The organism is Mesorhizobium shangrilense (assembly GCF_028826155.1).
Taxonomy (GTDB): Bacteria; Pseudomonadota; Alphaproteobacteria; order Rhizobiales; family Rhizobiaceae; genus Arvimicrobium; species Arvimicrobium flavum.
Map to the genome: position 1 here is coordinate 674100 of NZ_JAQGPN010000001.1, position 53344 is coordinate 727443.

Here is a 53344-nt window from a genome sequence, read left to right on the forward strand (position 1 = left end):
TTCGCCCGCCGCTTCGTCAGCAGCTTCGCCATGCGCCAGGCAGTCCGCGGGAACCCGTCGAGCTGGTCGCCCGGCAACGCGGCCACCACCCCCTCGCGCGTCATGATCCAGCCGGCGTGGATGAGCCGGAAAAATGCGCCGACGCTGCTCATGCTGCGTCGGGCCTCAAAGCTTCCAGCCCGAATGCAGCGCCGCGATGCCGCCGGAATAGTTGCGGAAGGTCACCCGCTCGAATCCGGCGCGCGAGATCATGGACGCGAAATTGGTCTGATTGGGGAACTTGCGGATCGATTCGACCAGATAGGAATAGGGCTCGGCCTCGCCCGTCACCATCCGTCCGATCTGGGGGATGGCCTTGAACGACCATTGCTCATAGACGCGGTCGAGGATCGGCATGTCGACCTCGGAGAATTCGAGGCACAGAAAGCGCCCGCCCGTCTTCAGGACGCGATAGGCCTCGCCGAGCGCAGTCTCGATCTCGGGGACGTTGCGGATGCCGAAAGCGATCGTGTAGGCGTCGAATGTGTCGTCCTCGAAGGGCAACTCCTGGGCGTTGGCCTCGACGAAGTCCAGCGAGCCGATCAGCCCGCGCTTTTCGGCACGGCTGCGGCCGACCTCGAGCATCGAGCCGTTGATGTCCAGCACGGTGACGTGCGCCGCCCGGTCAGACGCGTCGACGATGCGGAAGGCAATGTCGCCGGTGCCGCCCGCGACGTCGAGCGCCCGCCAGCCCGGACGCTTCGGCGGGTTGAGCGCCGCCACCATGGCGTCCTTCCACAGCCGGTGCAGTCCGCCGGACATCAGGTCGTTCATCAGATCGTAGCGGCCGGCAACCTTATGGAAGACCGTGTCGACAAGGCTCTGCTTGTCCCCTTCCGCGACCTGCCTGAAGCCGTAGGACGTGGACATCGCCTCGCCGCCGGTGGTCCGTTGTTCTGACACGATTGTGATCCATCTTGGTTTCGGGCGGACCATAGCCGATCGAAATACCGGGCGCTATTGTTATGGGCGCGGTGTTCGGCCGCGCATCCAGACGTGCCTACGAGGAATTTGCATGGCGTTGAAGGCCGAACTGCACTGCCACATAGAAGGTGCGGCCGCACCGGAACTGGTCATCCGCCAAGCGCGGAAATACAATGCCGACCCAACCCCCTATATCCGGGACGGTGCGTTCGTCTGGTCGGACTTCACAACCTTCCTGCAAGCCTACGACTTCGCCGCGGACCTTTTCCGCACCGAGGACGACTATGCGCAACTGGCGGACCACTACCTGACCAGCCTGGCACGCGACGGCGCCATCTATTCCGAGGTGTTCACCTCGCCGGATCATGCTGTGAAAGCGGGATTGTCGCCGCAGGCCTACACCGACGCGATCGGGGAAGGCATGAGCCGGGCCAGGGCGAAAACGGGCATCGAGGCGCGCATGATCGTCACCGGCGTCCGCCATTTCGGCGTCGAGTCCGTCGAGACGGCGGCACGCTTCGCCGCAAAGTGCAGGCACCCGCTCGTCAGCGGGTTCGGCATGGCGGGCGACGAGCGGATCGGCGACATCGAGGATTACGTGCGGGCCTTCGAGATCGCCCGCGAGGCGGGGCTGGGCATCACCGTCCATGCCGGCGAACTTGCGGGATGGGAAAGCGTCGACGCAGCGCTTGAGCACATCCGGCCCTCACGCATCGGCCACGGCGTCCGCGCCATAGAGAACCCGGATCTGGTCAGCAAAATCGCGGACGCCGGCATCGTGCTGGAATGCTGCCCCGGGTCCAACATCGCGCTCAACGTCTTTCCAAGCTTTGCCGAGCACCCGTTGCCAAAGCTGCGCCAGGCAGGATGCAAGGTCACGGTGAGTTCAGACGATCCGCCCTATTTCTGGACCTCGCTAAAGCGCGAGTACGACATCGCGGCGGAGCATTTCGGTATGAGCGACAAGGATCTGGCGGCCCTCACGAGAACTGCGGTGGAAGCGGCTTTCGTCGACCGCACGACACGGGCTGCGCTGCTGGCAAGGCTTGGCGCGCCGGCGCGCGGCAGGTAGCGAAAGGCGGGGACAAGCCTACGCATTCACGGAAGCGGCGGTTTTCTGGACGAACGTCGGTGGATAAAGTCGAGGAAAATCTGTTTTGGAGCCGTCCGTCATGCAAGGCGTCACCGTCGTCGATCATCCACTGGTCCAGCACAAGCTGACCATCATGCGAAACAAGGAAACCTCGACGGCCGGCTTTAGAAGGCTGTTGCGCGAGATCTCGCTGCTGCTCTGCTATGAGGTCACCCGCAATCTCGAACTGACGACCATGAAGATCGAGACGCCCATGGAGGAGATGGACGCGCCGATCCTCGAGGGCAAGAAGCTCGTCTTCGCCTCGGTCCTGCGCGCCGGCAACGGCCTGCTCGAGGGACTGCTGGACCTCGTGCCCGCCGCTCGCGTTGCGCATATCGGGCTCTATCGCGACCACGACACGCTGGAGGCGGTGGAATATTTCTTCAAGGCGCCGAGCGATCTCGCCGACCGGCTGGTCATCGTCGTCGACCCGATGCTGGCGACGGCCAACTCGGCGATCGCGGCGATCGACAAGATCAAGAGCCGCGGCGCGACCAACATCCGGTTCCTCTGCCTGCTGGCAGCCCCCGAGGGCATCGAGCGCTTCACCAAGGCGCATCCCGACGTGCCGATCTTCACGGCTTCCATCGACCGGGAGCTGAACGAGAAGGGCTACATCATCCCCGGTCTGGGCGACGCCGGCGACCGCATGTACGGGACGAAGTAGGCCGCGCAAATTGCGCGCGTTTCGTTAAGCCCACAATCACGTTGCTTTCGTAGACTGTCCCGCAATTGGGACAGTCCGATGTTTCGACAGCTCGCATTGCTGGGGATGTTCGCGGCCATCAGCCTGGCATTCCCGCTCGTCTACGAAATGAACCCCGGGGCCATCGAGAGCTGGATCGATGCGCAGGAGCCGGCCGACCGCGCGACGGCAGTCGAACCGGCGACCCGCATCGCGGCGGCGACGCCCGAGCCTTCTCCGAAAGCGCAGCCGCTGGTCGGGCGAAAGGTGCAGGTGCGCGCCAATGAGGGCGGCCATTTCGTCGCCGAATTCAGGCTGAACGGACGCAGGATCGACGCAATGATCGATACCGGCGCGACGACGGTCGCGCTGAACCGCTCGCTCGCACGACGTATCGGCATCTCCCTTTCGCCGGCCGACTTCAAATACGAGGTGCGCACCGCGAACGGTATCGTGAAAGGCGCCGCCGCCACCATCGATCGCGTCCAGGTCGGCCGCATCACGCTGGAGCGCATCGACGCCCTGGTGCTCGACGACAGGGCTCTGGACGGCGTGCTCGTCGGCATGAGCTTCCTCAACCAGCTGTCGAGGTTCCAGGTGCAGGGCGGCATTCTTACGATGCAGCAGTAGCGGTCTCTCGCCGCCGTCGCAGCCTCAGCCGTGAGGCGATATCCGCCGAATGATGGCCTTCTGCCTGGACGGACGCCTTCCGCCGACCTGATAGGCGGCCAGAACCTTCGCAGCAGCAGCCTGGGCGTCCACCTCGCCACGGGCGTAGATCAGCGCCAGCGGCTCGCCGCGCTTCACCTCGTGCCCCACCGGCAGCAGCCGGGTGATGCCCACGGCATGGTCGACCGAATCCTGGGGCCGCGTGCGGCCGCCTCCCAGAGCCACCACCGCGACGCCCACGTCGCGCGTCTCGATCGCCGTGACGAAGCCGTCGGTCGGAGAAGGCACCGGAAGCTCCACCGCCGCGCGCGGAAGATAGGCGTCGGCCTTCTCCACGAAATCGCGCGGTCCGCCAAGGGCGGCGACCATGCGCCCGAAGACCTCGGCGGCCTTGCCGCTGTCCAGCGCCTCGTTTGCGCGTTGCAGCCCCTGCTGGTTGGAGGCGGCGATGCCGGCGGCATGCAGCATCTCGGCGGCGAGCGACAGCGTGACCTCGAGCAGGCGCGGATCGCGCCAGCGCCCGGTTAGGAAATCGACGGCATTCGCGACCTCCACGGCATTGCCCGCGGCCGATGCGAGCGGCTCGTTCATGCCGGTGATCAGCGCCGACGTCTTCAGGCCGGCGCCGTTGGCGACCTCCACCAGGCTGGTCGCCAGCTCGGTGGCGTCGCGGGACTTCGCCATGAAGGCGCCGTTGCCGACCTTGACGTCGAGGACCAGCGACTGCAGGCCGGCGGCGAGCTTCTTCGACAGGATCGACGCCGTGATCAGCGGCACCGATTCCACGGTCCCGGTGACGTCGCGGATCGAGTAGATTCGCTTGTCGGCCGGGGCGAGGTTGGCGGTCTGGCCTATGATGGCGCAGCCGGTTTCCAGCACAGCCTTGCGGAACAGCGCGTTGTCCGGCTGGCTGACATAGCCCGGGATGGAATCCATCTTGTCCAGCGTGCCGCCCGTGTGGCCGAGGCCGCGACCGGAGATCATCGGCACGTAGGCGCCGCAGGCGGCGACGATCGGCGCCAGCATCAGCGAGACGTTGTCGCCGACGCCGCCGGTCGAGTGCTTGTCGGTGACCGGACCGGGCAGGTCCGACCAGTCGAGCACGTCGCCGGAATCGCGCATCGCAAGCGTCAGCGCCACCGCCTCGTCGCGGCTCATGCCGTTGAGCAGCACGGCCATGGCCATCGCGGCCACCTGCCCTTCCGACACCGCCCCGCTGACCACGCCCTTGACGAACTCCGCAATCTCGCCGGCGTCCAGCGGCCGGCGGTCGCGCTTCTTGCGGATGATTTCCTGTGGGAGCATCGGCTAGTCTTCCAGCATTCCGGCCGACAACACCCTCTTGAGCACCGTCGCCAGACGGGCGCCGCCGATCGGAGCCATGTCCTTGGTTTCCTGATGCGACAGCTCGCCGGCGCTCATGCCCGCGGCGAGGTTGGTGATCACCGAGCAGGCGGCGACCCTCATGCCGAGGAAGCGCGCCAGGATCACTTCCGGCACGGTCGACATGCCGACCGCGTTGGCGCCCATGACACGCGCCATACGGATCTCGGCCGGCGTCTCGAAGGAGGGGCCGGAGAACCACATGTAGACGCCCTGATGGAGGGGCGTACCGGTGTCCTGCGCCGCACGTTCGAAAGCCGCGCGCATGTCCGCATCGTAGGCTTCGCTCAAACCGACGAAGCGGCGATCGGTCTGCTCGCCGATCAGCGGATTTGCCCCCGCGAAATTGATGTGGTCGGTGAGCAGCATGACCGATCCGGGCGGCATCTGCGCGTCGACCGAGCCGGCTGCATTCGTCAGGATCAGCTTGCCGACGCCGACGCCGGCCAGCGCCTCGAGTGCCGGACGCATGGCCGCGGCGTCGCCGTGTTCGTAATAGTGCGCGCGTCCGGCCAGCACGATCACCGGCTTACCCGCGAGCCGCCCGGCGACGAGCTGGCCCGCATGGCCGCTGACGCCGCTGTGCGGAAAACCCGGAAGCTCGCCATAGGGAATGCGGACGGCGTCTTCGACCTCGTCGACCAGCCCGCCCAACCCGGAACCCAGGACCAGCGCCACCGTCGGCGACAGGCCGCCCAGGCGGCTCGAAAGAACCTCGCTTGCAGCTGTCATTTCAGGATGTCTCCGCGGAAGCCGTAGGGAAGCATGTCGCCCATCGTGACCGTTTCGGCAATGCCCGTGTCGTCACACAGGTACAGCTTCGCCGACGGCCCCGCGAATTCGGCGAGGCGCTGGCGGCAGCCGCCGCAGGGGCTGATCTTCGCCATTCGTTCGGCCACCACCGCGATCTCGACGATCCTGCCGCCGCCGCCCATGACGTAGTGGCCGAGCGCGGTGGTCTCGGCGCACCAACCCTCGGGATAGGACGCGACCTCGATGTTCGCCCCTGCATAAACCTTGCCGTCTTCTGTGCGGATCGCCGCGCCGACGGGGAATTTTGAGTAGGGCGCATGGGCGCTCTTCATGGCGGCCTTCGCCGCCAGGTACAGATCATGTGACAAGTTCTAGCGCTCCTTTACATAGGGCACGCCGCCGGCGCGCGGCGGGATCGCCTTGCCGATGAAGCCGGCGAGCAGGATGACGGTCAGCACATAGGGCAGCGCCTGCATGAACTGAACCGGGACGCGCCCGATGCCCGGCCACGGCATGCCCTGGAAGCGGATCGAAGCCGCCTCCAGGAAGCCGAACAGCAGGCAGGCGAACATCGCCGGCACCGGCCTCCACTTGGCGAAGATGAGCGCCGCAAGGGCAATGAAACCCTTGCCGGCGGTCATGTCCTTCACGAAGCCCGCATTCTGCGCCACCGACAGGTAGGCGCCTGCGATGCCGGTAAGCACGCCGGTGCAGATGACGGCGCGGTAGCGCAGCCAGGTCACGGAAATGCCGGCCGTATCCACCGCCGCCGGGTTCTCGCCGACGGCGCGCAGGCGCAGGCCGAACCGCGTCCTGAACAGTACCCACCAGGTGAACGGCACCATGAGGAAGGCGACGTAGACCAGGATGGAATGGCCGGACAGCAGTTCCGAGTACAGGACGCCGATCACCGGCACGCTGCGCAGGGCTTCCGCGCCCGGCAGCGTGATGGCCTCGAAGCGCGCCGCGCCCGACAGCGAGGGCGTGCGTCCGCCCTGCTGGAACCAGGCCTGGCCGAGGATGATGGTCGAGCCCGCCGCGATGAAGTTGATGGCGACGCCCGACACGATCTGGTTGCCGCGATGCGTGATCGAGGCGAAGCCGTGCACCAGCGCCAGGCCGACGGCGACGGTGATGGCGCCCGCAAGGCCGAGCCAGGCCGAACCGGTGACGGCGGCCACCGCAGCGCCGGCGAACGCGCCGCCGAGCATCTTGCCTTCCAGGCCGATGTCGAACACGCCGGACCGTTCCGAGTAGAGGCCCGCAAGACAGGCAAGCAGAAGCGGCACCGAGACGCGGATGGTCGCGTCCAGCAACTGAACGAGGACGTTCACAAAGTCCATGTCACGCCCCCGCCTGCTTGACGAGGCCCACCGAGCGTGGACTCAGCGACGCGAACAGCGTCTGGATCCACGGCCGGAACATGTGCTCCAGCGCGCCTGCGAAGAGGATCACCAGGCCCTGGATGATGACGATCATGTCTCTGCTGATGTTCGGCATCTCGAAGGCGAGTTCTGCGCCGCCCTGGTAGAGCATGCCGAACAGGATCGCCGCAGGCACGATGCCGGCCGGATGCGAGCGCCCCATCAGGGCGACGGCGATGCCGACGAAGCCTGCGCCGGTGACGAAATCGAGCTGCACGCGGTGCTGGTCGCCCATGATCGGGTTGAGCGCCATCATCCCCGCAAGGGCGCCGGAGATCATCATGGTGATGATGATGATCCTTGCCTCCTTGATGCCGGCATAGCGCGCCGCCTTCTGGCTGAACCCCATGGTGCGGATCTCGTAGCCGAGCCTGGTGCGCCAGATCAGCACCCAGACGAGGAAGGCCATGACCAGCGCCAACAGGAAGGTGACGTTGAGGGGCGCCGAACGCACCGACAGGCCGAAGGCTTCGAGCAGCCAGTTGAGCTTCGGCAGCTGCGCGCCCGGCTCGAAGGTGCGGGTCTGCGGCGCCATCGATCCGGGGGGCTTCAGCACGTCGACCAGCATGTAGACCATGATGGAGGCGGCGATGAAGTTGAACATGATCGTCGTGATGACGATGTGCGAGCCGCGCCTGGCCTGCAGGTAGGCCGGGATCAGTGCCCACAGCGCGCCGACGAGTGCGGAGCCCAGGATCGCCAGCGGAAAATTCAGCCACCACGGCAGGATGCTGTCGAAGGTGAGCGCCACCATCGCGACGCCGAGCCCGGCGATGTAGGCCTGCCCCTCGCCGCCGATGTTGAACAGTCCGCAATGAAAGGCGACTGCAACAGCCAGTCCGGTGAAGATGAAATTGGTGGCGTAATAGAGCGTGTATGCGATGTTCTGGCCGCCGCCAAAGGCGCCGTCGATCAGGATCACAGCAGCCCGGAAGGGGTTTTCGCCGACCAGCAGAACCACCAGCCCGGCCACGATGAAGGCGACGAGCAGGTTGATCAGCGGGATCAAACCGTAATCGGCCCAGCGCGGGAGTTTCGCGTAGGGAACGCTCATTCCGCGGCCTCCATGCGCTCGACGCCGGCCATCAGCAATCCGAGTTCGCCTTCCGTCGCTTCTGGGCCGCGCTCGCCCACGACGCGCCCGTCGAACATGACCAGGATGCGGTCGGACAGCGAGCGGATCTCGTCGAGCTCGACCGAGACCAGCAGAACCGCCTTGCCGGCATCGCGCATCGCGATGAGGCGCTTGTGGATGAACTCGATGGCGCCGACGTCAACGCCGCGCGTCGGCTGGCCGACGATCAGCACGCCGGGGTCACGCTCCATCTCGCGTGCAAGCACGATCTTCTGCTGGTTTCCGCCGGAGAAGTTCGCTGTCTTCAGCCGGGCGTTTGCCGGGCGAATGTCGTATTTCTCGATCTTCTCCTCGGCGTCCGCCTGGATCGCCGCCATGTCGAGGAACGGCCCCTTCAGGTAGCGCTGGTCGGTGTGGTAGCCGAGGATCGAGTTCTCGTTCTCCTCGAACTGCAGGACCAGGCCGACATGGTGCCGATCCTCCGGCACATGCGCCAGCCCGCGGCTGCGCAGTTCTGCAGGATCGGCGTGGCCGGTCACGTCGATCGGTTCGCCGTCGAGGAGCACCGTGCCCGACACCGCCTTGCGTATGCCGGCGATCGCCTCGATCAGCTCAGACTGGCCGTTGCCGGCGACGCCGGCGATGCCGACGATCTCTCCCGCCTGCACCGCGAAAGACACGTCCTTGACCATGGTGACGCCACGGCTGTCCTCAACGGTCAGGTTGTGCACCTCGAGCTTGATGGTGCCCGCATGCGATTCGCCCTTGTCGACACGCAGCAGCACCCGCCGGCCGACCATCAGCTCGGCCAGTTCCTCCACCGTCGTCTGCCTGGTCTCCCGCGTCGCCACCATCGTGCCCTGACGCATGACGGAGACGGTGTCGGTGATCGCCATGATCTCACGCAGCTTGTGCGTGATGAGGACGACCGTCTTTCCCTGCTCCTTCAGTTGCTTGAGGATGCGGAAGAGATGGTCCGCCTCGGCCGGGGTAAGCACGCCTGTGGGCTCGTCGAGAATCAGGATCTCGGCCCCGCGGTAGAGCGCCTTGAGAATTTCCACGCGCTGCTGGATGCCGACCGGCAGTTCCTCGATCAGCGCGTCCGGGTCGACCTCGAGGCCATATTCCCTTTCGAGCCGCACCAGCTCGGACCGCGCCTTCGCGATCGAATTCCCCAGCAGCGCCTCGCCTTCCGCCCCAAGGATGATGTTCTCCAGTACGGTAAAATTCTCGACCAGCATGAAGTGCTGGTGGACCATGCCGATGCCTTGCGCGATGGCGTCGTTGGGCGTCTTGATGGAAACGGGTTTGCCGGCGACGCGGATCTCGCCTTCGTCGGCTTGGTAGAAGCCGTACAGGATCGACATCAGCGTCGACTTGCCGGCGCCGTTCTCGCCGATGATTCCGTGGATCGTGCCGCGCCGCACTTCCAGATGGATGTCACGGTTCGCCCTGACCGGACCGAAACTCTTGCTGATACCGATCAGCTCAATCGCAGCGTCCGCCATTTGCGAGCCTGCTCCCCTTGTTTTTTTATGGTTGGGACAGACCTAGCATGGCCTCAAACGACTGCCAATCGGGAGGCGCATGCCGGGTTTTGGCCGCATTGTCGGTGGCATGGCGCGATGCTAGCCTCCACATGGGCAGGCTTGCGGAGGTGTCTATGGCAGCACCGTTCGTTCCCAGCATGATCAATGCCCTCGATATCGAGAAGTCGGTGGGTGCGGATGCGGTGAACCAGCCCGAGGACATGCGCGCCGTCAAGATCATGCTCAACGGCGTCCTGCTCACCGACGGCGGGACCGAGGGCGCGCTTGACGAAAACGACACGGCGACGAGCGGCCCCGAGTTCGAGCGGCTGGAGTTCGCCATCGTCCGCTTCCAGAACATCCACTTCCATGGCGAGTTCGCGCCGGACGGGCGCATCGAGCCGGGGCGCAAGACGATCCGGAGGCTGAGGGTGCTCTTTGCCCAGCAGCGGGTACCGCTGCCGCAGGTAATCGGCATAACGCCGCTCATTGCGCCGACCGGCGACACCGACACGCTGGGTTTCAGCGCCGCGCGCCTGACGCGCTCGAAGCCGAGAGCCGACTGGCTGGCGCGGGACCCCACTTTGCCGGTCGCGCAGATGGTGCCGGTGTTCGGCGCGCGAACGCTCGTGCTGCTGCTGGCGACCACGCGGATGCCGACGTTCCGGATCGAGGACGAGCGCTTCGCGATCGTCAAGAGCACGGTCTTCAACATGGTCACGATCGAGGGCAGGATGCAGGGCGAGACGCTGCTCAACTGCTACATCGGCGCCTTCCTTGCCGCGACGGTGAGGCTCATCGTCCGCAACCCGGCCTTCAAGTTCATCGACGTCGTTCACCTCGGCGCGCCGCAGAACGCGAACGAGCCTCGGACGTTCCTGACGACGATGCTGCCCGAGATCAACAGTATCTTCGAGCCGCAGGCCAACGTCACCTTCCTTCCCGGCGATACGCGTTCGGTGACGGCCGCGACCTTCAATGGAACGCCGTTCGCGATCCAGCCGGTCGAGTATTTCATACTCGACGACAGGGAAACGGCCCCGCCCGGCGCACAGGCATCGCGGTTCAGCGACCTACAGTTCCTGGTGCGGGACAACAATGCGGTCACCATGTTCATCAGCCCTCACCTACGAAACCTGCTCCCGACCGTGGGCGGAGCCGCTGAAAGTGCGCCGAGCAACAAATGCTGGATCAGGCTTGGCGGCGGCATCCAAGTGAACCCCTTCATCACGCCGGCCCATGAGCTCGGCCACGCGATCGGACTGAGCCATATCCTGACCGGCGCCGATCTCGACTACCTGATGCGAGACGGGCAAAAAGTGTTTTCGCGCGTGGAGAAGATCCCTGCCGAAACGCTGGTAGACCTTGCGGTCAACTGATAGGAGCGCGGCATGACCACGCCGTCCGACCGACTGACCGACCTGGAGATCCGCAACGCGGAGCAGGAGCACACCATCGAGGAGCTGTCAGGCCAGGTCGCCGAACAGTGGAAGGTGATCGAGCGCCTCCAGAAGAAGGTCGACGCGCTTGCCGAACGCTTCCTCGAACTCGAGGATCAGGCGGCGCCGGACATCCCGGTCACCAGACCGCCCCATTGGTGAGGACGGTTCCCGAAACTGTCACATGCCGTTCAAGCTCCTGTCGGCGAGGTGTCACACAGCCCCAATACACCGCCGGGCCATGGCATCCGTGAGCACAGGAGACGGACATGATCGCGCGGCGCAGGTTTCTCATTGGCAGCATGATAGCAGCCGCGGCAGGAGGCTCGATTGCAAAGGCCACGGCGGAAACCGCCCCGCTGCCCACGCTCGACGCAGCCGCCGCCGCGACCGATGCGAGCTATTGGGCGTCGATCGCCGACCTCTATGAGGTCGATCGCGCCGTCGCCAATCTCGAGAACGGCTATTGGGGCATCATGGCGCGTCCGGTTCTCGAGAACTACATCGAGAACACGCAGCGTGTGAACCGCCAGAACACGGTCTATGCGCGCGGCACGTTCGGGGCCGATCTTGAGAACACCCGCAACAGGATCGCGGCCGCCGCCGGCGTTCAGCCGGAGGAAGTGGCGATCACGCGCGGCGCCACCGAGGCGCTGCAGGTGCTGATCGCCGGCTACAACAAGCTGCAACCCGGCGACACCGTGCTGTTTGCGGATCTCGACTACGATTCCATGCAGTATGCGATGAACGCGCTGAAGGATCGGCGCGGCGTCGAGGTGAAGACCTTCGACATCCCCGAGCCGGCCACGCGGGAGGCTGTGCTCGAGACGTACCGCCTCACGCTCGAGCAGACGCCTAAGGCAAAGCTCCTCCTCCTCACCCACCTCTCGCACCGCACCGGACTGGTCATGCCGGTTCGCGAGATCGCCGAGATGGCGCGCGCCAGAGGTGTCGACGTCATCGTCGACGCAGCCCATTCATGGGGCCAGATCCCGTTCGACATCGCCGATCTCGGCGCCGATTTCGTCGGCCTCAACCTCCACAAGTGGATCGGCGCGCCGGTCGGCATGGGTTTCCTCTACATCAGGAAGCAGCGCCTTGCCGACATCGACGTTCATTTCGGCGATGAGGACTGGCCGGCCGACGACATCCGCTCGCGCATCCACACCGGCACGCTGAACTTCGCCGCAGCACTCTCCGTACCGGCCGCAATAGACCTTCACGAGCAGATCGGCGCCCCGGCGAAGCATGCGAGGCTTACGCATCTGCGCAACTATTGGGTTGCCAAGGTGCGGTCTATCGAGACGCTCGAAGTGCTGACCCCGGACGAGAGCGGCATGCATGCCGGCATCACCTCGTTCCGCATCAAGGGCAAGCCGAGCAAGGACGACAACACCGCGATCGTGAACAGGCTGCGCGACGAGTTCAAGGTGCTGACGGTGCGCCGCGGCGGCGTCGCGGCCGGCAATTGCATCCGCGTCTCGCCGGCGCTCTACACCACCGAAGCGGAACTCGACCGGTTGGTCGCAGCGCTGACAGCAGTCAGCAGCTGACCGGCCTCGCGGGCATCGGCGTCGCCGGCCTACCCGGCCTAGGCGATGTCCGCTGCCTGACGAGAGAGGAATGACGCAAGTCTGGATCGCTACGGGCGGTCTCCCAGCCGCCGCGACATCAGCACGGACGATATGCCGTCCACCTGGAATCGTTCGCGGACGCTCCAGCCGAGCCGGGCATAGAACGGCTCGGCCTCGTCCGTGTAGAGGTGGAGCTCGTCGCATCCCCGCGTCACCGCATGCGCCTCGACCGCCCGTACCAATTCTGCGCCGATGCCCCGCCGGCGGATTGCCGGGGCCACAACCAGCCCCGCCAACCACGGCGTGAGATCGTGGGCCGGCTCCAGCTCATGCCGGATGAACAGGCATGAGCCCGCCACCGAACCGTCGACTTCGGCCACGAACGCCGCTTCGAAACCATCCCCCGTAATGAGTTTCCTGAGGTCGTCCGCATCCTCATCTACCGTCCTCGCGGTTCCGGCGAAGAACGCGGCGTGGCGCAGTCGAGCGACCGCCGCCACGTGCGCAAGCTCCATCGGCACGATCCTCGTGCCCTTGCGACCGGCTTCGAACATCAGGCTGCGCGGCTTTCCTGCAGTTGCTGAGTCCGCGCGTTGGGCAGGATCACCAGGATCGCCACCACGCCCGCGGCAGAGAGGAGGATGCCTAGCCCGGCCCAGCTCCAGTTTTCGATGACCCAGCCGGCCAGCGGCGGACCGAACAGCGTCCCCAGCCCGCCCGCCTGCGCGACGAGGCCGATCGCCACCGACACAGAGCCCCCCTTGGGCACCAGTGCCGGGATCGCGGCGTAGAGCGCCGAGCCGACCACGCCGCTGGAGATCACGAACGCCACCGCCGAGGCGGTTGCAAGCGCCGGGCTTGCGCCCGAGAAAGCCGGATAGCCCGTCAACACCGCAATAGCGAAGCAGGCAGCCGAAAGCAGCGCCGTCTTTCGGGGGCTGGCGCCGCGCACGAGTATGGTGGCCAGCACATTCCCGATCGGCACGAGGAGGGCGATCACGCCGGCGGAGAGCAGCATGTCCCCACCGTCCTCGATAAAGGCAGGCATGAAGGCGAAGAAGGCCAGCGTCTGGACGACGAAAAGGCCGAAACTCACCGCAACCAGCACCACCGGCCGCCCGAGCGACGACTTGAGCATGCCGCCAGGCGCCGCCCGCGGACCGTCCTGCGTCGTCGCATCCTTGACGCCGCTCAGCAGGAGGAGCCCCAGCGTGGCGGAAACGGCATAGCCCGCCGCCATGACGAACAGGTAGGCTTCGGGCGAGGAACCGGGAAGCATCGCCTGCGCGGTCAGGTCGGAGATCGCGAAGCCCACCGGCACGAAGCAGCTCCAGATCGCCAGCACCGGCCCGCGCCACTCCGGCAGCGAAATCGAGGTGAGGACCGCCGGCAGCGCGATCACCAGGATGACGTAGCCCACACCCTCGACCAGCCGCGCGGCGAGGATCGCCTCGGGCGATTGCAGCAGAGGCAGCGCCAGCGCTCCTGCGGCGAGGAAAAGCGATCCGACGAGCGCGCTGCGCCGCGCGCCGAACAGCTCGATGCCCCAGCCGGCCGGCAGCGCCACCAAGGCGACGAAGACGCCGATCATCGAGGTGAGCCAGCCGATGAGGACGAGCGAAAAGCCGACCTCGGTCTGGTACCACCCGACCAGCGGCGCGATCTTGCCGAGCTGCGCTCCCGCGAAAATGCCGGCGATCAGCAGGACGGCGATGGATGTAAGGCGCATGTCAGGCCGGCTGCCAGAGTTCGAGGGGATTGCCCTCGGGATCGTGGATCCGGCAGAAACGCCCGACCTCGGAATCCCATTCGGCCCGGGTTTCGACCGCGATGCCGGCCGCCTTGAGCTTCTCCATCATGCCGTCGAGGTCGTCGACTCGGAAGTTCACCAGGAAGGGCTGCTCGGGCCGTCCGAAATAGGTCGTGTCCTCTGCGAACGCCGAGAACACGGTGGGGCCGGCCTCCTGGGACCAGACCGTCTTGGCGATGTCGTCGATGCCCAGATGGGTTTCATACCAGGCGGCCAGACCCTGCGGATCACGCGCGCGGAAAAAGAAGCCGCCGATTCCGGTGACCCTGGCCATGGCCGTCCGAACTCCTCCCAATCAACGCAAGGCGCGCCAGCCGGCGCTCAGGAAGCTTCCGAGATCTGCCTGAAAGACGGCGGGCCCGACAAGGCCCGACGTCTCATGCCCGCGTGGAGCCGCAGTATTGGCTGCGGCCCCGTGCGAGCGACGGTTCAACGCGTCGGACACGCCAATCAGTACGGGCAGGCGTTGTCCGACATGTAGTCGTGCACCTGGATGGAGCCGGCGATGATGTCGGCCTTGGCCTTCTCGGCCGCCGCCTTCATGTCGGCCGTGACGAGGTCCTTGTTGTTGTCGTCCATGGCGTAGTCGACGCCGCCTTCCTTGAGGCCGAGATTGTTGATGCCGGCGGTGAACTTGTCGTCCTTGGCGTCCATGAAGGCGTTGTAGACGGCGACGTCCACGCGCTTGACCATGGAGGTCAGCACCTTGCCGGGCTGCAGCCCGTTCTGGTTGGAATCGACGCCGATGCCGAGCTTGCCGGCATCCGCCGCCGCCTGCAGCACACCGACGCCGGTGCCGCCAGCCGCCGCGTAGATGACGTCCGCGCCCTGGTCCATCTGCGACTTGGCGATCTCGCCGCCCTTGGTCGGATCGTTCCAAGCCGCCGGGGTGTCGCCCGTCATGTTGTAGATGACGTCGGTCGCGCCGGCCGCCTTGGCGCCGCCGACATAGCCGCAGCCGAACTTGCGGATCAGCGGGATGTCCATGCCACCGATGAAGCCGACCTTCTTGTTCGCGGAGGCGAGTGCTGCGAGCACGCCGACGACGTAGGAGCCCTCATGCTCCTTGTAGACCACCGAGCGGACGTTGGGCTTCTCGACGACCATGTCGATGATGGCGAACTTGGTGTCCGGGAACTCGGCGGCCACCTTTTCGAGCGCAGCCGCCCAGGAGAAGCCGGCCATGACGATCGGGTTGCGGCCGTCCTCGGCGAAGCGGCGAAGCGCCTGCTCGCGCTGGGCGTCGTTGGAGATCTCGAACTCGACATACTCGATGCCGGTCTCGGTCTTGAACTTCTCGGCGCCGTTGAAGGACGCTTCGTTGAAGGACTTGTCGAACTTGCCGCCGAGATCGAAGAGGAGGCCCGGCTTGATGTCCGCGGCGAACGCCGAGGCGGACATCGCAGTTGCGGCCAGCAGGCCGAGGAGAATACGCTTCATGTGATCCACACCCTGTCGGTTGTTATATTTCCCTTTTGGCCGACCACCCCGGAAGCCCGCGATGTGGCGGCCTATCGCAGGAGTTCCTGTCCCGCTTGGCGGCAATCTTGCACGCCCAAGGGGAAAATTCCACGCGGAATTTTGACCTTTTGGAAAACCGACAGGGCCGGTCGACGGACGTCAGACGACGGCCGGGGCAGGCACCGCACAGGCGACGCCGGTGCCCTTCAATCCGCAGTATCCAAAGGGATTCTTCGCCAGATACTGCTGGTGATCCTCCTCGGCGAAGTAGAATTCGGGCGCAGGCGCGATCTCGGTTGTGATCTTGCCGCGGCCGGCCTCCTTCAGTGCCGCCTCATAGGCGTCGCGCGAGGCAAGGGCGGCCTCCTGCTGGGCGTCGCCGAAGGTGTAGATCGCGGAGCGGTACGTGGTCCCGACGTCGTTGCCCTGTCGCATGCCCTGGGTCGGGTCGTGCGCCTCCCAGAAGATCTTGAGCAGGTCGGCGTAGGACACGACCTTGGGGTGGAACACGACAAGGACGACCTCGGCGTGGCCGGTCAGACCGGTGCAGGTCTCCTGATAGGTCGGATTGGGCGTGTAGCCCCCGGCATAGCCGACCGCCGTGACCCACACCCCTTCGGTCTCCCAGAACAGGCGCTCGGCGCCCCAGAAGCAACCGAGCCCGAACATCGCGGTCTCCAGTCCCTCGGGATAGGGGCCTTTCAGGGGGCGCTTCGAGACGTAGTGCTTCGAAGCGGTCGGCATCGGCCGGTCGCGCCCGGGCAGCGCCTCTTCCGGCTTCGGCATGTTGTACTTCTTGTTCAGCATGTCACTGAGGAAGAACATTTTCCACGTCTCCTTGTGCGCTCATTGTGCGCTCAGGCCGGCTATCCGGCCGCTCACCCTTCCAGCGCGAAATCGCCCGACCGCCGCACCGGCCTGTGGCCGATCGCGAAGAGGCCGAGCGACAGCAGTGCGAACACCGCGAATCCGGGCAGGGCAAGCAGCGACGTCGCGACCGGATCCCAGACCAGCGGATGCAGCCTGCTGCTGACGAAGGCCTGCGCGGCCTCCAGCGAGTCCGGCGACATCGCAGTCCAGCTGTCGACGAGCGGCGTCATGACCAGCTCCGACGCCGCAACTGTGCGGGTTGCGTCCAGCACGGCCATGATGACCGCGATCGCCAGCGCGATGGCGGCCAGGAAGCGGAAAAGGAATCGGATCATCCGTCGGCTTGCTTTCCGGTTGATGACCAAGAGATAGGACGGGCGGCGAAGCCGCGCAATGGAAGCGGTGCGCCGGACACACGAACGTCGCCGGGGAAGCCTCCGCGTCGCCGCGCCGGGCGACGCATCGCCCGCGGCGGCGGTCCGGCGCACGCTTCGCCGGGTTGCGACACCAGTTCTCATGAAACATTCGCCGAACGGCTTGGCAGCGGCCTCCGGATGGACTAGATGAGCCCCGCGTCGCTTTGTCAGCAAAGCTGACGCATGCGGAGAGGTGGCCGAGTGGTTGAAGGCGCACGCCTGGAACGCGTGTATACGGGAAACCGTATCAAGGGTTCGAATCCCTTTCTCTCCGCCAGCGCTTGATCGCCTCGAAAATACAACGACATCCATCGCTTACCCATCACGCCCCTGAAGGCGGCCCGCCGCGGCCCCTAATCAGGCTTCGCGTCCCGCGTCCGGATCGGGAACCCTTGGCCACCGACGACATCAGTCGGTCTCTAATGTTCCTGATCGAGAGCCCTTCAATCCGCGTCGGTAAGGCTTGCTTGCAGCAGATGCCGAATGGCGCTGAAATCGCAGGTGCTTCGATTGCCCGCGGCGTCGCTAAGATGTGAAAAGACCTTCGGTTTCAGCTTCACATTGAGGTCTTGGGCTTCGAGAAGAACCCGGTCAGAGCCAGAATGATCGAAGATGGCGTCAGCTTGACAGTATGCAATGCTCAGGTTAACAGCGCCGCCTTCTTGATGGGCTTGCAGTCCGGCCGTGTATTCTCTTTCCACTCAGGACATTCCGCCCCACCGGCGGCTCGCTTTTCTTCACGAGTTTGTCGACTCGCAGATCGGCGCCCTTCGATTCTTACCCCACGACAAGGTGGACTTCGATTTCCATGTCCGGTCTCAATCGCTTGGGAACGGAATGATCCTGGGCCAAACCTACTATAGCCCTGCTGCCGTGACCCGCGACCGCCGTGCGCTCATGGATGGTCGCTGCAATTACATTCTCTCCATCCACGACGCTGACTACGAGGTCGAGATGGACGGGAAAACGCATACGATCCCGTCAGGTCAAATCGTGATCCTGGACGAAAGCAATCCCTTTGCCTTCCGGCTTCCCGGCACATGGGGAACGGTGCTCTCGCTGGAGCGTCGCCAGATGGAGAGGCTGGCGCCGACCATAGCGGGGCGGTCGCTGCACATCATCCCCGCAGCCTCCTCCGACGCGGCGCTGCTGGCGGGCTACCTGGCGCTGCTCAACCGCCATCCGCCCACGACCAACGTCGATCCTATCGCCGATCACGTCCACCACCTCGTCGCGCGGCTTCTCACGATCGGGCAAATGCGGGAGCCTACGGGCCGGGCCGCAATCGGCGCAGCACGGCTGCGGCTGGTGAAGGCGGACATCGCGCGGCACCTTTTCGACCCCGGCCTGGATATCGGCGACGTGGCGCGGCGCCAGCAGGTCTCGCCCCGTTACATCCAGCAGCTTTTTGCCCGGGAAGGCACGACATTCTCCGACCACGTGCGCGGGGCGCGACTGGATGCGGCCCTGAAACGGCTCGCCGATCCGCGCCAGGTCGGGCAGCCGATCTCGCATATCGCCTTCGAGGCCGGCTTCGGCGACCTGTCGACCTTCAACCGCGCCTTCCGGAAGCGGTTCGGGCGCACCCCCCGGGATGTCCGGGCGGAGGTTCTTGCCATCGGTCGGTAGACCTCCGGGTTTCGCTTGGCTTTCGCCGGGCCGCGTTCCGCCGATGTCCGTTCGTTCCACGCACAGGATGTACGCGCCGCGCCGAGACTGGCGCCTTTCGTTGCAATACGGGCTGTCGCTCCTGCGGACGGTCCGCGGCGAAAGGAAGGCAGCATGAAAGAGACAGCAGCAATCGTGGTGCTCCTCGGCGCTCTCGCCGCGGGGTGCAGCCAATCGACATCACAGACAGCACAGACGCAGGCCGCCATGGCGCCGCCGGCAAAAGCACAGCCGCGTGCAGGGACGCAGGCCCAGCGCTGCGAGGAGGCCGCGCGCAAGGCCGCGCAGGCTGGGCAGAATGCGGCAATGGCCGGTACGCTTCTCTCCGCCGTGGGGAGCTTCGGCGGACTGGCGGGACGTGGCGGCGCAATAGCCGGTCACGCTGCGTCCGTAGGCGGCTCCATGATGCAGCAGCAGGCGCAGAACAATGCCCAGAATGCCATGATGGAAGAGTGCGGCTGATGCATTTCGCAGGGAAGGTCGTGAAGACCATTGCGACCGTGGTCGCCTTTCTCATATTCGGCAGTTCCGCGCATTCGCTTGAAGTCCACGAGGTGGAGCGGGTGGTCGGGGTCCTGGAACAGCTGGCGGAGGATCTCGGCGGGCTGAGCTATGACGGCGAGGCAACAGCCGATTGGTTCGAGAACGACGCGCTGGGAGAAAGACGCATCGAAGCCGCAGGCTTTGACCTGGCAGGTTGGAGGGAAGCGGCCGATTCAACCATGAGGGCATTCTATGCCACCTTGAGCGAAACGGAGATTGAGGAGGCATTTGCGGCGATACCCGATTTCGAGGATCGCCAGGACTTGACCGACAGTCAGAAGCAGGCGCTTGCGGAATCGGTCGCGGAGCAACGGGCAACCATCGAGGCCTGGCGCGCCGAGGGCGCCGCGAATGCGGCGCTGGTCCAACCCTTCAGCAAACGTGTTCGGGCAGCACTCGACATGGAGTAGGGATGGTCCCGCCCTCGCATCGCCTGTTCGGGGTCGGGTCGGTCGCGTCCCACCAGATGGTGTCGCCGCGGCCCACGCAAGCCACGTCTTCCGCCCGGGCCCTAGCCTAGTCGATGCCGTTCGCCCGCTGAAGCTCGCGCACATAGGCGACGATGGTCGCCACGTCGGCCTTTGTCAGCCCCGGCTGCGGCGGCATGTTGCCGAACTTCCAGTGATGCGCGCGCACGCCATTGGCGACGGCGAGTTCGAACGCCTGGTCTCCGTGGTGGGACGGTTCGTAGATCCGGTGGACGAGCGGCGGACCGACCTCGGTTCCGGCCGCATTTTCGCCGTGGCAGGCCGCACACACCGCGTCAAAAGCCTTCTCTCCCATCTTTGCCGTGTCGGAGAATACCGAGGGGATGGCGACCTGCGGCGGCGCATTCTTTCCGGACGCCGCAGGCTGGGGCTGGGGCGCATCCGGTCCGGCGAAGATCCAGAGAGCGGCCGTCGCGATGCCTGCGACCGCAACTGCGGCGATGATCATTCCTTTGTTCATTTGAGAGTCCTGCGTCTCGGGAAACGATGCCTGCCGCCGCAGTCCTCGCCCCTTCAGTCGAAACTGCAAGGGCGTCGGGATGCAGGGCTTGGGCCGGGATCAGTTGCAGTGTCGGGGGCCACGGAAAAGCCCGTGGCCCCCGTTGTTGTGTCACCCGCTCGAGATCTTTCGCTGGTGCTCGGCCTCACGTTCCGGCCAGGCGGCCTTGATGAAGTCGAGCACTGCCCGGATCTCGCCGTCGCTCAGGCGATCGCCGAAGCCCGGCATGTCGCTTTCATAGCCATTGCCGACGATTGCAGCCGTCCCGAACTTGGTGATCGCGAAAAGCTGGTCGTCCGAATGATGCCAGGTATGACCGCTTGCATCATGCGGCGGCGCCGGCAGGCGGCCGTTCGGCCCCGGCCTCTTCCAGTCGGGCTGGCCCTCCAGATTGGCGCCATGGCAGCTTGCGCAGTTCTCGGCATAGAGCTGCCGGCCAAGCGCGGTCCGTTCTGCCCGCGCCCACGGCATATCGATGCCGCCGCTGCGCCAGACCCAGACCGCTGCTGCCGCCAGCACGACCAGCACCAGCAGGACCAGCTTTCTCATGCCGTGACCTGGAACTCGGTCATCATGCCGGTTTCGAGATGCGGCATGTGGTGGCAGTGCAGCATCCAGCGGGCGGCCTCGCCCGCATCGAGGGCGACCGTCACCATCGACATCGGCGGCACATAGACCGTGTCGCGCCGTGCGCCGTTCACCTTGCGCCCGTTGACGTCGACCACCTGAAAGACATGGCCGTGCAGATGCATCGGATGGCCCATCATCGACATGTTGTGGAAGCCGAGCAGAACCCGCTCGCCCGTCTTGGCCATGATCGGACTGTGCTTGCCCCAGACCGCCCCGTTGATGGTCCAGGCGTAGGGCTGCATCGTACCGCCCAGCATCACCATGTGGCTGCGCTCGACGGCACGTTCGGGCAGGTTGTCCAGCGCCTCGAAAGTCAGTTCCTGCGACAGGTCCGTATCGAAGGCCGGGGCATCCCGGTCGGCCAGTTCCGGGATCTTCGCAACCGGAGCGCCGGCGGTGGCGAGGATGATGCCGGTCCGCTCGCGCGCGCCCTCCCGCAGGGCGAGGATCGGCCAGGCGCCGGCTTCATCGGGCAGGTCTATCTCCAGGTCCAGCCGCTGGCCCATGGCGAGGCCGAAGCGGTTGCCGGAAAGCGGCTTCACGCCATGCCCGTCGACCGCAACCAGCCGGGCCGAGGCTGCGCCGGTGTCGATCCAGAACACGGTCGCGGCCGCCCCGTTGATGACGCGCAGCCGGATGCGGCCGCCGCGCTCGACCCGGATCACCTCGGGGTCGGCCAGCGTGCGGTCATTGGCCAGGTAGGCGTCCCAGTCATAGTCGTTGAGGTCCATTTCCATCCCGGCCATGTTGCCCATCATGCCGGACATCCTTCCCGCCATGCCGCCCTGGCTGCCGCCGCCATGGCCCATGGCTGCGTGGTCCATCCCGCCACCATTCATGGCAGGCATCGAGTCGCCGTTCCCGTGGCCTCCGCCGTGCCCTCCCCCATGGCCCTGGGCGATTTCGGTCATGACCTCTTCGGGGGTCTTGAAGGCGAAGTCGTGCAGGAACAGCGTGACCTCCTGCCGGTCGGCCGCGACGTCTTCCGCACTGCGGACGATCAGCGGAGCCGCCAGCAGGCGCATTTCCTGCATCGGCACGTGGCTATGCATCCAGTACGTGCCCGCAAGCGGCGCGAAATCGTAGGATCTGGTCTCGCCGGGCTTCAGCATCGGCATCGGCATGTCCGGAACCCCATCCTGCTCGTTCGGCGGGATCTGCCCATGCCAGTGGATGATCGTGGAAACCGGAAGGTCGTTGGTCAGGTCGACCCGGAAGCGCTGGCCGGGGTCGAGGATCAGGCCCTGGCCGCCGGGTCCGGCGAGGCCGAAGACGGTCGCGGCCCGGCCGTTGACGTCAATCGTGCGTTGGGTGGCGGCCAGTGCGATTGGCGGTGTCGCCGCCCGCGCGATGCGCGGCATATGCATGCTCGCCAGCGTGGCGGCGCCTGCGGCGAGAAAGCCGCGTCGTGAAATCATGTTCATGGTCGATCTCCTCGGAACGTCGCGTTCCGATCCATACGTCTGGGTGGTGCGGGTCGATGACCCGGGCGCAGTCAGAGGAGATGCGATATGGGGGGGCGCTCGTTACGGCCGGGATCGTGGCCACGCACCGTTGTTGCGGCGGGAAGGCTGTGGTCAGCCGTCTGGCCGATGAGATTGGAAGCGTCCTGCGCCGGGAACACGAACAGCAGGCCGGCACACATGAACGCGCACAAATCGGCGCTCGCCAGATCACAGGATTGACGGTCGCTGCAGGCCATATGGCCGTCTGCCTTGGCGGCCGTTACATGAGACGCGTGATTGGTCTGGCTCGTGTCCCAGTCCATGCGCATGGCATGCCCGGCGGTCACCGATGCAGCCACGGAGATCGCAACGGCAATAAAAAGGGCTATGGCCTGCCGGATCATGGACCAGCAATTAGTGGCCCGCGGCGGAAATGTCCAGTTTGGGCCGGCCGCATCGGCAGGCTCGCGCCGGTAACAGTTCCGTGTCTGCGATCCGCAGCGCCGCGCAATCGCGCTTCAGTCATCCAACGGCCGGGATAGGCGATGCTCATCCCGGCCATTGGCTTTTTGAAGGGCTGTGGTCTATTCAGCCGCGACGATATTGCCGCCTTCCCACTTGAACAGCGAGAAGCTCGGCGAGGTCAGGTCGCCGCTCTCGCCATAGGTCAGGTTGCCGATGGCGGTGGCGATCGGCTCGCCCGACTTGAGCGCAGCGGTCACAGCGGCCGGGTCATCGTACTTGCCGGCCTTCTCGATGCCCGCCTTGAGCACCTCGACCGCCGCATAGGCGTTGAGCGTGAAGGCTTCCGGCGGGATGCCCTTGTCCTTCAGGATCTTGACCGCGTCGGCCGAGGCCGGGTTCTTCAAGGCATCCGAAGCGTTGGTGAACAGCGTGCCGGCCGCGGCCTCGTTGCCGATGGCCCAGTACTCGGTGTTCGACAGACCCTCGCCGCCGATGATCACGGCGTTGACGCCGCTGTCACGCAGCTGGCGGGCCAGCAGGCCGCCCTCCGGATGATAACCGCCGAAGTAGATGACCTCGACATTGTCGGCCTTGAGACGCGTGACCAGCGCCGAAAGGTCCTTCTCGCCGGGATTGAGCGCGTTGTACTGCACTTCCGTCAGCCCGCCGGCGTTGATCGCCGCCTTGAAGGCGTCGGCCAGGCCCATGCCGTAGGTGCCCTTGTCATGGACCACGGCGACGCGCTTGTCCTTCATGTTCTTGAGCACATAGGCGGCGGCGACCTCGGCCTGCTGGTCGTCGCGACCGCAGGTGCGCAGCACGTTGGTCAGGCCGCGGGAGGTGAGATCCGGGGCCGTGGCCGTCGGCGTGACCATCAGGATGCCGTTCTCGGCAAACACGTCGGAAGCGGGGATCGCGACACCCGACGTGACCGGGCCGACGACATACTGCACGCCTTCGCCGACCAGCAGGTTGGCGGACGACACGCCCTGCTTGGGATCACCCGCGTCGTCGGCGAGCTTGAGGACGACCTTCTCGCCGAGGATGCCGCCCTTCTCGTTGATGGCGTCGACGGCCGCCTGGGCGCCGTTCTTGACCTGGTCGCCATAGGCTGCCACCGGACCCGTGAGCGGAGCGACCAGGCCGATGGTGATATCGGCATGCGCAGCCGAGCCGAAGGCAAGCAGCGCGGCAACTGAGACGCCGGCGAGTGTTTTCATGTTCATGACTTTTCTCCTGTAGTCTGCCGAACCCCGAAAGGGCGCAGCCAAAGCTCGAGCAGAAGGCCGCGACGGCCTGTTCCCGCCCCAATGCATGCCCGGCCCTCGATCATCGGGCCGTCTCAATTGTTGGAAGGAAATACGCTTCCCGCAACCCATCTGCAATTGGTCCAGCAGCGCACACGCCGGTACAGCCATATCATTTGCCGAACCCCTCAGGGGCTCGCGCGGCGGCGTCTCAGATTCCCTGCGAAGAGCCGGGACGTCGCAGGTCCCGCAGATAGGTGTTCTCGCGCTTGGACCGGGCGAAGGCTTCCGGGTCGAAGTCGATCACCAGCAGCGCTTCGTCGGTCGGGTTGGCCGCGGCAAGCATGCTGCCGTCGGGGGCAGCGATGCAGCTCAGTCCGGCGAAGGAGAACAGTTCGTCGGCGCCGCAATGGTTGACGTATGCGACGGCGACCTGGTTCTCGAAGGCCCGCGTGCGGATCATGTGCTCGGCGATGAAGCGCCCCGACGGCCCAACAGGCAACGCGGTGGGCACCAGCACCGCCTCCGCGCCGGCTTCCGCAAGCCTCCGCACGTTTTCGGGAAACTCGACGTCGTAGCAAATCAGCATGCCGCAGCGCATGCCGCGATGGTGGAACACGACCGCGCTGGGTTCGGCAGGGCGGAACAGGCCGCGCTCATAGTCGGCGAACAGATGCGACTTTCGGTAGATCACGGGCCGTTCGCCGCCGTCGACGTAGGCTGCGCTGTTGTAGACGCCGCCGTCGGCCCGTTCGGCAAAGCCGGCAATGATCGCCACCCCGCTGGAAGCCGCAATCGCGGAAAGGCGACGCAGCGCCGGTCCGTCCGCCGGCTCGGCCAGGGTGCGGATGCGCTCGCCCGCGCCATAGCCGGTCAGCGCCAGTTCCGGGGTCACCAGGATGGTTGCGCCGGCTTCGGCGGCTTCCGCGGCAGCGCGCTCGATGCGGGCGATGTTGGCTGCGACATCACCGCACGCGACCCGCATCTGCAACGCCGCCAGCCTCATCATTTGCGCTCCGACGACATGGCGCCGAGCAGCTTCGGCAGGTCGCCGAAGCGGGCCACCAGGCTGAAGATGATCGCGGCCGTCGCCACGAACAGTATCGTCACCGAAGCCATGGTCGGCGTGTAGCCGTAGCGCAAGGCATTGAAGATCTTGATGGGCAGGGTCTCCAGGGTGAAGCCGACCGTCATGTAGGCGACGATATACTCGTTGAGCGACAGCACGAAGGCGAAGGCGTAGCCCGACACGACATAGGGCAGGATCAGCGGCCACACCACGGTCCTGAACACCGTGCGGTCGTCCGCGCCCATGGTCGCCGCCGCCTCGACCAGCGAACGGTCGATGGCGGTGAAGCCGAGCGAGAGCGTCACCAGCGGCAGGGTGACGAAGAAGATGGCGTGGCTGATGACGGCGGTCCACGGGGCTCCGTAGAACCCGACGGTCGCCCAGAAGGTCAGGAGGCCAAGCGCGGTGATGACCGGGGGCAGCGTGAAGGGGGCGATGCCGAGCAACTGGAAGATGTTGGCCCAGGGCGCATCGCGACGCCACAGGAACCAGGCGAGCGGCAGCGCGATCGCGACCGCCAGAGCCGCCGAAGTGAACGCCAGCGTGACGGAGGCAAGCAAGGCGTTGCGCCACTCCGGATTGGCGAAGATCTCGCCGTACCAGCCAAGCGAGAACCCCTGCGGCGGGAAGGCGAGCGTCTGCTTCTCGTTGACCGAGACGCCGGCGACGACGATCAGCGGCAGCGCGAGGAAGAGCGCGATGAGCGCGAAGAAGACGTTGCGGAGCGCAGTGTTCATGCGGCTTCTCCCCTACGCCCCACCAACACCGTGAGGGCGACCAGCCCGAGGGTGACGAGGACGAGAAAGACCGCCATCGCCGCCGCGAACGGCATGTTGGACTGGTAGATCGCCTGGTCGGTGATCAGCACCGAGAGCGTCCAGTGCTGCGGGCGGCCGAGCAGTTGCGGCAGAAGGTAGGAGCCGAGAGCGAAGATGAACACCATGACCAGCGTCGCCACGATGGTGTTGCGCAACGCCGGCACGACGACGGTGAAGAACGCTTTCAGCGGCGACGCGCCCAGGGTTCGGGCTGCCTCGGTCAGCGTCGGGTCGAGGCGCACGAGCGCCGGATAGAGCACCAGCACGGTGTACGGAAATGCCTGGTAGACCATCCCGGTCAGCACCGCCCCAAAGCTCGGCGTCAGCGCCTCGGCCTGCTCCATGAGCCCCAGCGCGACGAGAACGTTGGTGATGCCCGCCGTGCGCGAGAAGAGCGTCGACCAGGCGAAGCCGATGATGACTTCCGACAGCGACAGGATGGACAAGAGCGCCACCAGCCAGACCACCTGCGCGCTGCGCGCCATGCGCGTCAGCAGATAGGTGAAGGGCAGGGCCAGCACCACGCAGCAGATCGACACCATGATCGCCAGCATGAGCGAGAAGCCGAGCACGCCGCCGAAGAAGGCGGACAGGAAGCGGCCGTAATTGTCGAAGACGAAATCCGGCGTGTAGAAACCGCCCTGCTGGCGCTTGAAGAAGCTCACCGCGATCATCGTGCCGAACGGCAGCACGAAGAAGACGATCAGCATGGTTGCCGGAAACAGCAGCGGCGCATGGTCGGCGAGCGACTTCGGGGGTTCGCGTCTCATCCCGGCAGCACCACGCAGTCCTTGTCGGTGAGCGCGATGCCGACCTGCTGGCCGACCGCAACATCGGGCCGCTCGCGCGGCGTGCTGACGGCGACGATCTGGCGGCCGGCGACGTCGACGAAGGTCTCGATGGTGCCGCCGAGATCGCGCACGAAGGTGACCGTGCCGCTGAGCGCGCCGTCTCGCGGCGCCGTCAGGTGCACGTCCTCGGGGCGGATCGACAGGGTGGCGCGTGAAATGCCGGCCGGCAGCGCCAGGCCGGCGACGGGCTGGCCGAGCACGCTGACTGCGCCGCCGTTCGCCTCCGCCTCTATCAGGTTGGTCTGGCCGATGAAGTCGGCAACGAAACTGTCCGCCGGCCGGCGGTAGATCTCGACCGGCGACGCGGCCTGGCGGATTTCGCCGCTGTTCATCACCACGACCGTATCGGCCATGGTCATGGCCTCGCGCTGGTCATGGGTGACGACGATGGTGGTGATGCCGAGCCTCTGCTGCAGCTGCCGCAGCTCCACCTGCATCGCCTCGCGTAGTTTTGCGTCGAGCGCCGAGAGCGGCTCGTCGAGCAGGAAAAGCTTTGGCGAGATCGACAGGGCGCGGGCGATGGCGACGCGCTGGCGCTGGCCCCCGGACAGTTTTGACACCGGCCGGTCCGCATATCCCGGCAGGTGCACCATCGCCAGGAGTTCGTCGACGCGCTTCTTCTGCTCCTCCTTCGACCGCCGGCGGATGCGAAGCGGATAGGCGATGTTCTCGCCCACCGTGAGGTGCGGGAACAGGGCAAGCGACTGGAACACCATGCCGAGATCGCGCTGGTGGGTGGGAACGTTGGTGATGTCCTTGCCGTCGAGTTCGATGGCGCCGGCAGTGGGAAGCTCGAGGCCGGCGATCATCCGCAGCAGCGTGGTCTTGCCGCAGCCCGATGGCCCCAGCAGGCAGACGAAGGTGCCATGCGGCACGGAGAGGTCGACATCGTCGACGGCGCGAAAGGTGCCGAATTCCTTGACGACATTCCGAAGCGCAAGTCCCGACATCTGTCCCCTCCGCTGCCCGGCGAGCCAGGCGGCCCGCCCGGGCGGGCCGCCTTTGGATCGCCGCGCCGATCAGCCGGCGATCATCTCCGTCCACTTCTGGTTCAGCCAGTCCGACTTCGTCTGGTAGAGGTCGTAGCGGGGGATGATCGGCTCGATGTCGGACGACACGGCTGCAAATTCCTCGTCGGTCAGGTCCATCGCTTCGCGCTTGACCGTCGGCGCCGTGCCGACCTTGCGCGACAGCGTCGCCTGGATGGCGGGCTGGCACATGTAATCGATGAAGATGTGCGCCTCCTCGGCCTTCTGCGAGGCGCGCGACAGCGCCCAGCAGCCCGAATCCTGGATGCCGCCCTCCTTCGGGAAGGTCGAGCGCACCGGCTGGCCGTCGGCCGCCGCCAGACCCGTGACGTCGTGGTAGTACTGGCCCATCGGGATCTCGCCCGACTTCAGCGCCTGCTCGAACTGCGCCTCGTCGCGGTACCAGAGGCGGACATTGGGCTTGACCTCCGCCAGCTTCTCGAAGGCTTTCAGGATGCCCTCCTCGGTATCGAGCGCATTGGTGCCGCCGAAATGGGTCTTTGCCGTCACTTCCAGCAGGAACGAGTTGGACACCAGCGCCAGGAGGCCGAGCTTGTCGGCATTCGCGGGATCCCAAAGCGCCGTCCACGAAGTGGGCGGCTCCTTGTAGACGTTGGTGTTGGTGACCAGCGTGATGTACCAGGACACGGCGCCCACCCCTGCCACGCGCCCGTCGGGGTATTTGTTGACGAAGCGGTCGAGCAGGATGCCGGCATTCTTGATCTTGGCCATGTCGATCGGCGTCCACAGCTCGGTCGCCTGGCCTTTCAGCATCGCCACCTGGGACATCATCGACAGATCTGCCGGAGCCTGGTTCGCGCGTGCGGCCTGCTCGAGCTGGACCAGCCACGCCTCGCCGGTCGGCTCGGCGATCGATTCGATGGCGATGCCGGTCGCCTTGGTGAACTCGGGGAAAATGTTCTTGTCGAAGGAATCCTTGAAGTAGCCGCCGTAGACGCCGACCTTCAGCGACTTGTCCTGCGCCCGCAGCACCGCGGGCATGGCCAGCAGGGACATGCCGGCAACGCCCGCGCCAAGCATGGCGCGGCGATTCATCCTCATCGTGTTCATCTCGATCTCCCTTTTCGTGCAGCCAAAGCCGCGTTCCCTTTTGTTATGCGATCTGCTCACCGGCCTGCCTCTCATCCATTCTGCGTCAATGCGCAGAGAAAATCATGAGGAAACAGCGCCATGCGAAGGACCTAACCTGCCCGCCGCCCGCTCCCCAGGCCAGGGCTGAACACCATCAGGCTCAGGATCTCGAACAGCATCTGGGCGCCCGCATGCGCGGTGTTGGTGGTCGCATCGTATTGCGGGGCGACCTCCACCACGTCGCCGCCGACGATGTCGACGCCCTTGAAGCCGCGGACGAGTTCCAGCGCCTCGCGCGTCGTCAGGCCGCCGACCTCCGGGGTTCCGGTGCCCGGCGCAAAGCTGGGGTCCAGGCTGTCGATGTCGAAAGACAGATAGGTCGGGCCGTCGCCGACTATTCCCCTGGCCTTCTCGATGATGGCCGGAATGCCCATGCCGGTGATGTCCTCGGCGTGGATGACGGTCATGCCGGATTCGTAGGAGAACTCCCAGAGGTACTCGGCCGAGCCGCGGATGCCGATCTGCACCACGCGCGTCGGATCGAGCACGCCGTCCAGCACGGCGTTGCGGAATGGCCCGCCGTGGTGGAATTTCGTGTGGTCGAAGGCTCCGCCGGTGTCGCAATGGGCGTCGATGTGGATCATGCCGACCGGGCGCTGGCGGCCGACCGCCTTCAGGATCGGGTGGGTCATCGAATGGTCGCCGCCGACCGACAGCGGCAGCACCCCGGCCCGGACGATCTGGTCGATACGCTTCCCGATGTCCTCGTGGCACATTTCCAGGCGGTAGCGGCTGCGGAAGGCGACGTCGCCGATGTCGGCGACGCGCAGGTCGTGCACCGGCGCGCAGCGGAGAAAATGATTGTAGGGGCCGATGCGCTCGATGGCGCGGAGCGCGCGGGGCCCGAAGCGCGAGCCGGGCCGGTTGGTCACCCCGAGATCCATCGGCATGCCGACGATCGCGACCTGCAGGTTGCCGAAATCCGGATCGTCATTGTCGACCGGCATGAACGGCGCGGTCAGGAAGGTCGGCACGCCGGAATAGGGCGCGAGCCGCGTGCCGCTCTCGGAGAAGATGTTGTCTGCGACCCGGCGGAAATCGGGGTCGAACAGTTGACCGCCATGGCTGTCGCCATACTTGGCTCTCAATTCCGCGAGCTTCTTGTCATCCCAGGCCATTTGCTGTCCTCGACGCTCGATCTTGCGATGGGCGGATGGTGCGACCGGACGGCCGTGGTTGCAAGTAGCGCGTTGGGCGCATAGAAAGCGGCCGAAGAATATCCCTTGGCGAGCGGGCTGCCCGCACGGCCAACCCGGGCTTGTGCGCATGATTTCAGTTGTTGTACCGGTGCTGAACGAGGCCGACAATGTTCAGGCCCTGATCCGCGAGATCGTCGCGGCGGCCCAGCATTGCCCGATCCGCGAGATCGTCTATGTCGACGACGGAAGCACGGACGCTACGCTGAAACTGCTGACGGAAGAGATGCTGACGGTGCCGATGCTGCGCGTCATCCACCACGAGCGCGCGCTCGGCCAGTCCGCTGCGTTCCTGTCCGGGGCCCGCGCGGCCACGCAGGAGCTTCTGGCCTTCATGGACGGCGACCTCCAGAACGATCCGGCCGACGTGCGCCTGCTGTTCGAACGCTTCGAGGCCGACAAGGCGGCCGAGCCCCGGATCGCCGTGCTGGGCCAGAGGGCGGTCCGCAACGACAACACGCTGCGCAAGATCTCGTCCAGGCTGGCGAACCGCCTGCGCGCCGCCGTGCTCAACGACGGCACGCGCGACACGGGTTGCAGCCTGAAGCTGATCCGCCGTGAGGACTTTCTGGGACTGCCCTATTTCGACCACATCCATCGGTTTCTCCCGGCCATGCTGCTGCGCAACGGGGTCAAGCTGCGCCACGTGCAGGTTTCGCACCGGGCGCGGGTCCACGGAACGTCGAAATACGGCTTCTGGAACCGGGCTCTCGTCGGCGCAGCCGACCTGCTCGGCGCCGCATGGCTGGCGCGCCGCAAGCTGCCTCTAGACTACAAGCCAACCGAAATCCTCGAGGCGAAAGCCAAATGACCAAAGAAATGATCTGGCTCGGCATCGGCTTTCTCGGCCAGGCCATGTTCTCCATGCGCTTCCTCGTGCAGTGGATCGCCTCGGAGCGCATCAAGCGGAGCGTCATTCCGCACGCCTTCTGGTATTTCAGCCTATTCGGCGGCCTGACGCTGCTCAGCTACGCCATCTACCGGCTCGATCCGGTGTTCATCATCGGCCAGGCGACCGGCCTGTTCATCTACATCCGCAACCTGATGCTGCTGCGCAATCAGACCCATTCCGGAGCTGAGCAGGCATCATGAGCCGCCGGGGCGTCGCCAGCATCTGGTCGTCGCCCTACCTGCTCCTTGCCCTGTTCTTCGCTGCGTCGGCGGCGGTGCGGCCGTTGCTGCCGACGGCGGAAACCCGCTACCTCTCCGTCGCCTGGGAAATGTTCCTGACACGGGACTTCCTGGTCCCCACGCTCAATTTCGCTCCCTACTACCACAAGCCTCCCCTGCTCTTCTGGCTGTTCGATGCGGCCTGGGCCGTTTTCGGGGTCCATCGCGTGGTCGCCGTCGGGGTGATGTTCCTCATCGCCTCGGCCTGCGTCTGGCTGACGACCCGTCTCGCGCGGATGATGTTTCCCGACACCGAAGGAATCGCTGAGCGCGTGCCGTGGCTGATGGTCGGCAGCGTCGTCTTCGCCATCTACGCCAGCCTGATCTATATCGACCTGCTGCAGACTGTGTTCGTGCTGACGTTCATGATCGCGCTGCTGGCCTTCGCCAACGGCGGCGCCCGCCGCCACGCGCTGCTTGCCGGTCTTTCCATCGGCCTCGGCATACTGGCCAAGGGCCCGGTCATGCTGATCCACGTCATCTGGCCCATCCTGCTCTACCCATGGTGGCGAAATCCGCAGTGCACCCTGCCCGTCCGAGCATTCTACCGGGGGTGCGTTCCGCTCGCCCTGGCTGCCTTGGTTCCCGTGCTGGCCTGGCTGGGTCCTGTGATGCTGCTTGCCGACCAGGACTTTCTCTACAACCTCGTCTGGAAGCAGGCGGCAGAACGCATCTCCGGCGCGATGGAGGGCGCGCACCCGCGCCCGTTCTACTTCTACCTGATCTACCTGCCGCTGCTTTTCGTGCCGTGGATCTTCTCCCCACATCTCTACCGCCAGAAGGGGTGGGAACTCATATGGTCGCGCGAGCGAGCCGAGGATGCCGACTTCAGGATGCTGCGCCTGCTTGCGCTGTGGTTTCTCGGCGCGCTCGTGAGCTTCAGCCTGATTTCAGGAAAGCAGCCGCACTATCTCGTGCCGGAACTGCCGCTGGTCGTGATCGCATTCGGGTACTTCATGTCGACCGTCAGCCTGCGCCCCATCCGCAACGCGGCGATCGCAATGCTCGCCCTCTTCGTGGTGGGCCAGGAGATCGCCGCGGCCGCCATCCATGGCCGCTTCGACATGATGCCCCTGGTTCAGTTCGTGAGGTCGCACAGGCAAGCGGAATGGGTGTTCGCGGGTCAGTATCAGGGCCAGATCAATTTTCTCGCGCGCTTGGACAAGCCGCTGGAGATCATTCCGGTGGAGAAGGCGGAGGAATGGCTTCGCGCTCATCCCAATGGCTATCTGCTCGAAGAAACGAAGCAGCCGGTCGAGGCTATTCCCGCAGTCCTGTTCAGCCATGCCGGCGAGAAAGGCGCCTATGTGGTGCGCGGCGGCGCGACTGCCGAGCAGACGCACCGGCACGCTGTCTTGTTCCCGTCACATTGGCGACCTATATGAGCGTCATCGGTTGCTGCCGGGACGAGACGTCCTTTCAGATTGTTGGTGAGGTTTCGCCGGGCAGACAGTCGTATTCGACCCGATCGATCGTGCGATAGACCGCGGATGTAACGGCGCGCACTTGATCTTGGGACGCAAGGGAAGCCGGCCATTGAGCCGGCTTTTTTGTTGCCCAGACACGGCGCGGCGGAGGCGTGGGCGTAGCCGTATCCATCGCAGACTGGACAGCGCCTTCCCTGCCCGCGCGATACTACCTTGCCGTGTAACGTCACGACTCTTTCGCGCAACGGATTGCAATCTGAACCGTTGGTCTGATCCTTACCGAAGCAGTCGAGGACAAAATGACCAAATTGAAATCCGCACTTTGCGCAATTTTAGCCCTTTCCTTCGCCGGAAGCACGGCCGTTCCGCTTTCGGCGGCGCCGCTGTCCGCCGTCGGAGCCGTCCGGGACGCCGTCAACACTGGTTCCGACGTCACGCAGATTCAGCATCGAGAAAGACGCGATTATCGCGAGCGCCGTCATTACCAAGAGCGGCGGCAGTACCGGGAGCGGCACGGGTGGCACAATGGGCATCGCGGCTACCGCCACAAGCGCCCCGGCTATCGATACTACAACGGCTACTGGTTTCCTGGCGCAGCCTTCATCGCAGGGGCCATCGTCGGCGGCGCGCTGAACAACGACCGCCCTGGGGTGGTGCGGGGCGGAAGCGCTCATGTGCGCTGGTGCTATGACCGCTGGCGGTCCTACCGTGCGTCCGACAACACGTATCAGCCCTACAACGGCCCCCGGCGGCAGTGCCTCTCGCCGTACAACTGACGCCACGGCTGCGACGATCGAACTCCAGGGGCCCGCGGCAAACGCGCTGCGGGCCCTTTTTTCCTGGAATCGCGACGGGTGCGACAATTGATACGCATCCGCGACCGGGTCTTCTCAGAGCGCGGAAATTGCTCGATAAAACATGAGTTAGACAGTTTAGAATAATTCTAAGCTATTGATTTCAAGGCGTTTTCGCGACGTTTCCCGTTGACATCACCCAATGAGCGGCTTTTATGCCTTCTGCGCGATGCGCCGCCTTTGACGTTGGGGCCTTGAACCCCATCCGCTGGAGGGAACCGATGTCGATCCTTTGCGCCGCGCTCACGCCGGCGGCCAACACTGCCGCTTCTTCCGGAAGACCAGCGCTTCCGCACGCCGCCCTCTCCTGCGGTGCGGCAATTTCGACAGCGTCTGCCAGCCGACCGAAAAAACGCCACAGACGACGTGCTGGCACGGGCGCACCTGCATCCAATGGGAGAAGAGCATGCCGAGACGCTATGCGATGACGAAGACCCAGACGCGCCTGGCCGCGATCGTGGCGACCGGCCTGCTGACCGGCGCGATCTTCGTGCTGCCCGCCAAGGCGGATACCGACCCGAAGGCCGTCGTCGAGACCTATGCCGACATCGCGCTGGCGGGCTACGAGGATGCGCTGACCACCGCGCAGGCCTTGGACAAGGCGGTCGACGCGCTGATCGCAGCGCCTTCGGGCGACACGCTCGCCGCCGCGCGCGAAGCCTGGAAGGCCGCCCGCGTCCCCTACCAGCAGACCGAGGTCTACCGCTTCGGCAACGCCATCGTCGACGACTGGGAGGGCCGCGTGAACGCATGGCCGCTCGACGAGGGCCTTATTGATTACGTCGACGGGGCCTACGGCACGGAGTCCGACGAGAACTCGCTCTTTACGGCCAACGTCATCGCCAACCGTGAGATAGAGATCGACGGCAAGAAGGTCGACGCATCGAAGATCACTCCGGAGTTCCTCTCGGGCACGCTGCAGGAGGCAGGCGACATCGAAGCCAACGTCGCCACCGGCTACCACGCCATCGAGTTCCTGCTCTGGGGCCAGGACCTGAACGGCGCCAAGGCGGGCGCCGGCAACCGCCCCCATACCGATTTCGACAAGGCCAACTGCACCGGCGGCAATTGCGACCGCCGCGCCGAATACCTGGCCGCCGCCAGCGACCTCCTGGTGACCGACCTCCAGGAGATGGTCGGCAACTGGAAGGACGGCGGGGCAGCCCGCAAGGCACTGACCGAGGGCGACACCGGCACGGCGATCTCCACAATCCTGACCGGCATGGGCTCGCTGTCCTACGGCGAACTGGCCGGCGAGCGCATGAAGCTCGGCCTGCTGCTGCACGATCCCGAGGAGGAGCACGACTGCTTCTCGGACAACACCCACATCTCGCATCTCTATGACGCGGTCGGCATCCGCAACGTCTACAGCGGCAGCTACAAGCGCGTGGACGGCTCCGTCGTCGAAGGCCCTTCGGTGAGCGACCTGGTCAAGGAAACCGACGCCGGCGTCGATGCCGAACTTTCAGGCAAGCTCGACGCGACCGTGGCGAAGATGGAAGCCATCAGCGCCCGCGCCGAAAAGGGCGAGGCCTACGACCAGCAGATCGGCGAAGGCAATGCCGACGGCAACGCTGCCGTTCAGGCCGCCATCGATGCGCTGGTCGACCAGACCAGGTCCATCGAGCGGGCCGTCGCCTCGCTAAAACTCGAAGCGATCGACTTCGAAGGATCCGACAGTCTGGACGCGCCCGACAAGGTCTTCCAGTAGGCGCTTCCGACGCCAGCACAGCCAAGCGGCCCGCCGTCGCCAGCCAATCCCGAGTACCGAATGCTGATCTGTCACTGCAACATCATAACCGAGAAGGAGATCGAACAGGCGATCATCGACCTTCTGGACATCGACCCCTGGCAGCTTATCGTGCCGGCCAAGGTGTACCACTCGCTCAAAAAGCGGGGCCGCTGTTGCGGCTGCTTCCCAAATGTGGTCGAAACGATCATCCGGGTAACCGAAAAGTACCACGCCCGTTCGGAGGTGGACGGCGCGGATGTCGTTTCACACCTAGACCGCGTCCGAGGACTGCGTGTCGAATACGGGAGCAAATTCCATGAAGGGCGAAAAGCAAGTCATCGAGCGGCTTAACGAGGCGCTGTTCCTGGAACTCGGCGCGGTCAACCAGTACTGGGTCCACTACCGCCTGCTCGAGGACTGGGGCTACACGAAGCTCGCCAAGAAGGAACGCGCGGAATCGATCGAGGAGATGCACCATGCCGACCGGCTGGTGGCCCGCATCATCTTCCTCGAGGGACATCCGAACCTCCAGTCGGTGGCTCCGCTGCGCATCGGACAGAACGTCAAGGAAGTGCTGGAATCCGATCTTGCCGGCGAATACGACGCCCGCACCTCGTACAAGCGGTCCCGCGAGATCTGCCAGGAGCTCGGCGACTACGTGACCATGCACCTGTTCGAAGACCTGCTGAAGGACGAGGAAGGCCACATCGACTTCCTCGAGACCCAGCTCGACCTGCTCGCCTCCATCGGCGAGGAAAAGTACGGCCTGCTGAACGCGGATTCGGCGAACGAGGCGGAATAGGACCATGAGGACATGCGGCACGATTTGATCGACACGTCGTGCCGCGTGCGGAACCTGGTTCCCTCTCTCCGCGAGGGGAGAGGATGGGCGCTCGTCCTTGCCGGCATGCTCTTCATCGCCGGCGCATCGGTCGCCGCAGCCGGTTCTCTCGATCTCCCCACCACCCGCAACGACCTTCCGCCGGATGACCTGGGCCGCGTGACGGCCATCACCCGGCCTACGGCGGATTTCTCCAGGGCCGAGGATTTCGAGAAGATGCAGGGCGGCGCCGGCACGTCGCGCAAGCGGCCGAACCAGGACGCCTTCTCCCATTCCTCCGCCAACATCACCTTCGAGGAAGAGGCGACGTTCAAGCTAGGCAACGGGCTGTTCCGGAAGAACTGGGTGTCCTCGCCCTCTTCCACCCAGGCGTCCGACGGGCTCGGCCCGCTGTTCAATGCGCGCGCCTGCCAGAGCTGCCATCTGAAGGACGGCCGCGGCCATCCCCCCGAAGGCGCGGCCGACGCGACCTCGATGTTCCTGCGGCTGGCCCGCGCAGCCGAAACCGCCGAGGAGCAGCAACTCGTCGCGACGCGCGGCGTGCTCAATCTCCCGGACCCCGTCTACGGCACGCAGCTGCAGGACCGCGCCGTGCCCGGCATCCCGGGCGAAGGGCGCATGAAGATCGACTACACCGAGGTGCCGGTGACGCTGGGCGACGGGACGCAGGTTTCGCTGCGCAAGCCCGCCTATTCCGTCACCGACCTTGGCTACGGCGCGCTCGACCCGCGCACCACGCTTTCGCCGCGCGTCTCGCCGCAGATGATCGGCCTCGGCCTGGTCGAGCAGATCCACCCCGCCGACATCGCCTCCCGCGCCGACCCGGAGGACCATGACGAGGACGGCATATCGGGCCGGGTCTCGATCGTGCGCGACGAACTGACCGGCGAGCTTGCGCTCGGCCGCTTCGGATGGAAGGCCACGACGGCCTCGATCCGCCAGCAATCCGCCGACGCCTTCGCCGGCGACATGGGTATCTCCTCGCCCGAGGCGCCAAGGCATTGGGGCGACTGCACGCAGGCGCAGCCCGCGTGCCTGGAGCAGCCCAACGGCGCGCAGGAGCGGCTCGGCGGTTTTGAGGCGCCGCCGCCGGTGATGGACCTGGTCACCTTCTATGCGCAGAACCTGGCGGTGCCGGCTCGCCGCGACGTCGACAAGCCCGAAGTGCTCGCCGGCAAGAAGGTCTTCTACGACCTCGGCTGCACCGGCTGCCACACGCCGAAATTCGTGACCCGGCGCGACGCGCCCAACAAGGCGCAGTCCTTCCAGCTGATCTGGCCCTATTCCGACTTCCTCTTGCACGACATGGGCGAAGGACTGGCGGACGGCCAGCAGGCGGGCGACGCCGGCGGCACGGAATGGCGAACGCCGCCGCTGTGGGGGATCGGCCTCACCCAGCGGGTCAACGACCACACCTTCTTCCTCCACGACGGGCGCGCCCGAAGCCTCACCGAAGCGATCCTCTGGCACGGCGGCGAGGCTGGGCGCGCGCGCGACGGATTTGCCGCGCTGGACAAGCCGGAGCGGGACGCGTTGATCAGGTTCTTGGAGTCGCTCTGATGAAACGGCTCGGGCTGCTGACAGTGAACTTTAGCTCGTTCGTCCTGAGGCCATTCGATCTGTTACCCTCTTCCCTTTCGCCTCCCCACAAGCGGGAGGGACGCTTGGCGCGCGGCAACTCCCCCTCCCCCTTGTGGGGAGGGGTAAGGGGTGGGGGTGTCCGACGCGCGCGTCTTGCGGCCGTGTTTCTCGCCACCTGCCTGTTCCTCGCGCCAACCCTCTCCGCTCACGCCGAAAACGCACTGATCGCCCGCACGATCGAAGGCTTTGTCCGGCCGGCCTATGCCGCCTTTCACGAGACGACCGGCAGGCTGGACGCCGCGGCCGAAAAGCTGTGCGCCGAGCCATCCGAAAACAGCCTTGCAGCCGCGCGCGACTCCTACCGCGCCTCGGTCACTGCCTGGTCGCGCATCGAAGCCGTCCGCTTCGGGCCGGTGACGGAGCAAAACCGCCTGGAGCGAATCCTGTTCTGGCCCGACCGCAAGAGCATCGGGTTGAAGCAGGTGCAGGCGGCGATCGCCGAGCAGGATCCGTCGGCGACGGACGTCACCGCCCTGGGCGGCAAGAGCGTCGCCATGCAGGGGCTGGGCGCGCTGGAATTCGTGCTGTTCGGCACAGGCGCAGACGACCTCGCTTCGGCGGCGGGCGCTTACCGCTGCAGCTATGGGCTCGCCATCGCCGGAAACCTGGACAGCATCGCCGCCGAAGTCGACGCCGCCTGGACCGCTCCCGACGGGATCGCCCGGCAATGGACGAATCCTGGCCCGGAAAACCCGCTCTACCGCAGCGACGCCGAGGCGATGACCGAGCTGTTCAACGTGTTCGTCCACGGCCTCGAAATGGTCCGCGACGTGCGCATCAACGGTTTCCTCGGCAAGACCCCGGACAGCGACAAGCCGAAGCAGGCTGTCTACTGGCGCAGCGCCGCGACCGTTCCCTCCTTGCGCGCTGATCTCCAGGGCCTGTCGGATCTCTTCAAGGTCGCCGACTTCTCCGGCCAGCTCGGGCCGGACGAAGGCTGGATCGCCCAGTCGATCGCCTTCGAGTTCGCCAATGCGGATGCCGCGCTGAAGGCGGCGGAAGCGCCCCCTGCCGAGATCCTTGAAGACGGCGCACGGCGCGCAAAACTCGACTATGCGCGTCTCGTGACCTCCAGCCTGTCGGAACTGTTCGGCGTGCGGCTGGCGGCTGCGCTCGGTCTCAGCGCCGGCTTCTCCTCGCTGGACGGAGACTGACCCATGCGCACGCCGCTGATCGACCGCCGCGCCTTCATGAAGGCCGCCGGGGCGGGTTTTGCGCTCTCGCTATCGCCGCGCGCCCTGGCCGCGACGCTTTCCGTGGATGCGGTCTATGCCACGGCCTACCAGAGGCGGGACGGCGCTTACGGCGCGGCGATCCTGTCCGAGGACGGCCGCATCCTGCACACGGTCGAGCTGCCTGACCGGGGGCACGACGTCACCTTCGATCCCGTCTCGCGGCGCTCGGTCGTCTTCGCCCGCCAGCCGGGAACTTTTGCCACCGTCTTCGACCACAAGGGGGAGGCAGCGCCGGTGACAATCGCCAGCGTCGGGGGCCGCCACTTCTACGGCCACGGGGCCTTCTCGCCTGACGGCAGGCTGCTCTATGCGACCGAGAACGATTTTGACAACGCCGCCGGCATGATCGGCGTCTACGATGCGACCGACGGTTTTCGGCGGATCGGCGAATTCCCGACGTGGGGCGTCGGTCCGCACGAGGTGCTGCTGCTTGGCGACGGGCGGACGCTGGCCATCGCCAATGGCGGTATCGAGACCCATCCGGATTTCGGCCGGGCCAAGCTGAACATCCCTACGATGAAGCCGTCGCTCGTCTTCGTCGACCGCGTCACCGGTGACCGGCTGGAGCATCACGAGCTGCCGCCGGAACTGCACCAGCTCTCGATCCGCCACATGGACACCGACGCCGCCGGTGCGGTGTGGTTCGGCTGCCAGCATGAAGGCCCCGCGACCGAGCGGCCGCTTCTGGTCGGTTCGGCGCGGCGGGGCGAAAAACTGGAGCTGGTCGAGATGGCGGACGGCGTGCTGGGCGGCTTCCGCAACTATATCGGCTCCGTCGCCGCCAACCGGGACGCCGGCACCATCGCCGTGTCCTCGCCGCAGGGCAACACCATGGCCGTCATCGATGCGGCCAGCCGGAAGATCGTCGAGACGAGGTCATTGGTCGAGGTCTGCGGCCTCGCGCCCGACCTCGACGGATTCCGCGCGACGACGGGCACCGGCGAGACGCTCGGGCCGGACGGGGCCGAATGGTCCCATCCCGACTATGTCTGGGACAACCACCTCGCGCGCATCGGCTGACGAGGCTTACGCCTTCAGCAGCCACTCATGCTCCTGCGCGTTATGGAATTTCCAGGTCCGCTTCGGGCCGGCCATGACGTTGAGATAGTAGAGGTCGTAGCCGTGGCAGGCGGCGCAGGGGTGGTATCCCTTCGGCACCAGCACGACGTCGCCATCCTCGACCGCCATCGCCTCGTCCAGCGAACGATCGTCGGTGTACACGCGCTGGAAGGCAAAACCCTGCGGCGGGTTGAGGCGGTGGTAGTACGTTTCCTCCAGATAGGACTCCGCCGGCAAATTGTCCTGGTCGTGCTTGTGCGGCGGATAGCTGGAGGTGTGGCCGCCCGGCGTGATGACCTCCACGACCAGCAAAGAATCCGCCGGCGCGGTCTCGGGCAGGATGTTGGTGACGTGCCGGGTGTTGGTCCCCTTGCCGCGCACTTCGCGGCCGACATCCTCCGGCCCGATGACGCGGATCGGCAGGCCGCCGCCGAGGCCCGGCGCGGAACACACCGCAAGTTCGAGCTCCGTTTCCGCCGTCACCGACCAGTCCGAGCCTTGCGGCAGGTAGACCGACCACGGCTTGCCCTCGAACGGCGACATGCGCTCGCCAAGAAGTCCCAGGTCATTGCCGCCGGCGGTGACCCTTCCCTTGCCGGTCACGAAGACGAGGCAGACCTCGCGCGCGCCGGTTTCGCCTGACGCGACGTCCTCCGGCGCGAGCCGGTGCAGGTCGAAGCCGACATAGGTCCAGCCGGCATTCTCGGGCGTGACGTGCGACACGCGTCCCCGTTTTCCCTGCGGCTTGACCAGCAGACGCGACATCGGCTCACTCCTTGGCGTCTTCCACGGGCGGCGGGTTGTAGGCGATGAAGAAGGCCCAGACCGCATAGGCGGCGAAGGCCAGCGCGATCATGCCCCAGAGCTGCGCGCCGTTGACGAACTCGAAGATCGCCCAGCCGATGCAGACCACAACGAGGAGAACGCGCCGCCACAGCGGCCGGAAGAAGGGATGCTCGGTGTCACGCATCGTAACGGTCCTGGACAGGTTGGAACTCGAAATGCTCAGGCATTGGGAAAGCCCTGCGTCTCGACGGTATAGCCGGCATTCGTCATCACGCGCATCAGTTCCTTGTGGCCGATCTGCGCCATCTTCAGCGGCGGGCTTTTCTTCGGGTCCTGTTCGGCTTCGACCACGAACCAGCCCTGGTAGCCATGGTCGGCGAGCCTCTGCACGATGGCCCCGAAATCCAGCGACCCGTCGCCGGGCACGGTGAAGGCGCCGAGCGCGACCGCATCGAGGAAGGATTGGCGGCTGCGGTCGAGCTTATCGATCACCTCCATGCGCACGTCCTTCACATGCACATGGTTGATGCGGGCGTGATGCTTGTCGATGGCGCGCAGCGGGTCGCCGCCGGCAAAGGCGAGGTGGCCCGCGTCGAGCAGCAGCGGGATGCCGGGGCCCGAATTGCGCATGAATGCGTCGAGCTCTGGCTCCGTCTCGACCACCGCCGCCATGTGGTGGTGATAGGCGAGCGGCATGCCCCGGTCGGCGCACCATTCGCCGAATTCGGTCAGCTTCCTTCCATAGGCGCGCATCTCGTCGTCCATGAGCCGCGGCTTGGTGGCGAGCGGCTTCGAGCGATCGCCCTGGATCGAGCGGCCGACCTCGCCATAGACGATGCAGGGCGCACTCACCGCCTTGAACAGCTCGATCATGGGCCGGATGCGATCCATGTTCTCTTCCAGATCCTCGTTCACCAGCGTACCCGAGAACCAGCCGCCGCAGAGCGTCACGTCGGCCTCCTTCAGGATCGGCAGCATCACCTTCGGATCGTTAGGGAAGCGGCGGCCCATCTCCATGCCGGTGAAACCGGCCGAGCGCGACTGGCGCAGGCATTCCTCCAGCGACACGTCATCGCTGAGCTCCAGCAGGTCGTCGTTCCACCACGCGATGGGGGACATGCCCAGTTTGGCTTTCACGTCGTTGCTCCGATTGGCCGTCTTTGCATTTCCACCCCCTCAGGCCCTTCGGACCACCTCCCCTTTCGAGGGAGGAAGGCCACGGAGCTTGGCGCCACTCCCTCCCACGATGGGGAGGGTGCGGAGCGCAGCGAGGCGGGTGGGGTGATCCAGTCTTCTCAGTCGCTAGTTCCCCACCCGCAGCCTGACCGCGTCCTCGTATTTCTTGCGCGCCGCATTCACCTGCGTCCGCGCCGAAACCTCCGGCACCGCGACGTCCCACCAGTGGCCGCCGGCATCCGTCGAGACGAGCGGATCGGTGTCGATCACGATCACCGTCGTGCGATCGTTCCCCTTCGCCCTGCCAAGCGCCGCCTCCAGGTCGGCTATCGAATGCGCCTTCTCGGCGATCGCCCCCATGCTCGCAGCGTGCGCGACGAAGTCGATCTCGGGCAACGTCTCGTGACGCGCATCCTTCAGCAGGTTGTTAAAATTCTCGCCGCCGGTCGCCATCTGCAGCCGGTTGATGCAGCCGAAGCCGCGATTGTCGAGCAGGACCACCGTGAGCTTCTGGCCGAGCATGACCGAGGTGGCGATCTCGGAATTGAGCATCAGGTACGAGCCGTCGCCGACCATCACCACGACCTCGCTGTCGGGCCTGGCCATCTTCACGCCAAGCCCGCCCGCGATCTCGTAGCCCATGGTCGAGAAGCCGTATTCGGCGTGGTAGGAGCCCGGCGACCCCGCCTGCCAGAGCTTGTGCAGTTCCCCCGGCAGCCCGCCCGCGGCGTGCAGCAGGGTGATCTCGGAGCCCATGGCGCGCTGCACGGCGCCGATCACCTGCGCGTCGGAGGGAAGTGCAGCATTGGTCGCGGCCGTCGCCGTGTCCGCCGCCTTGCGCCACTCCGCCTTGCCGCCCCTGGCGTTCTCGGTCCAGGCAGCGGGCGCCTTCCAGCCGTCGAGCGCCCTCTCCAGCTCCTTCAGTCCCTCGCGCGCATCGGCGACCAGCGACAACGCCCGGTGCTTGCCCGCATCGAAGGCCTGCACGTTGAGCCCGATCAGCGTCTTCCCCGCGTTCTTGAACAGCGCCCACGACCCCGTGGTAAAATCCTGCAGCCGGGTGCCGACCGCCAGCACCACGTCCGCTTCCTCGGCCAGCCGGTTCGCAGCCGACGTCCCGGTGACGCCGACAGCCGCCATGTTGAGCGCATGGTCGTCCGGCAGCGACGATTTTCCGCCCTGCGTCTCGCAGACCGGAATGCCCGTGGCCTCGACGAACTTCGCCAGCGCCGGCGAGGCTTGCGAATAGAGGACGCCCCCGCCGGCAATGATCAGCGGCTTCTTCGCCGACTTCAGCGCCTCGGCGGCAAGCTTCAATTCGTGCAGATCTGGACGCGGCCGACGCGGCGTCCACACGCGCTCCTCGAAGAAATCCCCCGGATAGTCATATGCCTCGGCCTGCACGTCCTGGCACAGCGACAGCGTCACCGGACCGCATTCGGCGGGATCGGTCAGCACCTGCATCGCCCTCGCCAGAGCCGGGACGATCTGCTCCGGCCGGGTGATCCGGTCGAAGTACCTCGAAACCGGCCGGAAGCAGTCGTTGGCCGAAACCGTGCCGTCGCCGAAACTCTCGACCTGCTGGAGCACCGGATCGGGAATGCGGTTGGCGAAGACGTCGCCCGGCAGCAGCAGGACCGGCAGCCGGTTGACATGGGCCAGCGCGGCGGCCGTCACCATGTTCAGCGCGCCCGGCCCGATGGAACTCGTCGCCGCCATCATGCGGCGGCGGAAATGCGCCTTGGCATAGGCGATGGCGGCATGCGCCATGGCCTGCTCGTTATGAGCGCGGAAAGTCGGCAGCTCGTCGCGCACCTGGTAGAGCGCCTCGCCCACGCCGGCGACGTTGCCGTGCCCGAAGATCGCCCAGACGCCGCCGAACAGCGGGACCTTTTCGCCTTCGATCTCGGTCATCTGGCGGGCAAGAAAGCGCGTCAGCGCCTGCGCCATGGTCAGGCGGATGGTCTTTGCCATTCCAGAACTCCTCCCATCCCGACTATGCCGCCGCACGCCCCCGTGCGGCAAGCCACGCTGCGGTCAATTTCTCGAAACGACCGGCCATGTCGGCGATCGCCTCCTCGTCGCCGATACGGCCCGACAGCCACGCGTCGGCAGCCTCCGCGAAGATGGTACGGCCGACCGCGAATCCCTTGACGATCGAGGTCCCCGCCGTCGCGGCGAACGCCCGTTCGAGCGCCTCCTGAGGCGCCTCCAGGCCGAGCAGCACGACGCCGCGGCACCAGGCGTCATTCCGCGCGATGGTCGCCTCGATGCCCGCCCAGGCGGCTGCCGAAGCCTGCGGCTCCAGCTTCCACCAGTCCGGCTTGATGCCGAGATCGTAGAGGTCCTGCAGCGCCCGCGAAATCGTGTCCTCCTTCAGCGCGCCATGCTTGCCGGCGATGATCTCGACCAGCAATTCGCGGCCGACTTTTCGCGCGGCCTCGAACAGGGTTTTGAGCTTCTCCCCCTGCTCCCGCTTTAGTTCGGCGGAATCGTCCGGATGATAGAAGCACAGGCATTTGATGCAGTGGTCGACCGGCCATTCGACGAGCTGCGAGCCGATGTCCTGGCTGAACTCGAAACGCAGCGGACGCGATCCCGGAAGCTCGACCGGTCTGCCCAGCCACGCGAACGGATGCCGCGCGAACTCGAACATGGCGTCGCGGCCATGCTTCTCGTCGATCAGCATGCCGTAGCCCGGGCGGCCGTTCGCGACCCTGGCCGCCGCCTTCACCGCCAGCACCTTGAAGGCGCCGATCCGGCTCTCGTCGGCTCCGGCCTTCCTTGCCGCCTCTTCCAGTTGCAGCCGGTGATCGACCGCCAGCGCCATCAGGGACGGGATATCGCGGCGGCGTGTCGTCGCCCAGTGCACGTGGTTGATCGCCTCGTCCTTGCGCAGGGCGCGGTGCTTGCTGCCTTGCTTCAGGAAGAACTGCAGTTCCTCGAAGGTCGGGTATTCGGGAGAGCAGAGCAGCCGCGATACCGCGAAGGCCCCGCCGGCATTCGCCCAGGTCGCCGCCGTCTTCAGGCTTTCGCCGCCCAGCCAGCCCCGCAGGAAGCCTGACATGAAGGCGTCCCCGGCGCCGAGCACATTAAAGACCTCGATCGGAAATCCGTCGCCGACGATGCCGTCCTCCAGATCGTCGCTGATCGGCCCGTCATAGACGATGCATCCCATCGCGCCGCGCTTCAGCACGATCGTGGCGTCCGTCTGCGCGCGTATCGCTTTCAGCGCACCCAGCACGTCGTCCGCACCGGAGGCGATGCGGATTTCCTCCTCGGTGCCGACGATGAGGTCGCAGTACGGCAGGACGGCGCGCATCTTGGCTGACACCGTCTCCGACTTGACATAGCGCTCGAACCCCGCCGCGTGCCCGGCCAGGCCCCACAGATTGGGTCGGTAGTCGATATCGAACACGACCTTTCCGCCCGACGCCTTGGCGATCCTGATCGCCTTCATCTGCGCCGCCTCGGTGTTCGGGCGCGAGAAGTGCGTACCCGTCACCACGACCGCCCGCGCCGAGGCGACGAAAGCTTCGTCGACGTCGTCCGGCGACAGCGCCATGTCGGCGCAGTCGGTGCGCACGAAGATCATCGGCGAGACGCCCTCCTCCTCCACCGCGAGCAGGACCAGCGCGGTCAGACGCTCCCGGTCGACGACGATGGCATCCGTCGAGACGCCTTCCCGCTGCATCTGCTCGCGGATGAAGCGCCCCATCTGCTCGTCGCCGACGCGCGTCATCAAGGCCGAGCGCAGGCCGAGCCGCGCCGTGCCGATCGCGATGTTGGCCGGGCAGCCGCCGACGGACTTGGCGAAGGAGGCGATGTCCTCGAGACGCGAGCCGATCTGCTGGCCGTAGAGGTCGACGGAGGCGCGCCCGATGGTGATGACGTCGAGCTTTTTCGTGGTGGCCAAGCGGCTTCTCCTCGCTGAAACCGGCAAGCTCCGCGGGCGCTGGAGCCGCGCCGCGCAGAATGGAACAAGTGACACGTAATGAAACAGAAATTCCATTGACAAAGTCAATATGGAATATCCATTCTGCCACGCGATTGCCTTCCAGGGAGGAACAGATGGTATCGATTGCGCTCTTCGGCGCCGGTCGCATCGGGCAGATTCACGGCCGCAACATCGCAGCATCCAGACGCGCAAAACTGGCGGGCATAGCCGATCCGATGCCGGACGGCGCAAACGCGCTCGCCGCCGCGACCGGTGCGCCCGTCCGCTCGATCGACGACCTGCTCGGCGACAAGAGCATCGACGCCGTGCTGATCGGAACCCCGACCGACACGCATGCCGACTTCATCGATCGCGCCGCAGCAGCCGGCAAGGCCGTGTTCTGCGAGAAGCCCGTCGACCTCTCCTCCGGGCGCATCGTCAAGACGCTGGAGCGCGTGAAGGCGGCAGGCGTTCCGCTGATGATCGGCTTCAACCGGCGCTTCGACCCCAACTTCGCCGCCCTGCAGAGACGCGTCGCGGACGGGGTGGCCGGCGAGGTGGAGATGGTCTCGATCCTGTCACGCGATCCCGGGCCGCCGCCGGTCTCCTATATCGAACGTTCGGGCGGCCTGTTCCGGGACATGATGATCCACGACTTCGACATGGCCCGCTTCCTGCTCGGCGAGGATCCGATCGAGGTATTCTCCCTCGGTTCGGCGCTTGTCGATCCTGCGATCGGCAAGGCCGGCGACGTCGACACAGCGGCGGTGCTGCTGAAGACCCGCAGCGGCAAGATCTGCCAGATCTCGAACTCGCGCCGCGCCACCTACGGCTACGACCAGCGCATCGAGGTGCACGGCTCGAAGGGACTGCTCAGCGCCGGCAACGTGCACGAGACGACGGTGATGTTTGCGGGCGAGCGCGGCCTGACCGCGGATCCCGTGCAGAACTTCTTCCTGGAGCGCTACGCAGCCGCCTACCGCAACGAGATCGAGGCCTTCATCGACGCGATGGAGAGGGGCAGGAAACCGTCCCCGGACGGCGCGGACGGGCTGAAGGCGCAGCAACTGGCCGACGCCGCCCAGAAATCCCTGGAGACCGGCAAGCCGGTGGAGGTGGTCTGATATGATCGACCCGAACTCGTTCGAAAAGCTTTCCCTGGAGGGCAAGGTGGCCGTCATTACCGGGGCCACCCAAGGCCTCGGCGAGGGCATCGCCCACCTCTTCGCCGACCGCGGCATCGCCGGGCTGGTGATCACGGGACGCAACGAGGAACGCGGCAACAGGGTCCGGGCCGTCCTGGAGAACAAGGGGGTCCGCACCGTCTTCGTCGCCGGCGATCTCGCCAGCCAGGAAGACGTCGCGAAGATCGTGCCCGCCGCCGACAAGGCGTTCGGGCGCGTCGACATCCTGGTCAATGCGGCCGGCATCACCGACCGCGGCACGATCTGGGACACCAGTCCGGAACTGTTCGACGCCATGTTCGCAGTCAATGTGCGGGCGCCGTTCTTCCTGATGCAGGATGCGCTCCACGTCATGAAGCGCGAGAAGATTGAGGGCTCGATCGTCAACATCATCTCGATGTCCGGCCACGGCGGGCAGAGCTTCATCACCGCCTACTGCGCCTCCAAGGGGGCGCTGATCACGCTGACGCGCAACGTCGCCTACAGCGTCATGAACCACCGGATCCGCGTGAATGGACTCACCATCGGCTGGATGGACACGCCCGGCGAAGACCGCATCATGAAGACCTACCACGACGCCCAGCCCGGCTGGCTCGAAGCCGCGGAAAAGGGTCGCCCCTTCGGCCGACTGCTGAAGACGGACGAGGTGGCCCGCGCGGTCGCCTACCTGGCGAGCGCGGAGAGCGGCATGATGACCGGCTCGATCATCGACTTCGACCAGCAGGTGCGCGGCGCAGGCGATTCGACTGTCCCGCCGCCGCCGGTGGGATGACGGCCAGTTCTGGTGAGTGTGGCGCGTCCCTGGCCGCGGTGGCTCGCGTGACGCGGCGTCACGCATCGGTTTTCTGCACCCATGGTGTGCGCCTCCCAAGTCACCGCATGGGTCCCAGGGTCGCGCTCCGCTTCGCTGCGCTTGCCCTGGGATGACGAAGTTGGGGGTGTCAGCGGCCAATCATCAACGTCGGCGCTGGCGATTGGCGAACTCACCTCCCAACGCTTCGTCATCCTAGGCCGAAGCAGAAGCGAAGCGAACTGCAGAGAGCCTAGGACCCATGCCCTGACCTTTCGGGCATGCGATCAACGGTGCAAGTTGCCAAGCCTTGACCTATCCGCGGCCTTCCATCAGTCCCAGGCAAGCGCCTCACCACCCGGTGCCGCGGCACAACTCATGCCACTCCGGATTGGTCTTCTCGATCAGCGCGATCTTCCACTGGCGCAGCCAGCGTTTCAGCGACTTCTCGCGCTGGATGGCGTCGCGGATGTCGAAGTGCTCCTCGTACCAGACCAGCCTGACCACGCCGTAGCGGGCAGTGAACTTCGAGCCCCGGCCCTCCTTGTGCTCCGGTATGCGACGGCCCAGGTCGTTGGTCACCCCGATGTAGATCGTCCCGCGCTTCTGGCTGGCGAGCATGTAGACATAGCCGGTCATGGGTCGAGACTAGGCCGTCGCCCGTCGTCGCCGAATGGCGCGATCGCGCCAGGGCGGAGGCGCGTCGCGTCCGCACATCGCCGTGGCCGGCGGCCGCTGCACGATGCACCGGCTTCACCTTGGACGCGCCGCCGCGGGTTGCCTCGCTGGACATCGCCCCATTGGCGCACGCCCCCCTGTTCCGGCATGGGTCCCAGGGTCGCGCTCCGCTTCGCTGCGCTTGCCCTGGGATGACGAAGGTTGAGATGCCGGCCGCTAATCGCCAACGTTGGCGACGGATGCCGCATGAACGCAATCGCCAATGTTGGCGTGTTGCCTATGCTCGGTCGCCAATGTTGGCGTTCGGTGTCGCCTGTGCTCAGTCAACAAGTTTGGCGATTGGCGTGGCGCCCCCCCGATTGGCGTGGCGCCCCCTCCCCTTCGTCATCCTAGGCCGAAGCAGGAGCGAAGCGAACTGCGGAGAGCCTAGGACCCATGCCGTACCGTCCCGGCAGCACGCCGACGGCGCAATGCAACACCCCGTCGCCAAAATGGGAGTTCGGCGGGGATAAAACACCCCATTTCGCGCTCTCCGACAGCGCCAACAACCTCCTAACACATTGTTATAACTGCGCCTTTCCAGTCACCCTCACCTCCCGCCCGAGAAAAAATTCTCCCCACCCTCCGCACCGCCCCCATAATCCGTCTCGCCCCTGCACGGGAAACGGATGGCCACCGACCCTCCGGGCAGGGGACGGTGCCGGATCGGCAGCGCTACGGTGGCGCTGCTGGGTGATGAGCCCCCAGGTCCGGGCCCCGACCGCCGACCGCGACCCGATGGGCCGGGCGGGACAGGTGGGGCAAGACCACCGGACGGGCGGCCGCGAGGCCGCACATTCTATGTTACGAGCGACCGAACGGCCGCCCGTCTTCCCGGTCGGGACTTCCTGACCCCCGGTCGGGAACGTTCTTTGACAATGGCCAGACGCGAAAGCGGGCGTGGCGATGCGAGGGTGTACGCCGGGTGTCGGGGACGTTCCGACCGTCCCGGCGCTTCTACCCCAGGAACGCCTTTTCAAAGGCCATCTTGCCCTTGGGCGAGAACGTCACCGTGCGCCCGCCCGGCTCCCGGCGCGCCCATTTTTCCGCAACGATCTTGTCGAAGATCGCAGCGCCCAGCGCGCCGGCGAGGTGCGTGCGCCGCACGCTCCAGTCGAGGCAGGCGCGGCACACCGGACGCCGCTGGCCGGCCAGGGAATTCGCGTCGATGCCGACCGCCTGAAAGAACGACGGTCCGTTCGGACCGAGGGCGATATCGTCGCCGTCGCGCATGAGCACCTTCCGATCCACGAAGCGGTCGAACATGGCGACGGCGCGCTCGCCGGCAAGGTGGTCGTAGCAGACGCGTGCTTCGCGCATGTTCGCGTCGCGCGGTCCGGGACGCGCCCGTTTGGGCCCCGCGGCTTCGGCAACGCCCATGATCGCTTCCAGCATGGCAGCGATGGGGGCGCCGGCCAGTCCGTAATAGCGGTGGCGCCCCTGGCTGGCGACCGTGAGCAGGCCGCCTTCCGTGAGCTTGGCGAGGTGCGAACTTGCCGTCGGCAGGCTCACGCCGGCCTCCAGCGCCAGTTCGCTCGCCGTCAGGGCTCCGCCATCCATGAGCGCCGTCAGCATGTTGGCGCGGGCGGGGTCGCCCACCAGTGTGGCGATGCGGGCTATGTCGGGTCCATCACGCATAGTTCGATCCTAATCGAAGCATTCTCGTCAGGCAAGTTCTATGGTCGGAGCCTCAGTAAAGGAGATATGACCATGAACTCCCCCCGCCCGCGCTTCCGGTTCGCACCCAGGCCCGCCGCTCGCCTTCGCGGCATCCTCGCCCGGCTCGACCGCTGGTTCGAACTCCGGTGCTCGGAGGAGGTGCTGGCGGAACTGGACGACGATCGCCTCAAGGACATCGGACTGGCTCCCGACGACGTGCGCCGGATCCGCGCGCGCCACTTCCGCTAGGCCCGCAGGCCTACCATACCATTCAGCAAGACGTTTTTATGCGGGTCGAAGCGTGCCCGCGCCATGATGAGGACTACGACGTGACCATCACCTGCTTCATCCGCTACGAGATCGATCCCTACCAGAGGGACGCCTTCGTCGAGTATTCCCGCAACTGGCGCCAGGCGATCCCGCGCTGCGGGGCGGAGCTGATCGGCTATTTCGCGCCGTACGAAGGCTCAGCCACCACGGCCTACGGCGTCTACAACATCGAGAGCCTCGCCGCCTACGAGGCCTATCGGGCCCGCCTTGCCGCCGACCCGCTCGGCAAGGCAAACTACGAGTTCGCCAGGACGCGGCAGTTCATCCGCCGCGAGGATCGCATGTTCCTGAAGCTGGCATCCGCGCCCCACAGCGAAAGGATCGTCCCATGATCGCCGTCATCTTCGAGGTCGAGCCGGCCGAAGGCCGGAAGGACGCGTATCTCGGCATCGCGGGCGCGCTGAAGCCGCTGCTCGACGGGATCGACGGCTTCATCTCCGTCGAACGCTTCCAGAGCCTCACCAATCCCGGCAAGCTGCTGTCACTGTCGTTCTGGCGCGACGAGGAGGCCGTCAGGGCCTGGCGCAACACGGAAGAACACCGGCAAGCGCAGACGGCCGGGCGCAGCGGCGTCTTTGCCGGCTATCGTCTGCGCATCGCCCATGTCGTGCGAGACTACGGCCTTTCCGAGCGCGACCAGGCGCCGGAGGACAGCCGCGCGGTTCATGCGCCAAGCCAGCTACGACCTGAAGATGCAGCGAACGTCAGTAACGGAATCTAGACACTCGTCGGCTACGCCATACTGGATGTCCACGATCCGCGCCATCCGCTCGCCAAAGCCAGCTTATGCGCCAGAGTTCGCGCGCCGGCTTCTCGGTCGCATCCGCGACGATGCCCCCCTCTATCTTGCCATTGCGGCGTACACGCTGGCCGGACTCGTATTCCTGACCGCGACCGGGCGCAGCGACCTCGCGACCTACTCGACCTATCTTACCAAATGGTGCGTGCTGTTCCTGTTCCTGTTCCCCATCATCGCCTTCGCCCTGCACTGGGCCAAGCTGATCCATAGGTTCAACAACCGCCGCTGGCTCGCCGCCACGCGCGTCTTCGCCCCGGACAAGGTCGCCTACTTCGTCTCCGGCATCTGCCTCGTGATGGCGCTGATGTTCTTCCAGGGCACGTTCACATCGGTGAAGAACGGGCTGTCGGCATGGCAGGGCGGCTTCCCCTACGACCGGTTGCTCGCTGACCTGGACGCCGCCCTCTATCTTGGCAACGACCCCTGGCGTCTTCTCTATTCCGTCGCAAAAACCGACTGGTTCCTGTCAATCGTCCAGCTGAACTACAGCAACCTCTGGTTCATCATCTGCTTCGGCGCCCTGTTCTACGTCGCCACCTCGCCCAAGGCGGCGGCAATTCGGACCCGCTATATCCTGTCCTTCATGCTGGTCTGGATCGTGGTCGGCAATCTGGTGGCTGGCACGCTGCTTTCGGCCGGGCCGGTCTACTACGGCTTCGTGACCGGAGACAGCGCCCGCTTCGGCGAACAGGTGGCGTTTCTCGGCAGCGCATCCGGTTCGGCCGCCTCCGCCGCCTTCTACCAGGATTACCTCTGGGACCTCCACCAGAAGGGGATCACCGGCTTCGGATCAGGCATCTCGGCGTTCCCCAGCGTGCATGTCGGCCTGATCACGCTCAACGCGCTGTTCGTCTGGGATCGCAGTCGTGTGCTCGGGGCGCTTGCCTTCGTCTATGTCGCCTTCGTGCTGATGAGCTCGGTCTATCTCGCCTGGCACTACTCGATCGACGGATACGCGGCCATCGCGCTCACCGTCGGCATTCATTATGCGCTCCGGAAGTGGCTGCCGGACGCTGGCCGTCGCGGTCGAGCCAGCCGCGTTCCCGTCGCCGCAGGCGGTGAGGTGGCGGATGCCTCCCCCGCATAGCGGAGGAATGCCTCTAAATCGGCGTCAGAGCTTCCGCAGCGCCACTTTCTCGATCAGGTGGTCGGCGCCTTTGCGCAGGATGAGGTCCGCGCGCGGCCGCGTCGGCAGGATGTTCTCGCGCAGGTTCTTCAGGTTGATGTTCGCCCAGAGCCCCTCCGCAATCGCCCGTGCGGCGTCGTCAGAGAGCTGCGAATAGCGATGGAAGAATGACTGGGGATTGCGGAAGGCAGTCTCGCGCAGGCGCATGAACCTCGCAATGTACCAGCTATGGATCAGGTCCTCGTCCGCGTCGATATAGATTGCGAAGTCGAAGAAATCGGACAGGAACGGGATGAATTTGCCGTCCCTTGGCAGATCTCCCGGCTGCAGCACGTTCAGTCCTTCGAAGATCAGGATGTCGGGCCGGTCGATGGTGACGAACTCGCCCGGCAGCACGTCGTAGGTGAGATGTGAATAGACCGGCGCTAGGACGTTCGCCTGTCCGGACTTGATGCTCGACAGGAAACGCAGAAGTGCGCCGACGTCGTAGCTATCCGGGAAGCCCTTGCGCTCCATCAGGTTGCGCTGCCTGAGAGTGTCGTTCGGATAGAGAAAGCCGTCGGTGGTCACGAGATCGACCTTGGGGCTCGACGGCC

Annotated in this window: 59 protein-coding genes and 1 tRNA gene (2 of these 60 only partly in view); 26 read left to right on the plus strand and 34 right to left on the minus strand. The window is 65.8% G+C overall.

The features are described 5' to 3' along the window. Positions 1-152, minus strand: the 5' end (the start) of a protein-coding gene (ubiB, locus tag PD284_RS03280) for a 2-polyprenylphenol 6-hydroxylase (protein ID WP_274626800.1). It extends 1423 nt beyond the left edge of the window; 152 of the gene's 1575 nt are visible here — the first part of the coding sequence; the start codon lies at positions 150-152; its stop codon lies beyond the left edge, outside the window. Between the two features lie 13 nt (positions 153-165). Beyond that, positions 166-942: a bifunctional demethylmenaquinone methyltransferase/2-methoxy-6-polyprenyl-1,4-benzoquinol methylase UbiE gene (ubiE, locus tag PD284_RS03285; RefSeq protein WP_274626801.1), complete on the minus strand. Its 777-nt coding sequence runs from the start codon at positions 940-942 to the stop codon at positions 166-168. A gap of 112 nt (positions 943-1054) precedes the next feature. Here ubiE and PD284_RS03290 point away from each other — a divergent pair, with 112 nt between their 5' ends. The 3 genes from PD284_RS03290 to PD284_RS03300 all read left to right on the plus strand — a co-directional run bounded on the left by PD284_RS03290 (position 1055) and on the right by PD284_RS03300 (position 3413). Next, a complete protein-coding gene (locus tag PD284_RS03290; RefSeq protein ID WP_274626802.1) occupies positions 1055-2035 on the plus strand; it encodes an adenosine deaminase in 981 nt (326 codons plus the stop codon). Between the two features lie 100 nt (positions 2036-2135). Then, on the plus strand, positions 2136-2765 hold the full coding sequence (upp, locus tag PD284_RS03295) for a uracil phosphoribosyltransferase (RefSeq protein ID WP_274626803.1): 630 nt from the start codon (positions 2136-2138) through the stop codon (positions 2763-2765). Between the two features lie 78 nt (positions 2766-2843). Next, a complete protein-coding gene (locus tag PD284_RS03300) occupies positions 2844-3413 on the plus strand; it encodes a retropepsin-like aspartic protease family protein (RefSeq protein ID WP_274626804.1) in 570 nt (189 codons plus the stop codon). 24 nt (positions 3414-3437) lie between these two features. Here the strand turns inward: PD284_RS03300 and deoA are convergent, their stop codons facing one another. Genes deoA through PD284_RS03330 form a run of 6 tightly spaced genes read right to left on the minus strand, consistent with a single transcriptional unit; the run spans position 3438 to position 9595 of the window. After that, complete coding sequence (gene deoA / locus PD284_RS03305) at positions 3438-4757, minus strand: thymidine phosphorylase (protein ID WP_274626805.1); 1320 nt, start codon at positions 4755-4757, stop codon at positions 3438-3440. A 3-nt stretch (positions 4758-4760) separates the two neighbouring features. After that, positions 4761-5567 (minus strand): purine-nucleoside phosphorylase, encoded by an 807-nt coding sequence (locus tag PD284_RS03310; protein ID WP_274626806.1) that lies wholly within the window; start codon positions 5565-5567, stop codon positions 4761-4763. Continuing rightward, positions 5564-5956, minus strand: coding sequence for a cytidine deaminase (locus PD284_RS03315; RefSeq protein ID WP_274626807.1), 393 nt, complete (start codon positions 5954-5956; stop codon positions 5564-5566). The genes PD284_RS03310 and PD284_RS03315 overlap by 4 nt, the downstream gene beginning before the upstream one ends. 3 nt (positions 5957-5959) lie before the next feature. Further along, complete coding sequence (locus PD284_RS03320; RefSeq protein WP_274626808.1) at positions 5960-6931, minus strand: ABC transporter permease; 972 nt, start codon at positions 6929-6931, stop codon at positions 5960-5962. A gap of 1 nt (position 6932) precedes the next feature. After that, positions 6933-8066, minus strand: a complete 1134-nt coding sequence (locus PD284_RS03325; protein ID WP_274626809.1) for an ABC transporter permease — start codon at positions 8064-8066, stop codon at positions 6933-6935. After that, the gene (locus PD284_RS03330; RefSeq protein ID WP_274626810.1) at positions 8063-9595 is read right to left on the minus strand and encodes an ABC transporter ATP-binding protein; all 1533 of its coding nucleotides are present in this window, start codon (positions 9593-9595) and stop codon (positions 8063-8065) included. Before PD284_RS03330 ends, PD284_RS03325 begins: the two co-directional genes overlap by 4 nt. A 155-nt stretch (positions 9596-9750) precedes the next feature. On the opposite strand from PD284_RS03330, the gene PD284_RS03335 reads away from it, so the two are divergent. The 3 genes from PD284_RS03335 (at position 9751) to PD284_RS03345 (ending at position 12608) form a co-directional block, all read left to right on the plus strand. Beyond that, the gene (locus tag PD284_RS03335) at positions 9751-10995 is read left to right on the plus strand and encodes a hypothetical protein (protein WP_274626811.1); all 1245 of its coding nucleotides are present in this window, start codon (positions 9751-9753) and stop codon (positions 10993-10995) included. A 12-nt stretch (positions 10996-11007) separates the two neighbouring features. Then, on the plus strand, positions 11008-11217 hold the full coding sequence (locus PD284_RS03340; protein ID WP_274626812.1) for a SlyX family protein: 210 nt from the start codon (positions 11008-11010) through the stop codon (positions 11215-11217). 107 nt (positions 11218-11324) lie between these two features. Continuing rightward, entirely contained in the window at positions 11325-12608 is a 1284-nt protein-coding gene (locus tag PD284_RS03345) for an aminotransferase class V-fold PLP-dependent enzyme (protein WP_274626813.1), read from the plus strand. Between the two features lie 89 nt (positions 12609-12697). Here the strand turns inward: PD284_RS03345 and PD284_RS03350 are convergent, their stop codons facing one another. The 6 genes from PD284_RS03350 to PD284_RS03375 form a co-directional block, all read right to left on the minus strand. After that, on the minus strand, positions 12698-13183 hold the full coding sequence (locus PD284_RS03350; RefSeq protein WP_274626814.1) for a GNAT family N-acetyltransferase: 486 nt from the start codon (positions 13181-13183) through the stop codon (positions 12698-12700). Further along, entirely contained in the window at positions 13183-14358 is a 1176-nt protein-coding gene (locus tag PD284_RS03355) for an MFS transporter (protein WP_274626815.1), read from the minus strand. The genes PD284_RS03350 and PD284_RS03355 overlap by 1 nt, the downstream gene beginning before the upstream one ends. 1 nt (position 14359) lies before the next feature. Further along, entirely contained in the window at positions 14360-14713 is a 354-nt protein-coding gene (locus PD284_RS03360) for a VOC family protein (protein WP_274626816.1), read from the minus strand. A gap of 176 nt (positions 14714-14889) precedes the next feature. Further along, positions 14890-15879: a BMP family lipoprotein gene (locus PD284_RS03365; protein ID WP_274626817.1), complete on the minus strand. Its 990-nt coding sequence runs from the start codon at positions 15877-15879 to the stop codon at positions 14890-14892. Positions 15880-16059: 180 nt separating this feature from the next. Then, positions 16060-16725: a peptide-methionine (S)-S-oxide reductase MsrA gene (gene msrA / locus PD284_RS03370; RefSeq protein WP_274626818.1), complete on the minus strand. Its 666-nt coding sequence runs from the start codon at positions 16723-16725 to the stop codon at positions 16060-16062. Between the two features lie 53 nt (positions 16726-16778). After that, complete coding sequence (locus PD284_RS03375) at positions 16779-17105, minus strand: hypothetical protein (RefSeq protein WP_274626819.1); 327 nt, start codon at positions 17103-17105, stop codon at positions 16779-16781. 268 nt (positions 17106-17373) lie between these two features. On the opposite strand from PD284_RS03375, the gene PD284_RS03380 reads away from it, so the two are divergent. Beyond that, positions 17374-17463, plus strand: a tRNA-Ser gene (locus tag PD284_RS03380). 166 nt (positions 17464-17629) lie between these two features. Here the strand turns inward: PD284_RS03380 and PD284_RS03385 are convergent. Then, positions 17630-17887: a hypothetical protein gene (locus tag PD284_RS03385; protein WP_274626820.1), complete on the minus strand. Its 258-nt coding sequence runs from the start codon at positions 17885-17887 to the stop codon at positions 17630-17632. On the opposite strand from PD284_RS03385, the gene PD284_RS03390 reads away from it, so the two are divergent. The 3 genes from PD284_RS03390 to PD284_RS03400 all read left to right on the plus strand — a co-directional run bounded on the left by PD284_RS03390 (position 17871) and on the right by PD284_RS03400 (position 19807). Continuing rightward, entirely contained in the window at positions 17871-18815 is a 945-nt protein-coding gene (locus tag PD284_RS03390; protein WP_274626821.1) for a helix-turn-helix transcriptional regulator, read from the plus strand. The two genes, PD284_RS03385 and PD284_RS03390, sit on opposite strands and share 17 nt — an antisense overlap. Positions 18816-18968: 153 nt before the next feature. Continuing rightward, positions 18969-19316: a hypothetical protein gene (locus tag PD284_RS03395; RefSeq protein WP_274626822.1), complete on the plus strand. Its 348-nt coding sequence runs from the start codon at positions 18969-18971 to the stop codon at positions 19314-19316. Between the two features lie 20 nt (positions 19317-19336). Next, entirely contained in the window at positions 19337-19807 is a 471-nt protein-coding gene (locus PD284_RS03400; RefSeq protein WP_274626823.1) for a hypothetical protein, read from the plus strand. A gap of 106 nt (positions 19808-19913) precedes the next feature. Here the strand turns inward: PD284_RS03400 and PD284_RS03405 are convergent, their stop codons facing one another. The 11 genes from PD284_RS03405 to speB all read right to left on the minus strand — a co-directional run bounded on the left by PD284_RS03405 (position 19914) and on the right by speB (position 30207). After that, positions 19914-20345 (minus strand): c-type cytochrome, encoded by a 432-nt coding sequence (locus tag PD284_RS03405; RefSeq protein ID WP_274626824.1) that lies wholly within the window; start codon positions 20343-20345, stop codon positions 19914-19916. A gap of 150 nt (positions 20346-20495) precedes the next feature. Beyond that, positions 20496-20933 (minus strand): c-type cytochrome, encoded by a 438-nt coding sequence (locus PD284_RS03410; RefSeq protein ID WP_274626825.1) that lies wholly within the window; start codon positions 20931-20933, stop codon positions 20496-20498. Further along, positions 20930-22438 (minus strand): multicopper oxidase family protein, encoded by a 1509-nt coding sequence (locus PD284_RS03415; RefSeq protein ID WP_274626826.1) that lies wholly within the window; start codon positions 22436-22438, stop codon positions 20930-20932. The genes PD284_RS03410 and PD284_RS03415 overlap by 4 nt, the downstream gene beginning before the upstream one ends. A 71-nt stretch (positions 22439-22509) precedes the next feature. Then, on the minus strand, positions 22510-22863 hold the full coding sequence (locus PD284_RS03420) for a hypothetical protein (RefSeq protein WP_274626827.1): 354 nt from the start codon (positions 22861-22863) through the stop codon (positions 22510-22512). Positions 22864-23043: 180 nt separating this feature from the next. Next, on the minus strand, positions 23044-24150 hold the full coding sequence (locus PD284_RS03425; RefSeq protein WP_274626828.1) for a branched-chain amino acid ABC transporter substrate-binding protein: 1107 nt from the start codon (positions 24148-24150) through the stop codon (positions 23044-23046). 232 nt (positions 24151-24382) lie between these two features. After that, positions 24383-25180, minus strand: a complete 798-nt coding sequence (locus tag PD284_RS03430) for a carbon-nitrogen hydrolase family protein (RefSeq protein ID WP_274626829.1) — start codon at positions 25178-25180, stop codon at positions 24383-24385. Continuing rightward, entirely contained in the window at positions 25177-25977 is an 801-nt protein-coding gene (locus PD284_RS03435) for an ABC transporter permease (protein WP_274626830.1), read from the minus strand. Before PD284_RS03435 ends, PD284_RS03430 begins: the two co-directional genes overlap by 4 nt. Then, positions 25974-26828 carry an ABC transporter permease gene (locus PD284_RS03440; RefSeq protein ID WP_274626831.1) on the minus strand — a complete coding sequence of 285 codons (855 nt, stop codon included), beginning with the start codon at positions 26826-26828 and terminating at the stop codon, positions 25974-25976. The genes PD284_RS03435 and PD284_RS03440 overlap by 4 nt, the downstream gene beginning before the upstream one ends. Continuing rightward, entirely contained in the window at positions 26825-27859 is a 1035-nt protein-coding gene (locus PD284_RS03445; protein WP_274626832.1) for an ABC transporter ATP-binding protein, read from the minus strand. The genes PD284_RS03440 and PD284_RS03445 overlap by 4 nt, the downstream gene beginning before the upstream one ends. A gap of 69 nt (positions 27860-27928) precedes the next feature. Then, positions 27929-29008 (minus strand): ABC transporter substrate-binding protein, encoded by a 1080-nt coding sequence (locus PD284_RS03450; RefSeq protein ID WP_411956171.1) that lies wholly within the window; start codon positions 29006-29008, stop codon positions 27929-27931. Positions 29009-29139: 131 nt separating this feature from the next. Next, positions 29140-30207: an agmatinase gene (gene speB / locus PD284_RS03455; RefSeq protein WP_274626833.1), complete on the minus strand. Its 1068-nt coding sequence runs from the start codon at positions 30205-30207 to the stop codon at positions 29140-29142. Positions 30208-30355: 148 nt separating this feature from the next. Here speB and PD284_RS03460 point away from each other — a divergent pair, with 148 nt between their 5' ends. The 10 genes from PD284_RS03460 (at position 30356) to PD284_RS03505 (ending at position 40205) form a co-directional block, all read left to right on the plus strand. Next, complete coding sequence (locus tag PD284_RS03460; RefSeq protein WP_274626834.1) at positions 30356-31096, plus strand: glycosyltransferase family 2 protein; 741 nt, start codon at positions 30356-30358, stop codon at positions 31094-31096. Then, a complete protein-coding gene (locus PD284_RS03465; RefSeq protein ID WP_274626835.1) occupies positions 31093-31377 on the plus strand; it encodes a lipid-A-disaccharide synthase N-terminal domain-containing protein in 285 nt (94 codons plus the stop codon). Before PD284_RS03460 ends, PD284_RS03465 begins: the two co-directional genes overlap by 4 nt. After that, positions 31374-32840 carry an ArnT family glycosyltransferase gene (locus tag PD284_RS03470; protein WP_274626836.1) on the plus strand — a complete coding sequence of 489 codons (1467 nt, stop codon included), beginning with the start codon at positions 31374-31376 and terminating at the stop codon, positions 32838-32840. Before PD284_RS03465 ends, PD284_RS03470 begins: the two co-directional genes overlap by 4 nt. Before the next feature lie 341 nt (positions 32841-33181). Beyond that, entirely contained in the window at positions 33182-33658 is a 477-nt protein-coding gene (locus PD284_RS03475; protein WP_274626837.1) for a BA14K family protein, read from the plus strand. Positions 33659-34160: 502 nt separating this feature from the next. After that, on the plus strand, positions 34161-35447 hold the full coding sequence (locus tag PD284_RS03480) for an imelysin family protein (protein ID WP_274630529.1): 1287 nt from the start codon (positions 34161-34163) through the stop codon (positions 35445-35447). A 60-nt stretch (positions 35448-35507) separates the two neighbouring features. Continuing rightward, on the plus strand, positions 35508-35819 hold the full coding sequence (locus PD284_RS03485) for a bacterioferritin-associated ferredoxin (RefSeq protein ID WP_274626838.1): 312 nt from the start codon (positions 35508-35510) through the stop codon (positions 35817-35819). Next, positions 35785-36270 (plus strand): bacterioferritin, encoded by a 486-nt coding sequence (gene bfr / locus PD284_RS03490; RefSeq protein ID WP_274626839.1) that lies wholly within the window; start codon positions 35785-35787, stop codon positions 36268-36270. The genes PD284_RS03485 and bfr overlap by 35 nt, the downstream gene beginning before the upstream one ends. A gap of 105 nt (positions 36271-36375) precedes the next feature. After that, the gene (locus tag PD284_RS03495; protein ID WP_274630530.1) at positions 36376-37869 is read left to right on the plus strand and encodes a di-heme oxidoreductase family protein; all 1494 of its coding nucleotides are present in this window, start codon (positions 36376-36378) and stop codon (positions 37867-37869) included. A 104-nt stretch (positions 37870-37973) separates the two neighbouring features. Further along, complete coding sequence (locus PD284_RS03500) at positions 37974-39104, plus strand: imelysin family protein (protein ID WP_274626840.1); 1131 nt, start codon at positions 37974-37976, stop codon at positions 39102-39104. Between the two features lie 3 nt (positions 39105-39107). Further along, on the plus strand, positions 39108-40205 hold the full coding sequence (locus PD284_RS03505; RefSeq protein ID WP_274626841.1) for a DUF1513 domain-containing protein: 1098 nt from the start codon (positions 39108-39110) through the stop codon (positions 40203-40205). 6 nt (positions 40206-40211) lie between these two features. On the opposite strand, the gene iolB is transcribed toward PD284_RS03505, so the two are convergent. The 5 genes from iolB to PD284_RS03530 all read right to left on the minus strand — a co-directional run bounded on the left by iolB (position 40212) and on the right by PD284_RS03530 (position 46218). Then, on the minus strand, positions 40212-41009 hold the full coding sequence (gene iolB, locus PD284_RS03510) for a 5-deoxy-glucuronate isomerase (RefSeq protein ID WP_274626842.1): 798 nt from the start codon (positions 41007-41009) through the stop codon (positions 40212-40214). 4 nt (positions 41010-41013) lie between these two features. Further along, complete coding sequence (locus PD284_RS03515) at positions 41014-41214, minus strand: DUF3329 domain-containing protein (protein WP_274626843.1); 201 nt, start codon at positions 41212-41214, stop codon at positions 41014-41016. A gap of 35 nt (positions 41215-41249) precedes the next feature. Continuing rightward, positions 41250-42167 carry a myo-inosose-2 dehydratase gene (iolE, locus tag PD284_RS03520; RefSeq protein WP_274626844.1) on the minus strand — a complete coding sequence of 306 codons (918 nt, stop codon included), beginning with the start codon at positions 42165-42167 and terminating at the stop codon, positions 41250-41252. Positions 42168-42332: 165 nt separating this feature from the next. After that, positions 42333-44180 carry a 3D-(3,5/4)-trihydroxycyclohexane-1,2-dione acylhydrolase (decyclizing) gene (gene iolD, locus PD284_RS03525; protein WP_274626845.1) on the minus strand — a complete coding sequence of 616 codons (1848 nt, stop codon included), beginning with the start codon at positions 44178-44180 and terminating at the stop codon, positions 42333-42335. Positions 44181-44202: 22 nt separating this feature from the next. Then, a complete protein-coding gene (locus PD284_RS03530) occupies positions 44203-46218 on the minus strand; it encodes a bifunctional 5-dehydro-2-deoxygluconokinase/5-dehydro-2-deoxyphosphogluconate aldolase (RefSeq protein WP_411956172.1) in 2016 nt (671 codons plus the stop codon). 59 nt (positions 46219-46277) lie between these two features. Here PD284_RS03530 and iolG point away from each other — a divergent pair, with 59 nt between their 5' ends. Beyond that, positions 46278-47267: an inositol 2-dehydrogenase gene (gene iolG / locus PD284_RS03535; RefSeq protein WP_274626847.1), complete on the plus strand. Its 990-nt coding sequence runs from the start codon at positions 46278-46280 to the stop codon at positions 47265-47267. 1 nt (position 47268) lies between these two features. After that, positions 47269-48099, plus strand: coding sequence for an SDR family oxidoreductase (locus PD284_RS03540; RefSeq protein ID WP_274626848.1), 831 nt, complete (start codon positions 47269-47271; stop codon positions 48097-48099). A 369-nt stretch (positions 48100-48468) separates the two neighbouring features. Here PD284_RS03540 and PD284_RS03545 read toward each other — a convergent pair whose 3' ends face one another. Continuing rightward, positions 48469-48756 (minus strand): GIY-YIG nuclease family protein, encoded by a 288-nt coding sequence (locus PD284_RS03545; RefSeq protein WP_274626849.1) that lies wholly within the window; start codon positions 48754-48756, stop codon positions 48469-48471. Positions 48757-49791: 1035 nt separating this feature from the next. Then, positions 49792-50472, minus strand: a complete 681-nt coding sequence (locus PD284_RS03550; RefSeq protein WP_274626850.1) for an ArsR/SmtB family transcription factor — start codon at positions 50470-50472, stop codon at positions 49792-49794. Positions 50473-50544: 72 nt separating this feature from the next. On the opposite strand from PD284_RS03550, the gene PD284_RS03555 reads away from it, so the two are divergent. From PD284_RS03555 to PD284_RS03570, 4 genes are read left to right on the plus strand one after another with little or no spacing between them, the layout of a single operon-like run. Continuing rightward, positions 50545-50742 carry a DUF1127 domain-containing protein gene (locus PD284_RS03555; RefSeq protein WP_274626851.1) on the plus strand — a complete coding sequence of 66 codons (198 nt, stop codon included), beginning with the start codon at positions 50545-50547 and terminating at the stop codon, positions 50740-50742. A gap of 38 nt (positions 50743-50780) precedes the next feature. Further along, complete coding sequence (locus PD284_RS03560) at positions 50781-51155, plus strand: NIPSNAP family protein (protein WP_274626852.1); 375 nt, start codon at positions 50781-50783, stop codon at positions 51153-51155. Next, on the plus strand, positions 51152-51544 hold the full coding sequence (locus PD284_RS03565; protein ID WP_274626853.1) for an antibiotic biosynthesis monooxygenase family protein: 393 nt from the start codon (positions 51152-51154) through the stop codon (positions 51542-51544). Before PD284_RS03560 ends, PD284_RS03565 begins: the two co-directional genes overlap by 4 nt. Before the next feature lie 25 nt (positions 51545-51569). Then, complete coding sequence (locus PD284_RS03570) at positions 51570-52709, plus strand: phosphatase PAP2 family protein (protein ID WP_274626854.1); 1140 nt, start codon at positions 51570-51572, stop codon at positions 52707-52709. A gap of 24 nt (positions 52710-52733) precedes the next feature. Here the strand turns inward: PD284_RS03570 and coaA are convergent, their stop codons facing one another. Continuing rightward, positions 52734-53344: the 3' portion of a type I pantothenate kinase gene (coaA, locus tag PD284_RS03575; protein WP_274626855.1), read on the minus strand. 352 nt of this gene lie beyond the right edge of the window; 611 of the gene's 963 nt are visible here — the last part of the coding sequence; its start codon lies off the right edge, out of view; it ends in the stop codon at positions 52734-52736.

What these genes read in the sequence shown, in the direction of transcription:
- PD284_RS03290 (WP_274626802.1), top strand. Translation starts at nt 1,055, where the DNA reads ATGGCGTTGAAGGCCGAACTGCACTGCCACATAGAAGGTGCGGCCGCA.
- upp (WP_274626803.1), top strand. Translation starts at nt 2,136, where the DNA reads ATGCAAGGCGTCACCGTCGTCGATCATCCACTGGTCCAGCACAAGCTG.
- PD284_RS03300 (WP_274626804.1), top strand. Translation starts at nt 2,844, where the DNA reads ATGTTTCGACAGCTCGCATTGCTGGGGATGTTCGCGGCCATCAGCCTG.
- deoA (WP_274626805.1), bottom strand. Translation starts at nt 4,757, where the DNA reads ATGCTCCCACAGGAAATCATCCGCAAGAAGCGCGACCGCCGGCCGCTG.
- PD284_RS03310 (WP_274626806.1), bottom strand. Translation starts at nt 5,567, where the DNA reads ATGACAGCTGCAAGCGAGGTTCTTTCGAGCCGCCTGGGCGGCCTGTCG.
- PD284_RS03320 (WP_274626808.1), bottom strand. Translation starts at nt 6,931, where the DNA reads ATGGACTTTGTGAACGTCCTCGTTCAGTTGCTGGACGCGACCATCCGC.
- PD284_RS03325 (WP_274626809.1), bottom strand. Translation starts at nt 8,066, where the DNA reads ATGAGCGTTCCCTACGCGAAACTCCCGCGCTGGGCCGATTACGGTTTG.
- PD284_RS03330 (WP_274626810.1), bottom strand. Translation starts at nt 9,595, where the DNA reads ATGGCGGACGCTGCGATTGAGCTGATCGGTATCAGCAAGAGTTTCGGT.
- PD284_RS03335 (WP_274626811.1), top strand. Translation starts at nt 9,751, where the DNA reads ATGGCAGCACCGTTCGTTCCCAGCATGATCAATGCCCTCGATATCGAG.
- PD284_RS03340 (WP_274626812.1), top strand. Translation starts at nt 11,008, where the DNA reads ATGACCACGCCGTCCGACCGACTGACCGACCTGGAGATCCGCAACGCG.
- PD284_RS03345 (WP_274626813.1), top strand. Translation starts at nt 11,325, where the DNA reads ATGATCGCGCGGCGCAGGTTTCTCATTGGCAGCATGATAGCAGCCGCG.
- PD284_RS03350 (WP_274626814.1), bottom strand. Translation starts at nt 13,183, where the DNA reads ATGTTCGAAGCCGGTCGCAAGGGCACGAGGATCGTGCCGATGGAGCTT.
- PD284_RS03355 (WP_274626815.1), bottom strand. Translation starts at nt 14,358, where the DNA reads ATGCGCCTTACATCCATCGCCGTCCTGCTGATCGCCGGCATTTTCGCG.
- PD284_RS03360 (WP_274626816.1), bottom strand. Translation starts at nt 14,713, where the DNA reads ATGGCCAGGGTCACCGGAATCGGCGGCTTCTTTTTCCGCGCGCGTGAT.
- PD284_RS03365 (WP_274626817.1), bottom strand. Translation starts at nt 15,879, where the DNA reads ATGAAGCGTATTCTCCTCGGCCTGCTGGCCGCAACTGCGATGTCCGCC.
- msrA (WP_274626818.1), bottom strand. Translation starts at nt 16,725, where the DNA reads ATGTTCTTCCTCAGTGACATGCTGAACAAGAAGTACAACATGCCGAAG.
- PD284_RS03375 (WP_274626819.1), bottom strand. Translation starts at nt 17,105, where the DNA reads ATGATCCGATTCCTTTTCCGCTTCCTGGCCGCCATCGCGCTGGCGATC.
- PD284_RS03395 (WP_274626822.1), top strand. Translation starts at nt 18,969, where the DNA reads ATGAAAGAGACAGCAGCAATCGTGGTGCTCCTCGGCGCTCTCGCCGCG.
- PD284_RS03405 (WP_274626824.1), bottom strand. Translation starts at nt 20,345, where the DNA reads ATGAACAAAGGAATGATCATCGCCGCAGTTGCGGTCGCAGGCATCGCG.
- PD284_RS03410 (WP_274626825.1), bottom strand. Translation starts at nt 20,933, where the DNA reads ATGAGAAAGCTGGTCCTGCTGGTGCTGGTCGTGCTGGCGGCAGCAGCG.
- PD284_RS03415 (WP_274626826.1), bottom strand. Translation starts at nt 22,438, where the DNA reads ATGAACATGATTTCACGACGCGGCTTTCTCGCCGCAGGCGCCGCCACG.
- PD284_RS03420 (WP_274626827.1), bottom strand. Translation starts at nt 22,863, where the DNA reads ATGATCCGGCAGGCCATAGCCCTTTTTATTGCCGTTGCGATCTCCGTG.
- PD284_RS03425 (WP_274626828.1), bottom strand. Translation starts at nt 24,150, where the DNA reads ATGAACATGAAAACACTCGCCGGCGTCTCAGTTGCCGCGCTGCTTGCC.
- PD284_RS03430 (WP_274626829.1), bottom strand. Translation starts at nt 25,180, where the DNA reads ATGATGAGGCTGGCGGCGTTGCAGATGCGGGTCGCGTGCGGTGATGTC.
- PD284_RS03435 (WP_274626830.1), bottom strand. Translation starts at nt 25,977, where the DNA reads ATGAACACTGCGCTCCGCAACGTCTTCTTCGCGCTCATCGCGCTCTTC.
- PD284_RS03440 (WP_274626831.1), bottom strand. Translation starts at nt 26,828, where the DNA reads ATGAGACGCGAACCCCCGAAGTCGCTCGCCGACCATGCGCCGCTGCTG.
- PD284_RS03445 (WP_274626832.1), bottom strand. Translation starts at nt 27,859, where the DNA reads ATGTCGGGACTTGCGCTTCGGAATGTCGTCAAGGAATTCGGCACCTTT.
- PD284_RS03450 (WP_411956171.1), bottom strand. Translation starts at nt 29,008, where the DNA reads ATGAACACGATGAGGATGAATCGCCGCGCCATGCTTGGCGCGGGCGTT.
- speB (WP_274626833.1), bottom strand. Translation starts at nt 30,207, where the DNA reads ATGGCCTGGGATGACAAGAAGCTCGCGGAATTGAGAGCCAAGTATGGC.
- PD284_RS03460 (WP_274626834.1), top strand. Translation starts at nt 30,356, where the DNA reads ATGATTTCAGTTGTTGTACCGGTGCTGAACGAGGCCGACAATGTTCAG.
- PD284_RS03465 (WP_274626835.1), top strand. Translation starts at nt 31,093, where the DNA reads ATGACCAAAGAAATGATCTGGCTCGGCATCGGCTTTCTCGGCCAGGCC.
- PD284_RS03470 (WP_274626836.1), top strand. Translation starts at nt 31,374, where the DNA reads ATGAGCCGCCGGGGCGTCGCCAGCATCTGGTCGTCGCCCTACCTGCTC.
- PD284_RS03475 (WP_274626837.1), top strand. Translation starts at nt 33,182, where the DNA reads ATGACCAAATTGAAATCCGCACTTTGCGCAATTTTAGCCCTTTCCTTC.
- PD284_RS03480 (WP_274630529.1), top strand. Translation starts at nt 34,161, where the DNA reads ATGACGAAGACCCAGACGCGCCTGGCCGCGATCGTGGCGACCGGCCTG.
- PD284_RS03485 (WP_274626838.1), top strand. Translation starts at nt 35,508, where the DNA reads ATGCTGATCTGTCACTGCAACATCATAACCGAGAAGGAGATCGAACAG.
- bfr (WP_274626839.1), top strand. Translation starts at nt 35,785, where the DNA reads ATGAAGGGCGAAAAGCAAGTCATCGAGCGGCTTAACGAGGCGCTGTTC.
- PD284_RS03495 (WP_274630530.1), top strand. Translation starts at nt 36,376, where the DNA reads ATGCTCTTCATCGCCGGCGCATCGGTCGCCGCAGCCGGTTCTCTCGAT.
- PD284_RS03505 (WP_274626841.1), top strand. Translation starts at nt 39,108, where the DNA reads ATGCGCACGCCGCTGATCGACCGCCGCGCCTTCATGAAGGCCGCCGGG.
- iolB (WP_274626842.1), bottom strand. Translation starts at nt 41,009, where the DNA reads ATGTCGCGTCTGCTGGTCAAGCCGCAGGGAAAACGGGGACGCGTGTCG.
- PD284_RS03515 (WP_274626843.1), bottom strand. Translation starts at nt 41,214, where the DNA reads ATGCGTGACACCGAGCATCCCTTCTTCCGGCCGCTGTGGCGGCGCGTT.
- iolD (WP_274626845.1), bottom strand. Translation starts at nt 44,180, where the DNA reads ATGGCAAAGACCATCCGCCTGACCATGGCGCAGGCGCTGACGCGCTTT.
- PD284_RS03530 (WP_411956172.1), bottom strand. Translation starts at nt 46,218, where the DNA reads ATGGAATTTCTGTTTCATTACGTGTCACTTGTTCCATTCTGCGCGGCG.
- iolG (WP_274626847.1), top strand. Translation starts at nt 46,278, where the DNA reads ATGGTATCGATTGCGCTCTTCGGCGCCGGTCGCATCGGGCAGATTCAC.
- PD284_RS03540 (WP_274626848.1), top strand. Translation starts at nt 47,269, where the DNA reads ATGATCGACCCGAACTCGTTCGAAAAGCTTTCCCTGGAGGGCAAGGTG.
- PD284_RS03545 (WP_274626849.1), bottom strand. Translation starts at nt 48,756, where the DNA reads ATGACCGGCTATGTCTACATGCTCGCCAGCCAGAAGCGCGGGACGATC.
- PD284_RS03550 (WP_274626850.1), bottom strand. Translation starts at nt 50,472, where the DNA reads ATGCGTGATGGACCCGACATAGCCCGCATCGCCACACTGGTGGGCGAC.
- PD284_RS03555 (WP_274626851.1), top strand. Translation starts at nt 50,545, where the DNA reads ATGAACTCCCCCCGCCCGCGCTTCCGGTTCGCACCCAGGCCCGCCGCT.
- PD284_RS03560 (WP_274626852.1), top strand. Translation starts at nt 50,781, where the DNA reads ATGCGGGTCGAAGCGTGCCCGCGCCATGATGAGGACTACGACGTGACC.
- PD284_RS03565 (WP_274626853.1), top strand. Translation starts at nt 51,152, where the DNA reads ATGATCGCCGTCATCTTCGAGGTCGAGCCGGCCGAAGGCCGGAAGGAC.
- PD284_RS03570 (WP_274626854.1), top strand. Translation starts at nt 51,570, where the DNA reads ATGTCCACGATCCGCGCCATCCGCTCGCCAAAGCCAGCTTATGCGCCA.